Source organism: Flavobacterium subsaxonicum WB 4.1-42 = DSM 21790, assembly GCF_000422725.1.
Classification (GTDB): Bacteria; Bacteroidota; Bacteroidia; order Flavobacteriales; family Flavobacteriaceae; genus Flavobacterium; species Flavobacterium subsaxonicum.
This window is the reverse complement of record NZ_KE383909.1, coordinates 453586-511256: the sequence shown is the minus strand read 5'-3', so window position 1 is coordinate 511256 and position 57671 is coordinate 453586. Positions and strand designations below refer to the sequence as shown.

Here is a 57671-nt window from a genome sequence, read left to right as displayed (position 1 = left end):
TATGGTGCGATTACTGTGCAGAAAAAGATACTGTTTGTACAGTCCATCCCTGCCCTGTTAGGCATATTGGCTGTGCTTTTTAAAATTTAAACAATGAAATATTATCAGATAATTATTGTATTAGTTTTAGGGCTGATAATCACTATAGTAGGTGCATTATTTAAAGTTATGCACTGGCCTTACGCAAGCATCATGCTTATAACAGGCATGTTTACTAAAGTTGCAGCCCTTATCTTACTGATAATCAAATTAATTTCTGACAGAAGGACGAATAACCTTCTTAATAAATAACTTACTATGAAGAGAAAAATTACCTATTTTGCTATAGCACTACTATTGCCCCTTTTAGGATTTGCACAGTCTAAAGACTGCCTTAAATTTAAAGACGGCACGTTTAAAGTTACAGATCCGGCCTCTAAGAAAGTCTGCATTATTACCCGCAACGGCAATGTACAGACCGAAAAAATGGAGGAATCGGAAGAGGTGTATGATTTCGACCTGGTCTGGATAGACGACTGTACCTATACCGTGAGCCCTACCCCGGCTACCGTGGCACGTAATAAAGATGTTACCAAGGCCGGCACCATGACCGTTAAAATTACAAAAACTACCGATAAATCGTACGTTCAGCGTATTACGGTTGCTAACAACCCAAAATTCAGGAGGTTCGACGAGGTGTTTTTAGTGCCTGAGAAAGGTGAAAAGGGTGAGTAGATTTGGGAACGAGTGCTTATAAGGATAATCTGTCCCATTTCCACCCTGTAACCGTCTTATTTACATAGCATCAGGTTGACATTACGGTACTATGTTTGTAAAAAAATAATCATGGCTAAACAAAAGCTAACTGACAACGAACAGGTTACTAACTACATTACCACATCTATACATCCGTTGGCAGCCACTATGGAAGCCCTACGGCAGGTTATTTTAGATGCTGATGCCTCAGTGTCTGAACAGATTAAGTGGAATGCCCCCGCTTTTTACTACAACGGCGCTATGGCTGCTTTTGATGCTAAGGATTACAAACGCGACATTGTTGTTTTTAACCTCCGTAAAAACGATTACATACTGCTTATCTTCCCGACTGGGGCATCGATTGATGACGACCCGACCGGAATTTTAGAGGGCGATTATGCCGATGGCCGCCGCATGGTTTTTATTTATAGCAAAGACGATCTCAGCTCCAAAAAAAATGCGTTGCAGCAGGTCATAAAAAATTGGTTAACTAAAGTCCAAAAATAGTATTTTATACCAACCGGTATATTTTTAAAATCAATGCAAATTTCATCTAAAAAATATACCGATTGGTATATTTTTACACATTTAAGCCTTATTTAAGGTAAGATTAACCCTCTTGCCCCACATGGTTTTGTAACTTAGTTCAAAATCCAAAAGTGAAAAATATGGCCTTAAATAGCACCTTAAACCTGTTTGCACCCTTCGATTCCGGTAGCCTGAATTTTAAAAATCGTATTGTTATGTCGCCCATGACCCGCTCGCGTGCCATTGGAAACGTACCAAACGACCTCATGGCCGAATATTACAGTCAGCGGGCATCGGCAGGGCTTATAATTACCGAGGGTACAGCACCTTCGCCCAACGCTTTGGGCTACCCACGCATACCCGGAATATTTGATTACGAGCAGATTGAGGGTTGGAAAAAGGTTACTGAAGCCGTACATCAGCAAGGGAGTAAGATCTTTTTACAGCTAATGCACGTCGGCCGTATTGCCAACCAGGAGAACATGCCGGAGGGTACCGATATTGTGGCGCCCTCGGCCATTAGTGCCGACTCGGATATTTTTACTGATACTAAAGGCTTACTTAAAACGGGAACACCAAAGGAACTGGATATAAACAGTTTATATGCAACCATTGAAGAATTCGTAATAGCCTCTAAGAACGCAATTGCCTCCGGTTTTGATGGTGTAGAAATGCACAGTGCCAACGGTTATTTGCTGGAGCAGTTCCTAAATCCGCACGCCAATACCCGTACCGACGATTATGGCGGGAGTATAGAAAACCGCGCCCGTTTTGTAATCGAAGTTACCCAGGCAGTTGCACAAGCCATTGGCGCAGAGCGGGTTGGCATACGCTTTTCTCCTTATGGGATATTTAACGCCATGCCGGCTTATAATGAGGTGTATGAAACCTACCAATACCTTGCTAAAGAGATGAATAGGCTGGAAATTTTTTACCTGCACGTGATTGATGCACCTGCAAGGCAATCGCAGGAAGGTATTGGGCTGATATCGGCTATTCGCGGCTATTTCAATGGTTTACTGATACTTAACGGAGGCTATAACAAGCAAAAAGCCATCGCTGCTGTAGAAAGCCGCGAGGCAGATATGATTGCCTTCGGAACGCCTTACATTGCTAACCCCGACCTGCCCTACCGCCTTGAAAACAACAAGCATCTTACCCAACCCGACGAAGAAACTTTTTACACACCCGGCGAAAAAGGGTACACAGATTATCCTTTTTACAAGGAGTAATTTTATTGATTATTAGATAGTTAGATCTATAGATTATTAGATTAAGATACATTAGAACCTTCTTGGTTATTGCGAAGCAGGCACGACCGCGGCAATCTCACTCGAAACTCTACAATGATGAGATTGCCGCGCTACATTGCATTTTGCTCGAAATGACTACAACAGGTATTGTAGGTATATTCTAATAGTAAGTTAACAATATTCAAGCCTAACTATCTAAAAATCAAATCATCAAAACATCTAAACCCTACTCAATAACACTATCATCTAAATGCAGGTTATTAAGGAAAGCGATGGTGTTTTCAATATCATAGTGCAATATGCGGTCTTCGGTTACTAAAGGCACTTCTTCGCGGTACGATTTTACAAAAACCTCAATGAAATCGCTTGATTTTAAAGGCCTTCTGAACTCTAAAGCCTGAGAGGCATTCATAAGTTCTATAGCCAATATACGCTCAACATTCTCTACAATCCTAAGGGTTTTGGTAGCAGCATTGGCACCCATACTTACGTGGTCTTCCTGCCCATTGCTGGATACAATACTATCCACACTCGCAGGGGTTGCCAACTGTTTGTTTTGGCTAACTATGCTTGCTGCAGTATATTGCGGAATCATAAAGCCTGAATTTAACCCCGGGTTGCTCACTAAAAACGGCGGCAATCCGCGCAGGCCGGAGATAAGCTGATAGGTACGCCTTTCGGAAATACTGCCCAGTTCGGCCATTGCAATTCCAAGGAAATCAAGGGTTAATGCGAGTGGCTGGCCGTGGAAATTTCCACCGGAAATAATCTGGTCGCTCTCAACAAATATGTTAGGATTATCGGTAACCGAGTTAATTTCTATCTTAAACACTTTCTTTACATAATCTACCGTATCTTTCGTAGCACCATGCACTTGCGGTATACATCTAAACGAATACGGGTCCTGCACGTGCTGTTTAGGATGCGCAATAATTTCGCTATCTTCAAGCAAATCGTTAAACCTGCGGGCAGTAACAATCTGACCTTTATGAGGGCGCACCATGTGTATGTGCTCATCAAAAGGCTCTATGCGTCCGTCAAAACCTTCTAAGGAAATTGCCCCAATAACATCGGCTAAATAATTCAGCTTTACCGATTTAAGAAGTACATACACGCCGTAAGCACTCATAAACTGGGTACCGTTAAGCAACGCCAGGCCTTCTTTAGATTTAAGGATGATAGGCTCCCATCCCATTTTGGCAAGCACCTTGTGGGCCGGCTGGCGAAAACCATCCATATATACCTCACCCTCACCCAATAACGGTAATGAAAGGTGCGCAAGCGGAGCTAAATCGCCCGAAGCGCCAAGCGATCCTAAAGTGTATATTACAGGGTAAATTTCGTTGTTATAAAAGTCTACCAAACGCTCAACCGTTTGCAGCTGCACGCCACTGTTGCCATAGCTAAGCGATTGTATTTTAAGCAATAGCATGATTTTAACGATAGCTTCGGGCACTTCATCACCCGTACCGCAGGCGTGCGATTTTACCAGGTTTTCCTGAAGTTTAGAAAGGTTATCGTTAGAAATTTTTACATTGTATAGCGATCCGAACCCTGTATTGATGCCGTAAATGGGCTTATCCAGCGATTCCATTTTATTATCAAGGTAGGCACGGCACTTTTCTATGTTGGCACGGGCCTCTTCAGATAAGGCTAATTTTTTATCCTGAGATAGGATATCATTCACGATTTCAAGGGATAAGATATCGGTACTTATATAATGTATGTTGTCCATAATTTGCTAACTGCTTAGAATCTCCAAAATTCACTATTATGCAATTAAAAAACAACTTATTTGTCATATTTTCATTTTTGCCTGCGTTCTGCCTCAATTTTAAGATAGGCTTTGCCCAAATAATTAACCACATCCATAGCCGTAAACGCCTGCATACTGGTCTCTTCTACAGCCACATCGGCCGTAAGGCCATGCAGGTACACCCCAAAAATAGCCGCATTGGCAGCCTCATAACCCTGCGCGAGCAGCCCTGTAATAATTCCCGTAAGGGTATCGCCGGTACCGCCGGTTGCCAGGGCGGCATTGCCCGTAGAGTTTATATAGATGCTGCCTCTGTAGACCACCATAGTGTGCGCATCTTTAGCTACCAGTATGATATTGTGTTGTTTAGAAAACACTTTCATCTTCTCTATCTTATCAAAATCAGTCTCCCAACCGCCCATTAGGCGCTCCAGTTCTTTAGGATGCGGGGTCAGAATGGTGTTTTCGGGCAGCTGTGCCAGCCATTCTTTATTGGCAGCCAGTATGTTAAGCGCATCGGCATCTATAACCAACGGTACGTTTTGCCTGTTTAAAAACTCCTTTATGGCATTTTGCGTTTCGGGATGCTGACCTATGCCAGGACCTAATCCAATAGCTTTAGGCTGAAGCTCATAACCAATTTTTGTAATATGCTCATCGCCATCGGTAAGCACCATAGCCTCGGGGAAAGCCGTCTGTAATACATTATAACCACATTTAGGTATGTAAGCCGTTACCAGTCCGCAACCCGATTTTAAGGCTGCTTTCGCCGAAAGGCACATCGCCCCTATTTTGCCATAACTGCCGCCAATAATTAGCGCGTGGCCCTGAGTACCCTTGTGCGCATGGGGCTTAACAGGGCGATAGAGCGTAAGAGCATGGTGTTTGTTAACCAGGTAATAATCAGATACTAAATTGGCTATAAATTGCTTATCCAGGCCAATATCCATAATCTCTATATGGCGGATATAATCGCTGTTGCCCGGCAGGTAAAACGCCAGTTTAGGAAACATAAACGTAAGCAGCATATCGCTCTTCACTGCAAATTCAGTCGGCTTATCCATGTACAGCCCAGATGGCACATCTATAGATATTACCTGGCCATCGCAGCGGTTAATGCGCTCTACCACAAGCTTAACGCTATCGGGCATTTCCCGGTTAAAGCCAATACCAAACAAGGCATCAATGTAAATAAGCTTGCCTTTTTCGTACTGATAGTCTTCGCTTTGGTTGTGCTCAACACCAAGTTGGTTAAACTCGGCAAGGGCGGTCTCAAAGTCGGGCGTGGGCTTACCGGCCTCATTTACAATATCTACCTTAGTAGGGTAGCCATCAAGGTGCAGCAGTCGCGCCACCACCAGGCCATCGCCGCCATTATTGCCCTGGCCGCAAAAAACATGAAAGGTGGTCTCCTTATCCGGAAAGTGCTTTTTAATCCATAAAAACACCTCTAAGGCAGCGCGTTCCATTAACTGGTACGATGTTATATTTTGGTTAGAAATTGTTATTTTATCAGCCTCCCTAATGTTTATTGTGTCAAAAATTTTCATTTGCCAGTATAATTGTTGTAATTATAAAAATTATGCAAAAAGCTAAGCAGCTCTTTTGCAGCTACGTAAATTTATTACATTTGTAAGTATATGACGGTTAACAGCAACAAATATTTAACTATACCTACCCCTGCATCCTGCGGCGTTGTTGCTATTACCATTATTACAACCACCACAACCCCATTGGGGTTATAATCATTACATATAGCCGTTTAAGGGTTATTTTCTTAAAGAAAATAGCATAAACATCCGTGTCAAAAATCTATCTTTACCATAAACCAACCGTGTATGAACATCATTAAATTTGGCGGAACATCTGTAGCCAATGCCCAAAATATAGCCCGCTGCATAAGCATAATCAAACAAAAAAAACAAGAAGTGCCTATAGTAGTGGTGGTTTCGGCCCTTGGCGGGGTGACCGATTTACTGCTTGCTGCCGCCATTAACGCCTCAGAAAAAAGCGAAGACTATAAACCTGTGCTGCAACAGCTGGAAGAACGCCACCTGGAGGTTATTAAAACCCTTTTGCCGGCCACAGATCAAAGCGCGGTACTTAGCCATGCCAAGCGCGAATTAAACCGCCTGGAAACGCTTTTAGACGGTTGTTTTTTATTGGGAGAACTGTCTGAACGTACTAAAGACCTTATACTGTCTTTTGGCGAGGTGCTGTCATCGTACATTATTGCCGAAGTTTTAAAGGGCCAGGGCGAAGATGCAGTACTGGCCGACAGCCGTGAACTGATAAAAACCAACAACCGTTTTGGTAAAGCCGTGGTTAATTTTGAGCTGACTAATAGCCTGATTTCCGGACATTTTGCCGAAAACAAGAACGATATTACCGTGATGCCGGGCTTTATTGCCGAATCTGGAGACGGTTACACCACCACCCTTGGCCGTGGCGGGAGCGATTATACCGCTGCCATTGTTGCCGCTGCTTTAGAGGTGCCATCGCTTGAGATTTGGACCGATGTTAACGGCATCTATACCGCTAACCCTAAACTGGTTAAACAGGCCGAGCCGATACCTTACATAACGTTTGAAGAAGCTATGGAGCTTTCGCACTTTGGTGCCAAGGTGCTCTACCCGCCTACAATTCAGCCTATTCTGACTAAAGATATTACCCTACACATAAAAAATACCTTTGAGCCCGATGCCCACGGCAGCACCATTAGCAAGGTGCCAGCGGTTAAGAGCGAGAACCCTATTCGCGGTATTAGCAATGTAGACGACATTACGCTGATTACCCTGGAAGGCCCCGGTATGGTGGGCGTTGCGGGCTTTTCTAAGCGATTGTTCGAGGTTATTTCTAAAGAAAATATCAATGTTATATTTATAACCCAGGCATCGTCTGAACACAGTATTTGTTTAGGTATTGCCGATGCCGAGGCTAAAAAAGCCAAAGCCGCCATTGATGCCGAGTTTGATTTTGAAATTAAACAGCTTAAAATATACCCCGCCATTATAGAGAATCGTCTGTCTATCATTGCAGTAGTGGGCGAAAACATGAAAAACCACCAGGGGCTTAGTGGCCGTATGTTCAGTACTTTGGGTAAAAATAACATCAATATCCGCGCGATTGCGCAGGGAGCATCCGAAAGGAATATCTCGGCTGTAATTGACAGTAAAGACGTTAAAAAAGCCCTGAATACCCTGCACGAAACCTTTTTTGAAGATGCTACCGTACAGCTTAACCTGTTTGTTATGGGGGTTGGCAATGTGGGTGAGAAATTCCTTGACCAGATCAAGTCGCAATACGCCTATCTTAAAGATAACCTGAGGATTAACATACGCATAGCAGGCCTTTCCAACTCCCGAAAAATGTATTTTGAGGAAGATGGAATAGACCTGAACAGCTATAAAACCCTGCTGGAAACCGGCGAGCCTACAAGTACCGATGGTTTTATTGCTAACATTAAGCAGCTTAACCTTCGCAACAGTATTTTTGTAGATAACACCGCCAGCCATGTTGTAGCTGCTACGTATGCCCAGTATTTAAAAAACAGCATTGCCGTGGTTACCTGCAATAAAGTGGCTTGTTCATCTGAATATGAGAACTATAAGCTGCTTAAAAACCTGAGCCGCCAGTATAACGCGCCGTTTTTGTTTGAAACCAATGTGGGTGCAGGCCTGCCTATTATAGACACCCTTAAAAACCTGATTGCCAGCGGCGACAGGGTGCATAAAATTCAGGCGGTGCTTAGCGGCAGCCTTAACTTTATATTTAATAATTTTAATGAAAGCACCACGTTTTACGATATTGTAAAGCAGGCGCAGACAGAAGGTTACACCGAACCCGACCCAAAAATTGACCTTAGTGGTATCGATGTTAAGCGCAAACTGGTAATTCTTATTCGCGAAAGCGGTTACGAAATGGAGATTGATGATATAGAGAACCGCTCGTTCCTGCCGCAGGAAAGCCTTGATACCGCAAGTGTTGATGCCTTTTTTGATTCGCTAACCACACATGCCTCTCATTTTAACGAGTTGTATGCAAAGGCATCTTCAGAAAGCAGCCGACTTAAGTTTGTGGCGTCTTTCGAGAATGGCAAAGCCAGCGTTGGCCTGCAATTTATCCCTAAAGACCACCCGTTCTATAACCTTGAGGGTAAAGATAATATCGTGCTATTTTACACCGACCGTTATGTAGACCAGCCCCTGCTTATTAAAGGTGCAGGTGCGGGTGCCGCGGTAACGGCGTCGGGTATTTTTGCTGATATTATTAGAATTGGAAATAAATAAAGAGCTTATTTGCCACGAACCATATTGATATACGAATCTAAATAGTAAAAATTCGTATCAAAAAGAAACTGTTAATGAACGAGATACAAATATTTTGCCCTGCTACTATAGCCAATGTTTCCTGCGGGTTCGATGTGCTTGGCCTTTGCCTGGAGAGCGTGGGCGATGAAATGACCATTACCAAAACCGACCGCATGGGCGTTAGGATTACCGATATTATTGGTGCCAACCTGCCGCTGGAAGCCGAGAAAAATGTGGCCGGTGTGGCGGCGCTCTCGCTGTTGCACCACTTGCTGCCCAATTGCGGTTTTGATATTAAGATAACCAAGAACATAAAAGCCGGCAGCGGTATAGGCAGCAGCGCCGCCAGTGCTGCAGGTGCGGTATACGGAATTAATAAGCTACTGGGCAGCCCCCTGACTGATAAAGAGCTGATTTACTTTGCCATGCAGGGCGAAGCATTGGCCAGCGGGTCTCCGCACGCTGATAACGTATCGCCTGCCCTGTTAGGTGGCTTTACGCTGGTGCGCAGCTACGACCCGTTAGATGTTATTGCCATAACTGCCCCGCCAGAGTTGTATGTTACGGTTATCCATCCGCAAATTGAGTTAAAGACAAAAGATGCACGATCGGTACTAAAAGAAAACATCAGCCTGAAAAAAGCCACCATACAATGCGGTAACCTTGGTGGGCTTATAAGTGGCTTATACACTCAAAATTACGATCTTATAGGCCGCTGCCTGCACGACGAGCTGGTGGAACCCGTGCGGTCGATACTCATTCCTAAATTTGCCGAACTTAAAGAAGCCGCTAAACAGGCCGGGGCTTTGGGTGGTGGGATATCCGGGTCGGGGCCATCGGTATTTGCACTGTCGCGCGGCGAAACCACCGCCCGTAAAGCAGCCGAGGCCTTTGCCGCAATTATGCAGCAAACCAGTGTGCCATTTGAGGCTCATGTATCTGCAATAAACCCTACGGGGATTAAGATAATGTAATGCTTTTATGAACGATAGAAAACTATTTAGCACTAATGTACTTATCGAAAATTTTATAAAACAGCTTGACCAGGTTGAAGTGCTTGATGGTGGGTGGACGATACTTTACATTGATAAAACTTCAGGAAAAGAATGGATAAAATATATTTTCGATGATAGAAGTCTTTCGCATAACTTGTTACAAATCAAACCCAGATTAAGTACCGATGATTTGATTGATATAGCATTAAACTCCACATATCCGGATGAAGTAATTGCAGCAGCAAATCGGCTTTATTATGAGGATAAGCAAGACAACAATCAATACAGAGCGCGACTGATAGAGAAATTACTGGAGAGAATTCAAAGTAAATTAGAACCATCAGAAAAAGAGCGGATTACAAGTATTATTCAGGCAGGCAACCTGCTAAGTGATCTTAACCGAAGAGAAATTACAGGCAAACATTATACAGAAGTGTATAAAGATGCCAACTACTTTAAAAATATTGCCTTTCAGGCAGCAGAAATTTTAGCACAACTTAAAGCATAGCTATTGCTTTTAAATATTAATACCATGAAATACTACAGCTTAAACAACCCCAGCATAAAAGTAAGCTTTAAAGAAGCCGCCATGACCGGTATAGCCCAGGATAAAGGCTTGTACTTTCCGGAAAGCCTGCCACAACTGGATGCCGATTTTATAGCCAATATAGAAAACTACAGCGATAACGAGATTGCATACCGTGCCATTGCACCGTTTATAGGCAATGAAATTCCGGAAGAGAAGCTAAGGCAGATTGTAGAAGAAACACTATCATTCCCCTTTCCGTTAATAGAGGTTGAGAAAGATGTGTTTGCACTGGAGCTGTTTCACGGCCCCACTATGGCGTTTAAAGATGTGGGCGCACGCTTTATGTCACGCTGCCTTAACTATTTTACTAAAGACGACGCCGATAAAAAGATAACCATACTGGTAGCCACTTCGGGCGATACCGGGGGCGCTGTAGCAAGCGGCTTTTTAGGTGTAGAAGGCATCGATGTGGTTATACTCTACCCAAGTGGCAAGGTAAGCGATGTTCAGGAAAAGCAATTGACAACCCTGGGTCAGAATATTACCGCGCTTGAAATTCAGGGCACCTTTGACGATTGCCAGGACATGGTTAAAAAAGCTTTTTTAGATGATGAACTTAAAGATGTACGGTTAACATCGGCCAACTCCATAAACATAGCACGCTGGCTGCCCCAAATGTTTTACTACTTTTTTGCTTATAAAGCGCTTAAAGCCGGCGGGAAACCTTTGGCGGTTGCTGTGCCAAGCGGAAATTTCGGTAATATTTGTGCAGGTATGATGGCACATAAAATTGGCCTGCCTATCGGGCATTTTATCGCTGCCACCAATGCTAACGATACCGTGCCGCGTTATATGGATACGCAACAATATACACCGCAACAAACCATAGAAACGCTTTCTAACGCTATGGATGTTAGCAACCCAAGTAATTTTGTGCGCATATTAGAGCTTTTTAATAACGAATTTGGAGCATTGGATAAAGAATTCAGCACTTATAGTTTTACCGATGCCGATACCATTGCCACCCTTAAAAAATTGTACACCGAAAACGGCTACCTGGCCGATCCGCATGGTGCTATAGGCTATCTGGGGCTTAAAAAACACCTTGCTGATAATCGTGACTTTACGGGCGTATTCTTAGAAACCGCCCACCCTGTTAAGTTTGCCGATAGCATTACAAATAATATTAATACTGAGATCGCTATACCTGAGCAGATTAAAGCGGTTATGAATGGCGAGAAAAAGACTATTGCAGTAGATAGTTATGAGGGGTTAAAGGGGTTTTTACTGGGGAGATAAGGGTTATTAACCACCCCGCCCTACGGGCACCCCTCCAAAGTAGGGGAATTCCAACTGCCTCTATCATTGGGACTGGCGCGCGCGCATGAACCATTGGGGCAATTTCCTTCAGACAACCAACAACCATCAACTGACAACCATCAACCAAATTAACAAATCCCCTACAATTCGTTAATAAATCATAATTGTTAATTTAAGGCTTTCCGATTGCATAATTTTCAATAATTTAGCGCATTCAAACTTTATTTCAAACATAAATGAAAAATACTGCGCTTACGCACGTTCACGAAGCACTGGGTGCTAAAATGGTTCCGTTTGCAGGCTTTAATATGCCTGTTTTGTATGAGGGTGTTAATGCCGAACACGATACTGTGAGAAACGGTGTAGGTGTTTTTGACGTTTCGCACATGGGCGAATTTTTACTATCTGGTCCGCATGCGCTCGACCTTATACAGAAAGTTACCAGCAACGATGCTGCTACCCTTACCATTGGCCGTGCGCAATACTCTTGCCTGCCCAATGCTACCGGCGGTATTGTAGACGATCTTATTGTTTATAAACTTAAAGAAGAAGAGTATTTACTTGTTGTAAATGCCTCTAATATTGATAAAGACTGGGAGTGGATATCTGCACACAACGACCTTGGTGTAGTTATGCGCAACTTATCTGACGACTACTCGCTGCTTGCCATACAGGGCCCAATGGCTATGGAAGCTATGCAGGCACTAACCTCTATAGACCTTGCCGCTATTAAATACTACCATTTTGAGGTAGCTGATTTTGCAGGTATAGAGCATGTTATTATCTCGGCTACAGGCTATACCGGTAGTGGCGGTTTTGAAATTTACGCTAAAAACAGCGAGATAGAGCACATTTGGAACAAAGTATTTGAAGCCGGCGCTGCTTACGATATTAAGCCAATTGGCCTTGCTGCGCGCGACACACTTCGCCTTGAGATGGGCTTTTGCCTTTACGGAAACGACATTAACGATACTACCTCTCCGCTTGAAGCCGGTTTAGGCTGGATTACCAAGTTTAATAAAAATTTCGTAAATTCAGATGCGCTTAAGCAGCAAAAAGAGGCTGGCGTTACCCGCAAACTGGTAGGCTTTGAGCTTTTAGACCGCGGTGTGCCACGTCAGGATTACGAAATTGTTGATGCCCTGGGTAATGTAATAGGCATAGTAACATCGGGTACTATGGCGCCATCATTAAACAAAGGTATTGGCATGGGCTATGTTCCGGTTGCTTTTGCTGCAGAAGATAGCGAAATATTTATAAGAATACGTAAAAACGATGTAGCTGCTAAAGTTGTTAAGCTGCCGTTTTACAAAAAATAATACCCCATTACCATGAAAAAATTTGCTGCATTGGCCTTTTTAATTGCCCTACAGGCACACGCCCAGAGTAACGAAAAGGCCTGCAGTGTTTTTTCTCGCATTAGCACTATTTTAAAAACCAGGCACTACCACCCTAAACCGGTAGACGATAGCCTTTCGGCTTACGTCTACAAAACGGTTATGAACCAGCTTGACGATAACCGCGTGCTTTTTCTAAAAGACGAAGCCGATTTACTGGAAACCCATAAGTACCAGATTGACAACTATATTAATAATGGTGATTGTACTTTTTTTACCGATTTTATTGCCACTTACAAAAAGGCTTTAGAGCGCAACAGGCAGTTTGTAGAAGATATTGCCAAACAGCCGCTTAGCTACACTACTAAAGACACTATTTTTTATTCGAAGAAAAACTTCCCGTTCCATTCAGATCCGGAGAAGATAAAAAATTTCATGCGAAAAAGAATAACCTATGATGTGCTGGAAGACGTTGCCATGCTTAGCAAAAATAAAGATTCGCTTAAGCAGCACCTGGACAAGCTCTTCCCCCTGTCTCAGGCAAAAATTACAGATACCTACCTGTGCCGAATTAACAGCCTGCTCTCGCCTTCCGAAGGTTTCGAGAACAGCATGTACAACAGGTTTTATTCGGTATTCTGCTCCTATTTCGATCCGCACTCTACCTACTTTAATTATAACGAGAAACAATCGTTTGTGTCGTCTATCTCAACCGAAAATTACTCCCTTGGGCTTTACGTAAGCCAGAACGATAAGGAAGAAATTATTGTAGAAGAAGTAGTACCCGGCGGCCCGGCATACATTACAAAAAAAATAGACAAAGGCGATAAGCTTATTAAGCTATCGGTCAATAATACCGATTACACTGTGTCCTGCGCTGCAATGGAAACCATTAATAACATTGTATACAGCGATACTTATAAAACAGTAGACCTTACGCTTCGTAAAAAAGATGGTTCGTTATATACCGTTACCCTCGAAAAACAGGTTATGAAGGCCGATGACCATAGCGTTTACAGCTATATTTTAGGCGAAGGCAAAGAAAAAATGGGCTATATAAAAGTACCAAGCTTTTATACAGCCATGGATAACGAGACCAACAGCGGCGTTGCCGACGACGTTGCTAAAGAGGTATCTACCCTTAAAAAAAGCGATATTAAAGGCCTTATTATCGACCTGCAATACAATGGTGGCGGCAGTATGGACGAAGTTATCCGTATGGCGGGTATGTTTATAAACTACGGTCCTGTGAGTATTGTTACCGATAAAAACCAGACCTACAACACCATCCGCGATTACAACCGCGGCATGCTATATAACGGCCCAATGGTGGTATTGGTAAATGGCTTTACAGCTTCTGCAAGCGAATTTTTTGCCGGGGTAATGCAGGATTATAACCGCGCCGTTATTGTGGGCAGCACCACCGTTGGTAAGGCCACGATGCAGACTATACTTCCGCTTGACGAGAAAAGCCAGACCGATTTTGTAAAAGTTACTATCGATAAATTTTACCGCGTATCGGGCAAGAGCAGCCAGTACACCGGCATTGTGCCCGATGTACCATTGCCGTTTGTGTTTAACGATATGCTTCCGCGCGAAAAAACCATGCCTACCGCCATTAAAAACGACAGTATAGACATTAACGTGCGCTTTACCAAAATGGCCGACGATGCCATTAAAAAAGCCATTGCCCTGAGCAAAACCCGCACAGGCACTAACAAAACACTCAATAAGCTTATAGATATTAATAAGCAGGTAGATACTTTTTATAAGACCGATAAAAAGCCGTTGCCCGTAACTTTTGATTCGGTTTATGCCGATGCCCACGCTATGGATAAGCTTTGGAAAGAGATTACCGCCGAGCTGGAAAAAGAAACCAACCTTACCGTAAATACCGACGCCGGCAAAACCGGCAATGCCGATACCGATGCTTTTTACAAAAGCGTGAACGAGTTTAAGGTAAAATCTATTAAAGCCGACCCATACATTTACGAGAGTGTAAACATTCTTAAAGATTTAAGTAATTATAAATCCCGTTAAAGCGCATTTTGTTTTTGCAATAACTGCAAATAATTCTATTTTTGTACTGCAAATAAATAAAAACAATGGGAAGAGCATTCGAGTTTAGAAAAGCAAGAAAAATGAAACGCTGGTCGGCCATGGCCAAAACGTTTACAAGAATAGGCAAAGACATTGTAATGGCCGTTAAAGAAGGCGGACCAAATGCAGAAACCAACTCCAGGCTTAGGGCAGTTATACAAAATGCCAAGGCAGCCAACATGCCTAAAGACAATGTTGAGAGGGCTATTAAAAAAGCATCAGACAAAGATACCGCTAACTTTAAAGAGGTGTTGTTTGAGGGCTACGCACCCCACGGCATTGCCATACTTATAGAAACCGCTACAGATAATAACAATCGTACTGTTGCCAACATTCGCAGCTACTTTAATAAATGCAACGGCACAATGGGCACACAGGGGTCGGTAGAGTTTATGTTCGACCATACCTGCAACTTTCGCATACCTGCCGAGGGCCGCGATGTTGAAGAAATGGAACTGGAAATGATAGACTTTGGTGTAGAGGAGATTTTTGCCGATGAAGATGGCGGTATTGTAATGTATGCCCCTTTTGAAAGCTTTGGTGCCATCCAGAAAGAACTGGAAAACAGAGGTATCGAAATACTATCGTCAGGCTTTGAAAGGATTCCACAAATAACCAAAGAGCTTACCGAAGACCAGATTGCCGACGTTGAAAAACTTCTTGAAAAAATTGAGGAAGACGACGACGTTATGAACGTGTACCACACTATGCAGGAGTAGTTTACTTTTGTTTTATAATATTAATAAAGCCGTCCAGTGGACGGCTTTATTATTTTATCTATATCAGTATTATTCCTTACAGGACATTGTATTGGGCTATTACACAATTGCTATCGAAATTAAGTCCTTACAGCACAGCATTTAATTCAAGTAAATTTTCTTTTAATAAACAATTTTACTATTTTCCCGTTAGGGAAATAATTTCGGTAGTAGATAGTTAATCGCTATCCCTATCTGCCCTTATTCAATCAACTCTTATTATCCCAAAACCCCTCCCAAACGAAGTAATTGCTACATTAGTACATTAAAAAATTAATTTTTTTAATACAACTGTAACAATTTTAAAAACGTGCAGTCATTAGTATAAACCAGGCAACCAAACTTGACGAACGCAAACCAGGATATCGACCAACTAATAACCCTATGCAAGGCGGGCAACCGCAGCGCGCAGTTTGAGGTGTATAACCGCTATTATAAGCCTATGTACAATACCGCGCTAAGAATTGTAAAGGATAGCCACTGGGCCGAAGATATTATGCAGGAGGCGTTTTTAAAGGCTTTTACAAAGCTGGAGTCGTTTAAGGGCGAGGTTACGTTTGGGGCATGGTTAAAAAAAATTGTATTAAATCACAGCCTTGATAATTACAAGAAGATCAATAAGAATGCCATGGACGCTCTTGATGATATTTTGTACAAGGTTGAAGACACCGGTTATGCCGAAGATGTAACGCTGGATTTTCAGTCAGTAAAAATACAGGAGGTTATGGCGGCACTAAACTCCCTTAAAGAAAGCTACCGCATTATCCTTACGCTGCTTTACATTGAGGGTTACGACCAGGAAGAGATTTGCGATATTTTGGTAATTAGCCCGGGCAATTGCCGTACCACCATAAGCAGGGCCAAAGAAAGCCTGCTAAAAAAACTAAATGCATAATGAAAAACGAAAAAGACAGTTTAGACAACCTGTTTAACAGCTTTGATGGGCAGTGGGATACCGAAGGGCCATCTCTTGGGCATCAGGAGCGCTTTTTAAACAGGCTTGAGGGTAAAAAGCAGCAACGCTTTAATTTAAGAGTAGCAGGGCCTGTAGCGGCAGCCATTGCACTTTTTATAGGATTATTTATAACGTTTGGCTCGCAAATGGGTCGCAACACGGCGGCAAATAAAATGTCGCCCAAGGCTCAGGAGGCACAAATGTATTTCTCGGGCATTATAGAAAAAGAACTTGCCAAGGTAGAAAAGCAAAACAGCCCCGAGACCAAACAACTGGTTAAAGATGCCCTGTACCGCATGAATGCCCTGGAACAGGATTACAATAACCTTATTAAAGAACTGCAGGAAAAAGGCGAGAATAAAAAAATTATCCACGCCATGATTACCAACCTGCAAACCCGCATTTCTTTCTTAGAAGAGGTGCTTACCAAAATAGAAAACATTAAAAAAATAAAAGAAAACTACAATGAAAACAATCAGGCTTAATATCGTTATACTGCTGTTATTCCTTATTCCGGGAGTGACAATGGCCGGTATTGTAAAAGGAAAATACACGAAAGAGAAAAAGATAAACAAATCATTTTCGGTTAACAGCACGGCCGGGCTTACGGTTTCTAACAAATACGGCAACATTTACATTACCACCTGGGACGAAGATAAAACTGCTATAGATGTTGTTGTTACCGTTAGCGGCAACGACGAAGACGAGGTTAACAAACGCCTTAACTCTATAGATGTCGACTTTAATGCCACCGCAGCCCTGGTTAACGCTAAAACGCTTATTGGCAATTTTAAAGGCAAACGCATTAGCATGGAAATTAATTATACCATTAAAATACCAAAACGCGGCACCCTTGGGCTCGCCAACCAGTATGGTGGTATTATGCTGGGTAAAATTAATGGCGGTGTTAATATTAATTGCCAGTATGGCAGCCTTGATATTGAAGAGCTTAACGCCGAAAACAATAACATCGACATTCAGTATTGCAGTACTTCTAAAATTGGCTACATAAAAGCAGGTAATTTTAAGGCACAGTACTCCAACATCAACATTGCTAAGACGGGCAAACTAATTTTAAATGCAGATTACACTCCGTTTCGGGTAGGCATTGCCGAAGATATTAACTATAAGGTTGATTATGGCGATATTAAAATTGACAGCGGCGATAAAATAAATGGGGCTTCTAACTACACTGTTGTACGGGTGGGCAGGGTTAGCAATGTTATTAACCTGACTTCTAACTATGGCGATATAAGCATTACAAACCTGGAAAAAAGCGCGAAAAATGTAGCTATCAATACCTCTTATGGGTCGGCGAGCGTAAAATATGATGCTGATGCTACTTTCGACTTTGAATTTTACCTGGACTATGCCGGACTTAGCGGTAAGGACGGACTTAAATTTACCGAAAAGACCGAAAAAAATACCTCTTCGCACTACAAAGGCTACTACAGGAGCACAGGTGGCACAAGGATATATATTAAGTCTGAATATGGTGGGATAACACTTAGAAAGGGAGAGTAAAAGAATTTAATAATAGACGTTAGATAATAGACAATTCGCCGCACCCGTCAACCGACAACCAACAACTAAATAAAAAACCCATGCAACCATTTTAAGTTTATAATCGTCTTATAATTAATCAATCAGAGTTCAATCATCAAATCAATCAACATGAAAAAATTATTAACCTTGGTAGTGGCATTTTTATGTGCTGCTACTGTTACCGCCCAGGACGAAGTTGAGGCCAGCGGTAAAATCACCAAGAGCCAAAGGTCAGTCGGCAATTTCGAAAACTTAGATGTAACCGGATCTTTTAATGTTATTTTAGAAGAAGGAGCAACGGGCAACATTACCGTAGAAGCATCTGATAATATTGCACCTTATATTATTACCGAAGTTAACGGCAATACACTTTCAATATCTACTAAAAAAGGTATGAGGTTCAGGGCGTCTAAAGGTAATAAGGTAACCATACACATACCTTTTAAAACACTGAACGAAATTAAACTCACAGGTTCTGGATGCATAACTTCAGACAAGACCATAGCATCTAACACCAAAATTCACCTTAATGGTTCAGGTAACATTACATTACATGTAAATTCGGCCAAGACCGATGCACTGGTAACCGGCTCGGGCAGCATTAAGCTTGTAGGTTTATCAGAGCATTTTAGCTGCCGCGTAACAGGTTCAGGCTCTATTAAGGCCACCGAACTGGAAAGCGATAATGTAGAGGCCGATGTTACCGGATCGGGCAGCCTTAAGGTACTAAGCAATAAAATTATTAAAGGCCGTATTACCGGCTCTGGCAGCATTGCTTTTGCCGGCGAACCTCAGGAACGCGACCTTAAAAAAACCGGCTCCGGAGACTTTAAAACACTTTAAACTTCACTTCATACTCGTTGTTTAAGAAAGAAGCCATCCTGTAAGGGATGGTTTTTTGTATTTGATGTGTTGCATAAATTAATTCCCTACGGGAAAAATATACAATGCCTCAAATTTATCGCTACCGAAATTAAATCCCTACGGGATAAAATAGTATCGTCGTCTTATACCTGATTTCCCGTAGTAATAAATTATGAACATTACATTACCTGTATAAACAAAAAACTCCGGATTGTGCATCCGGAGTTTTTTTATGATTAAGAAAAATTAGCTTATTTAATAAACTCAATTTTTTGTGCTTCTTCTAAATTTACGCTGTCAAAAAAGCCCTGCTCGTTCATCCAGTCGTCGCTAAATACTTTGCTCATGTAGCGTGAACCGTGGTCAGGGAAAATCATAACAATATTACTGTTCTCATCAAACTCGCCAAGCTCGTTGTATTGCCTTGCCGCCTGTAGTGTAGCACCACTGGTGTAGCCTACAAATAAACCTTCGGTTTTGGCAATGTAGCGTGCCGCATGGGCACTGTCTTCATCAGATACTTTTATAAACTTGTCTATAACATCAAAATCTGTAGCCGTAGGTATCAGGTTTTTACCCAAGCCTTCTATACGGTATGGATAAATCTCTTCGCTGTCAAATTCTCTTGTTTCATGGTATTTTTTTAGTACCGATCCAAAAGCATCTACACCAAGTATTTTTATATTAGGATTTTGTTCTTTTAAGAAACGTGCTGTGCCCGATATTGTTCCGCCTGTACCACTACAAGCTATAAGGTGGGTAATCTGGCCACCGGTTTGTTCCCAAATTTCTGGGCCGGTAGTTTTGTAATGGGCATCTACATTAAGATCGTTAAAGTACTGGTTAATGTAAACAGATCCTTTAGTCTCTTCGTGCAGCCTTTTTGCAACACTGTAGTAAGAGCGTGGATCGTCTGCCGATACATTAGCCGGACATACATATACCTTAGCACCCATGGCGCGCAGCATATCTATCTTGTCTTTAGAAGATTTAGAGCTAACAGCAAGTACGCAGTCGTAACCTTTAATAATACTAACCATAGCTACACTAAAACCCGTGTTGCCAGATGTTGTTTCAATAATGGTATCTCCCGGTTTCAGGATGCCTCTCTTTTCAGCTTCATCAATAATATATAGAGCAATCCTATCTTTAGTGGAGTGGCCCGGATTAAAAGCTTCTACTTTAGCATAAAAATTTCCTAATAATCCTTCTGTAACCTTATTGACCTTAATTAGGGGGGTATTCCCGATTAATTCCAACACATTATTATAGGCTTTTATTTCTTCTTTCATAAAAAAAATAAGTTAGCAAGGTAAACTATATTTAAAAGTTTATAGACCTTAAAACCCTGCAAATCTAACAAAAAAATTTTAATTACTTTTTAATTCCTTCCAAATCTAACAAAAAACTGTATTCTTTGGCTACTTCCTTCAGCGCTTCAAAACGGCCCGATGCGCCGCCGTGGCCTGCTTCCATGTTGGTATCCAGGTACAATTGGTTGTTTCCGGTTTTTAAAACCCTTAGCTTGGCCACCCATTTTGCGGGCTCCCAATATTGCACCTGCGAGTCGTGCAGACCCGTAGTTACAAGCATATTTGGGTAGGTTTGGGCTGTAAGGTTATCATAAGGCGAGTACGATTTCATGTAATCGTAGTACTCTTTTTCGTTAGGGTTGCCCCATTCGTCATACTCTCCTGTGGTAAGCGGTATGCTGTCATCAAGCATTGTGGTAACCACATCTACAAACGGCACCTGGGCAATAACACCGTGGTACAATTGCGGCGCCATATTTACAATAGCACCCATCAACAGCCCACCGGCCGATCCGCCTTCGGCATACAAATGCTGTGGCGACGTATATTTCTGGTCGATTACATACTGCGAGCAATCAACAAAATCTGTAAAAGTATTCTTTTTAGTAAGCAGCTTGCCGTTATCGTACCAGTCGCGGCCCAGATCTTCGCCGCCCCTTATATGGGCTATAGCATAGATAAAACCACGATCGAGCAGGCTAAGCCTTATAGAAGAGAAATACGGGTCCATAGAGGCTCCGTATGAGCCATAGGCGTACAACAGGAACGGGTTGTTGCCGTTCTTAGTTATGCCTTTACGGTATACCATAGATATTGGCACTTTGGTACCATCTTTGGCAGTGGCCCAAATACGCTCTTCAACATAATTATTTTTATCAAATTTGCCGCCAAGTACCTCCTGCTCTTTAAGCACTACCTTTTCTTTGGTTTTCATGTTAAAGTCGATTACCGACGACGGTACGGCTAAACTCTGGTAGCTGTAGCGCAAAATATCGGTATCAAAATCAGGATTGGTAGATGTACCGGCCGTGTAGGTTTCAATTTCAAATGGCAGGTAGTACTCCTCGCCTTTCCACGGGCGGATACGAATGGTGTTAAGGCCGTTGCTGCGCTCAGAAATTACAAGGTAGTTTTTAAAAATGTCTATATCTTCCAGCAAAACATCTTTGCGGTGGGCAATAAGGTCTTTCCAGTTTTCTTTGCCTGTAGCATTCTCCGGCGTAGTCATTAACTTAAAGTTGGTAGCCTTGTCTTTATTAGTAACAATGTACCACTTATCGCCATAATGGGCAATATCATATTCTAAACCGCGTGTACGTTTCTGGAAAATACTAAACTCGCCATCGGGCTTTTTAGCGTCCAGTATGCGGTATTCTGATGTTAATGTGCTCGATGAGCCAATAACCAGGTATTTTTTAGATTTTTCTTTGTAGATAAAAGTGTTGTAGGTATCATCTTTTTCATGATAGATAAGTACATCATCTTTAACATCGGCGCCAAGCTTGTGCTTGTAAATTTTATCAGATCGTAAAGTAACCTCGTCTTTACGGGTATAAAAAAGCGTTTTATTATCGCCGGCCCATGTAGAGCCTCCGGTTGTATTTTCTATTTTAAGCGGAAGTATCTCGTTGGTTTGCAGGTTTTTTACCTGTATAACATACTGCCTGCGCGATACGGTATCTACGCCAAAGGCTGCCCATTTATTATCTTCGCTAATATTAAGGCCGCCAAGCTGAAAGTAACTATGCCCTTCGGCCATTTTGTTACAGTCAAACAAAATTTCTTCCTTCGCCTCAAGACTGCCTTTTTTACGGGCATAAATAGGGTAATCTTTTCCTTTCTCGTAGCGGGTAATGTAGTAGTAGCCGTTATAAAAGTAAGGTACAGAAGCATCGTCTTCTTTAATCCTGCCTTTCATTTCCAGAAAAAGGTCGTCTCTAAACTGCTTTGTATGGGCGGTAGATTTTTGGTAGTAGTCGTTTTCCTTATTAAGGTAGTCTATAACTTCGGGGTTTTCCCTTTCGTTAAGCCAATAATAATTGTCTGTACGGGTGTCGCCGTGCTTTTCGAGCTTTTTGGGCTTTACCGCAGCCACGGGCGGTGTAAGGGTCTCGGTCATTGTAGTCTTGCTTGTTTGGGCATTGCCTGCAAAAATAACACAAACACAACTTAAAAGTAAGTGTTTTTTCATTCTTTTATGAAATTGGAATATAACCCTGCAATTTAATACATTTGTATTTATAAACACTATAATAAAATATAATTATGTTTGGAGATATTATGGGAATGATGGGTAAAATTAAAGAAACCCAACAAAAGATTGAAGAAACTAAAAAAAGGCTTGATTCTGTTTTAGTGGATGAGCAAAGCAACGACGGGCTTTTAAAAGTTACGCTTACTGCTAATAGAACCATACGTTCTATTACCGTAGACGATGCTTTATTAGAAGATAAAGAGCAACTGGAAGACTACCTGGTACTGGTTTTAAACAAAGCCATAGAAAAAGCTACTGCCGTTAACGAAGCCGAACTGGCTGCCGTTGCTAAAGATGGTATGCCAAATATTCCCGGATTGGACGGAATGTTCTAACAAGTTTAGAGTTTAGGGTTTAGAGTTTACTGTTAACTCAAAACCCTGAACCCCAAACTCTAAACTCTGCAACTATTTCTCCGTATAATACCCGCTCCTGCCGCTTCTTAGCGATGTTACCTCCATCTTGTAATGGTCTACAAGATGCACTAACGATGTTAGCAATGCCACAGGTTTGCCATCTCTGTAAATAGTATCGTTACTTAAAAACAGGCCTGTATTTTTTTCTTTAGAAAAAACCACCCAGTCGCCCAGACGGTGCGAACCATGTGTGTATTTCCAATGGTGCTGCACAACAATCTCCGAGTCGGAAACATTATTGCAAGCCGTACAAAACAGTACCAGAAAAAGGCACTCAACAAATCTTTTCATATCCGGATAATTTAGATATCCAGATACAAGATAGTTATTACCCCTTTAATTACGGGTAGTTTTAACGTATTGGATGGATATTTGGGTTGTGGGTTGTGGGCTGAGAGTTAATTAAAAATTCCAAACATCTCCATCAACATTAGTATCGGGTTTATAATTTTCATTTACCAACCCAATAATGACATCCTTGTACAGAGAGTCATTTGCATTCACTTTATAATGTGTTTTCAAAGCTATAGGAGTAGAATTTTCTCCAATGTTAAAAAAGAAAAACCTTTTATTATAAGCATCTAAAAACAAGGTACGGTCGGTTCTCCACGCCCCAATTTTACTTTTGGAGTTACGGATCTCGCCACTGGGAGTAAAAATAAAAACACTATCAGATGGTGCTTTAAAAGAAGTATGCTTCTCTGAAAACAATGCCATCTTATATCTGCTTCTGCAAATCCCGGCCAGTTCCTCCCCTTCTATTTTCTTCATCCGGTTCGGAAAAAGATACTGCACTGTATTATCCGGCTCTTTACATCCTAAAAATGTAAAAAGCAGAATAAATAATGTAATAATCTTCTTCATGTAAAAATGTTTGAGGTTTCAGGTTTCAAATTCTCTTAACACAGATTGGCAACCTGAAACTTGAAACCTGAAACAAATAAACTTACGCCATCTTACTAAACGCCTCCAGCACATACTGGTGCATTACCTCCTTATAATCTAAGTGGGTAACAATACGCAGTTTGCCTTTACCTAAAGAGCTTATAAAAATGCTTTTTTGCTTAAGTTTTTCAACAAAAGCAGTTTCGTTATATTGCGGTTTAAGCGAGAATATAAGTATATTGGTCTCAACAGGCTCAACCGTGTCTATGTAAGGCTGTTGCTGTAACAAGGCACCCAGTTCTTTTGCACGCCGATGGTCTTCCTCCAGTCGGCCTACATTATTTTGCAGGGCATAAAGTCCGGCTGCGGCAAGATAACCCGCCTGGCGCATACCGCCACCCAGCATTTTACGCACACGCAATGCCCTTTTAATAGTATCGTGGTCGCCCACAAGCACAGAACCCACAGGTGCGCCCAAACCTTTGCTTAAGCAAACCGAAATAGTATCAAACAACTGCCCAAACTGCGTTGGGTGCTGCCTTTTAGCCACAAGGGCGTTCCATAAACGGGCACCGTCCAGGTGGTATTTTAAATTATTTTGTGTGCAAACTTCTTTAATTTCATGTAAAGTTTGCAATTCGTAGCAGGCTCCTCCACCCTTATTGGTGGTGTTTTCTATACAAACCAGGCTGGTAAGCGGGCTATGGTAAAAATCGGGCGGATTTATGGCCTCAGCCACCTGGGCTGCCGTTATCATGCCGCGGCTGCCATCTACCAGCTTGCAACTTGCACCGCTGTTAAAGGCGGCACCACCACCCTCATAATTATACACATGCGCCCATTTATCGCAAATAAGCTCATCGCCCGGCTGGGTGTGCAGCTTAATGGCGGTTTGGTTTGCCATAGTGCCGGACGGAAAGAAAAGTGCTTCTTCCATCCCAAATAAATTTGCAACAGTTTCCTCCAGTTCTACAACTGTAGGGTCTTGTTTATATACATCATCGCCTACTTTTGCCCTGAACATTTGTTGCAGCATTTCGTGCGATGGCCTTGTAACCGTATCACTAACTAAATTAATTTCCATATTATTGAAAAGTATAGCCTATTTTTGCATAAGCTATACAAAACTACATTATTTATGACAAATACCGAACAAATAAAAGGTATTATAGAGCGTCTTGGTGCGCTGAGGAGGTATCTTTGACATTGACAGGAAGTTAATAGAAATTGCCAACGAGGAAGAAAAAACTTTTGCGCCCGATTTTTGGAACAATGCCAAAGAGGCCGAAATTTTAGTGAAGGCACTTCGCAGCCAGAAAAAGTGGGTTGACGACTATAATAAGGGCAATGCCATGGCCGAAGAGCTACAGGTATTGTACGAGTTTTATAAAGAAGGTGATGCTACAGAGGCAGAGCTCGACGACCAGTGCAAGCTTACCCTTGCCCATATTGAGAACCTTGAATTTAGGAACATGCTTAGCGACGAGGGCGACAGCCTTAGTGCCGTAGTACAAATTACGGCCGGCGCCGGCGGAACCGAAAGTTGCGACTGGGCAGAAATGCTTATGCGTATGTACATGATGTGGGGCGAAAAGGAAGGCTATAAAATTAAGGAACTTAACTTTCAGGCCGGAGAGGTAGCCGGTATTAAAACCGTTACCCTGGAGTTTGAAGGCGATTACAGCTTTGGTTACCTTAAAGGCGAAAACGGCGTGCACCGTTTGGTGCGCATCTCTCCTTTCGACAGTAATGGTAAAAGGCATACATCGTTCGCATCCGTTTACGTATACCCGCTTGCCGATGATACGATTGAGATTGAAATTAGTCCAGCCGATATTTCGTGGGAAACCATGCGAAGCAGCGGTGCCGGTGGCCAGAACGTTAATAAGGTAGAAACAGCTGTAAGGCTACGCCACCACCCTACAGGGATTATTATTGAAAATTCTGAAACGCGTTCGCAGCTTGATAATAAGTTAAAAGCCATGCAGTTGCTTAAGTCGCAGTTGTACGAAATTGAGCTTAAAAAACGCCAGGCCATGCGCGACGAAATTGAGGCCAACAAAATGAAAATTGAGTGGGGATCGCAAATTCGTAACTATGTTATGCATCCTTACAAACTGGTTAAAGATGTGCGCACGCACTTTGAAACCAGCGATGTAGATGGCGTTATGAATGGCGAGATCGACGAGTTTTTAAAAGCTTACCTTATGATGATGGGGCAAAAAACAGAGGAGTAATCTGTTTAAAATTGCATTTAAAACATTAGTCTACCATTTTTATAGAATACAATTCCGGATAAGTGCTTTTACCAGTGGCTTTTCCGGAATTTTTTATGATGTTTTGGCACAATTTACCTTGTTAACAAGGTTACAAAATCATGTAGGTTTCGTTACAATATATGACTGAGAATGCTGTTGTACGGAAAATATTTTGTAATTTCGAAGTTATTGGAATTTGGCAAATATTAACCTTACAATTCCTGCACAAATTTATGACTAACAGAAGACCCTATTCAATACCTGATAATGAAGCCCTTAGACTCGAAAAACTAAGGGAGTACCAAATATTGGATACCCATTCTGAAGATACGTTTGATAAAATAGCATTACTTGCTGCACAAATATTTAATGTGCCCAGTGCCTTTATAAATTTTGTAGATGCTCAAAGAGTTTTTATAAAATCCAGCATTGGATATGATGAACCTATTAGCGAGGTGCCACGCGAAGAAAGCCTTTGCTCAAGGACTATATTAAAAGATGTTGTTAATACGTACGCCGATACGCACAACCATCCGGAACTGATGGAAAATCCACACGTACTGGCAAATGGTGGTATCAGGTTTTATGCATCGGCACCGTTAAAAACACCCGAGGGACTTATAATGGGTACCATTTGCGTAGTTGATTATAAGCCCCGCGAAGCCACCGAAGCACAGCTTACTATGCTTAAAACGCTGTCAAGCATTATTATAGATAAGCTGGAAAACAGGCTGCGCTACCGCAAATCGGTAGAGTCTCAGGTTAACCTTATGAACATTGCCCTGCACGAAATTAAAAATCCGCTGGCTTCTATAAAACTGGCCAACGAAATTATATCTAAAAGCCCACCAAGTGCCGAACGCATGACCGAGAATATAAAATCGGCCGTGGTAAGGATACAGGCAAAGCTGGCCGACCTTTTAAAACAGTCTGAGCTTGAAGAAAAAGACATGATGCTTAATGTTGAAGAGGTAGACCTTAACGAAATGTTCGCCCGCCTGCTTTATAATTTTGAACTTTTGGCGCAGCGTAAAGATCAAAAAATAGAGTTTTATTGCGATGATACGCTGCCTGTACTCGAAGCCGATCGTACTAAAATTTCAGATGTGCTGCACAACCTGCTTAGCAATGCCATTAAATATTCGTATCCGGGCACTATTATTAAACTTTCTGCCCGCGAAGCCGGCAATTATGTGCACATAGAGGTTAAAGATGAGGGCCAGGGACTTAATTTTAGCGATATGCAAAAATTATTTACCAAGTTTGCAAAGCTTAGTTCTAAGCCTACCGGTAAAGAAACCAGTAATGGTTTGGGTTTATCCATCACAAAATCGTTTGTAGAGCTGCATAACGGTAATATTTATGCCATGAGCCCCGGTAAAGATAAGGGTACTACCTTTATTGTGTCGATTCCGTTTAAACATAAAAGGGCACCGGAGCTGGAAGAGATCTCAGAATTTAACTAACAAAATTTTACTACATCGTTTTATATCCGTAATTTAAAGGCGATTTAAATTATTGGTATGAACAACCGTAAAGCACTACTGGAAGCGCCTTCTTTAACCCGCGAAAAATCGCTTAAAACACTGGTAGAAAACCGCACTGTATACGCATTAGACAATTGCGAACTCAACCTTTTCGAAACCTATCAGGAGTCGGTACTGGTACCGCTAAAATTTAACGACCTGGTGGTTACCAGCATGCTGCGCGGTAAAAAGGTAATGCATTTGTTTGATGACCCTGAATTTGAATACCTGCCGGGAGAAACCGTAATTGTACCGAGAAATACCGAAATGAAAATCGATTTTCCGGAGGCATCAACACAAAACCCCACACAATGCCTGGCACTGGCCATAGACCACGATAAAATTACCGATACGCTTAATTTTTTAAACGAACGTTACCCCAAACAAGAGAATTTTGGGTGGAAATTAAACCGCGAAAATTACTTTTTCTATAATAATACAGAACTTGCCGCTACCCTTAATAAACTGATAAGGGAATGTATGAGTACATCTGTAACTAAAGATGCACTGGTAGACCTTGCCCTGCAGGAACTTTTGGTGCGCATTGTGCAAACGCAGACCGTACAGTCTATACATAGCGATAAGGCTATAGATACCACAAGTGTTATCTATCATATAACCAATTTTATAAAATCGAATCTTAGCACTCCAATAAACCTCAAGGCACTGAGCGATAAGGCAAGTATGAGTACATCTTCTTTTTACCGATATTTTAAAAGAGAACTGGGTGTTAGCCCTATAGAATTTATTTTGAATGAGAAGATTAAGCACGCCAAGCAACTGCTAAAAAATCCCGGCATACAAATAAACGAGGTTTGTTTTATGAGCGGTTTCGAAGACTGCAACTATTTTATCCGACTCTTTAAAAAGCATGAAGGCATTACGCCGAAGCAGTATCAAATGCTAAACGCGAGTTAATTTACTGGAAATTTGGGAATTTGTGGATTTGTTGATGTGGTAATTTGTTCAAAACACAAATAACTCAATCCACGAACTATCACTCGAGGGCTTTGCCCAAACTGACGAAGTAAATTCACCGGAAAAACAAATAACCAAATCAACGCATTACCGCATTCACAATTCTTAGTCCTCTATAAAACTAACGGGTTCCAGTTTATCGCGTTCTTCGTCGGTAAATAGGCGCGATTCTATTAAAAACCGCTTACCAAACGGAATTTCGAGCGAAAAGCTTGCACCCCTGCCTTCAACTACATTAAGGGTTAAGTGAGTGTGCTGCCAGTATTCAAACTGGTCTTTGCTCATCCAGAATTCGCAGCCATCTATAACACCCAGGCAAACATCGCTGTAGCCCAGTTTAAAGTCGCCTTTCTGAAAACACATGGGCGACGACCCATCGCAACAGCCACCACTCTGGTGAAACATCAGTTCGCCATAGCGCTCTTTAAGTTCGGCTATCAATTCTGAAGCTTTCGGGGTAATATCTATTCTTTTATACATGGTATGTTTTCTAAGATCAATTTAAAAGCAGCATTTTCTTTATCCGTTTATTTCGACCAATATCTTAACCTGAGATGGGTTAGATACCAGTGCCTCAAAACCATCGGTAACAATAGTATCGAGCGTAATTTTTTGGGTCACCAGTTTTTCTACGTCCATACGGCCTGAATCGATAAGGCTAATTACTTGCGGAAAAATATTGCGGTAAGCAATAATACCTTTAATGGTTATCTCCCTAACCACCTGATCGAAAGCATTATGTGTAACAGGCTTACCAAACAGGGCAACCAACACCGCCGTACCACCATTGCGAAGGCTTTTTATACCGCCATCAAAACTGGCCTGTACGCCTGCGGCATCTAAAAATACATCGGCACCGCCGTTAGTAAGTTTTTGTACCTGCCCTGCAATATCATCAGTCTTGCCATTAATAACGTGTGTGGCACCAATTTCTGTAGCTTTTTCAAGCCTTTTTTCGGCAATATCTACCACAATAACGTTAGCCGCGCCTGCAGCAATTGCCGCCTGAACGCACAACAACCCTATAGGCCCGGCACCATAAATAAGGCATGACTGCCCCAGTTTTAAACCGCTTTGTAATACGGCGTATACCGCCACGGCAGCAGGTTCTACAAGGGCGCCCTGCTCAAAACTCATGGTATCGGGTATTTTATGCACCATATAATCTTCAACCACAGTATATTTTGCAAAGCCTCCATTAGAAGTAAGCCCTATAAAACCCAGTGGTTCAGATAAATTATATTCTCCGTTAGTAATAAACGGGCTCTCCGGGTTTTTAAAAAGTGGCTCTACCACAACCCTGTCGCCCACCTTAACGTTGGTAACACCTTTACCTATGGCAGAAACTACACCCGCAAACTCATGACCCAGCGTAGTAACACCCTGGTGTCCGTTTAGCGGATACGGCTTTTCTACAGGTATGAGCATTGGGCCGTGGGTATATTCGTGCAGGTCTGACCCGCATATCCCTGCAAACTGAACTTCTATCTGAACTTGTTTATTTCCGGCAACGGGTACTTCGGTTTCTTCCACCCTAATATCCTTTGCGGCATGCCAGCGCGCCGCTTTCATTACTTTTGACATTCTCTTTTTGTATTTAATTAAAAAATCAGGCTGCCTAAGCAGCCTGACAACCAAACAATTGTTTATTAAAAAAAACCTAATTTATTTTTATCGTAAGATATAAGCATGTTTTTAGTTTCCCTGTAGTGGTCCAGCATCATTTTGTGGTTCTCGCGGCCAAAGCCCGATTTTTTATACCCACCAAACGGTGCATGTGCAGGATAAGCATGATAGTTGTTAACCCATACCCTACCGGCTTTAATGGCACGCGGCACCTGATACAGCTCGTGGGCATCTCGGGTCCATACACCGGCTCCAAGTCCATACAGGGTATCGTTGGCAATTTCTATGGCTTCTTCAACTGTTTTAAAGGTGGTAACACACACAACGGGGCCAAAGATCTCTTCCTGAAAAATCCTCATCTTATTGTGTCCTTTAAAAATAGTAGGCTGAATATAGAAACCACCGGCAAGGTCGCCATCCAGTTTATTAACATCGCCGCCCGTAAGTACTTCGGCACCTTCTTCTTTACCAATTTTAAGGTATGATTGTATCTTTTCATATTGGTCGTTACTGGCCTGTGCGCCCATAGCAACGGTTTTATCTAACGGATTACCTATTTTAATGGCTTCGGTACGGGCAATAACGCGGGCAATAAAATCATCGTAAATATCTTCCTGAACCAGGATGCGCGATGGCGATGTGCATACCTCGCCCTGGTTAAGGCAAAACATAACGGCACCTTCTACTGCTTTATCGTAAAATTCGTCATCGGCATCTGCCACCGATTTAAAGAAAATATTAGGCGATTTACCACCCAGCTCCATCGTACTCGGAATAATATTCTCGGCAGCATACTGCATAATAAGGCGGCCTGTAGTGGTCTCTCCCGTAAACGACACCTTGCCTATTTTAGGCGATGTAGCTAATGGTTTACCGGCCTCTATACCAAAACCATTCACAATATTTACCACACCGGCCGGGATAACATCTTTAAGCAATTCCATTAAGATAATGATAGAAACCGGGGTTTGCTCGGCAGCCTTAACCACGGTACAGTTACCGGCAGCAATGGCAGGTGCAATTTTCCAGGTAGCCATAAGCAGCGGGAAATTCCACGGGATAATTTGCCCCACAACACCAATAGGCTCGTGCAGCACAATGCTTACGGTATTTTCGTCATGTTCTGATATAGTGCCCTCTTCAGCACGGATTACACCGGCAAAATATCTAAAGTGATCGATACAAAGGGGTAAATCGGCAGCCAGTGTTTCGCGAATGGCTTTACCATTATCTATACATTCTACCGTTGCCAAGTACTCCAGGTTGGCTTCCATAACATCGGCAATTTTATTTAAAACGCTGCTGCGGTAAGCGGGCGATGTTTTTCCCCAGGTTTTAAATGCCTCGTGTGCAGCATCTAAGGCAAGGTCTACATCTTCTTTGGTAGAACGTGCTGCCTGCGCAAACACTTTACCATCTATTGGAGAAACGTTATCAAAATACTCTCCCTTAACAGGCGGAACAAATTTGCCGCCAATAAAATTATCATACTTTGCCTTAAATTCAGGCCTTTGTGCTATATCACTCATAATACAAGTAGTTTGTTTGATTTACTCAAAGTTACTTTTGTAATACAAAACAGAATAGCACTAATCCGTCAACTAATAGCACAAAATTGCCAAATTGATTTTTTTAGGATAATTTTAATGAAGGGAATTCAAATAAAGGTATAAGATGATAGATTTTAGATAATAGATGATAGAAAAAGATAAAGACTACGAGCAAGCTCCGCAGTTCTGCCATCGGACTTTGCGCCCTCCAACTTTCGGCTTTTGACCTGAAGACCTTAAAACTTTATGACTTTATAACTTTTGACCTTAAGACTCGTCTCTTAAAGCCACTCCACTAACGACACACCCAATCCAATAGTAGTTTGCCTGTTGTTGTAGTCTATAAGAGTTTCGCCATAACCGTGTGTAACCTGTAGGTAGCCTTTAAGGTTACCGAACAACCTGTACGACCATGAAGCTTCGGCATAGCCACTAAAACCGCTGTTAAAGGCAAAATTAGTGCTGCCTGTAAACGATATTACACTTTTACCCATGCTGTAAATAACAGTAGCATCGCCATTGCCAATACGCTTTATAATATCCGGGTTATCATCTTCATCATCTGGAAGGCGAATCCACGGCCTTACATATACCTGCCAGTTATCTTTCTCGAAACCCGCATGAAAAATAATCCTGTTCCAGCTTCGCGAAAGCGGCATATCGCGCCCGTTAGACTGGTGGTTAAAGCTAACCCCCAGCATACGGTTTCTAAAACCCAACATTTTAAGGTTGGTAGCAAAATTAAGAATAACCTCAGGCTCGTAATTGGTTTCCCTAAATGGGCGTGAAAGACTTGCATTATACACCTGCCAGTGCGATTTTTGGGTATAGGCCACCCACAAGTCACCATAGCGTCCAAAAATGGTCTGCAATACTTTTACTTTAAAGCTTATTTGGAATTTAGCCTCCAGATGGTTAAAATCCTGTGGTTCGTCTACAGTATAATCAGTACTTGGGTTGCCACTGTAGGGCTGATCGTTAGGCTGGCTGCTCCATCGCAACGGTAAAATATAAATAGGCTTGTAAGGCGTTATAACAAACGTACCGGCAGATGTTAGTGTGTCCAGCTCCCAGCGCTGACTCATAGACCTGGGCCTGTTGGTATTAAATATTGAACTTATTTGCGCCGAAGCCGTGCCAAAGCAAAACAACAGTGCAATGTGTGCATAAAAATATTTAAAACGTGGCATAGGCTGTAAGTGTAGTATTACCAAAGATACTATTTAGTTTAAGAGTGGCAAAGTTGCAGAGTAGCAAAGTTTTTAAGTTACTGAGTTATAATTGACTTTATTATAAATAAAAAGTTCCAAAGCGGTATTAACCACTTTGGAACTTTTATTATTTTATGACTCTATTACTTTGTAACTCTGCGACTCTGAAACTATTAAGTAAACAACGATACCAAATAATACATTAAGGCAGCTATAATAGCCGATACCGGTATGGTTAGCACCCACGCCCAAAGCAGGCTAATGGTTACACCCCAACGTACGGCAGATACCCTTTTGGTTACCCCTACCCCAATAATTGCACCGGTAATGGTGTGGGTGGTAGAAACCGGTATACCTAAATGTTCTGATGCATATAGTGTAATGGCACCGGCAGTTTCGGCGGCAACGCCCTCTAACGATGTTACTTTTGTAATTTTAGAACCCATGGTTTTTACAATTTTCCAGCCACCACTCATGGTGCCAAGGCCAATCATAAGGAAACTCGCAATAGGCACCCAATACCAGTGGGCTACAAAATATTTAAACGGATCTTCAGATGTAAGGTAGTTAGGGTCCATATCTACTTTAGTGTGGTAAAAAATTACCGCAGCGCCAATAATACCCATAACCTTTTGCGCATCGTTAGCACCGTGGCCTAAGCTAAATAGGGCTGATGATACTAACTGTAATTTCCTGAACCATTTATCTGCCTTAGAAGGGTTTGCCTTACGGCAGATGTTTAGTATAAGTATGGTAATAAAGTAAGCCACGACCATACCAATAAGTGGAGCAGCAAAAATAAACAGTATAATAGGCACTACTTTACCGTAGTTAACAACCGTATTAAGATCAGCACCCTCTATAGTAGCAGCGTGCGCCAGTGCAGCACCCATAAAACCACCAATAAGCGTGTGCGATGATGATGATGGTATACCCAGTTTCCAGGTAAGTAAGTTCCAGGTAATTGCCGCTATAAGCCCAGCAAGAATAACCTCTAACGTAATAAAATCGATGTTAACGGTCTTGGCAATGGTGTTACCAATTTTAAATTCGCCTACCCAGTATTTAGAAATAAAATAGGCCAAAAAGTTAAAGAACGCAGCCCAAAGTACTGCCTGAAAAGGCGTTAAAACCTTGGTAGCTACTATGGTAGCAATGGAGTTGGCCGCATCGTGAAAACCGTTGATGAAGTCGAAAACCAGTGCTAATACAATTATAATGATAAGGAGCGTAAACATAAGTTGTGTTTAGGGGTTGTGTTATGAATGTTTAACCGAGATAGACTCCAGCACATTCGCTACTCCTTTACATTTATCTGATGCTGTTTCTAATGATGACAGCACTTCTTTATATTTAATGATGTTTTTGGCATCAGTCTCGTTTTCAAAGATATCGGCAACAGCCTTATCAAAAACGTTATCTGATTTGTTTTCTAATTTATTAATACGCTTGCAGGCATCTGCAATGCCCTGAAGGTTTTTCATATCTTTAAGATCGCCCACTGCTGCATGAATCAACTGGCAGCTCTCAAGGGTAATCTCGGTCATCTTTCTAATCGACTTGGTAATTTTTTCTACCTGGTACAGCCTCATGCGGTTAGCAGCGCCATAAAGGTAATCGGCTACGTTATCTATTGCCGATATAAGTGCGTGAATGTCTTCGCGGTCAAACGGGGTAATAAAGTTACGGCTTAATTCAAGGTTGGTCTTGTGGGCAATCTCTTCAATTATCGCTTCTAATTCTTCTATCCTTCTGTATAATGGCTCTCTTTCTGCTTTTGGTAGATTTACCACCTCGTGCAAAGTTTCTGCCAATATTACAAGGTTTGTGGTTGCCTGCTCAAATAGAGGGAAAAATTTCTTATCTTTTGGTACAAGAAACTGGAAGATGCTGTTTATAGACATTTACGTTTAATTTGTTGCCGCAAATGTAAGTTTGCAATGTTAAGAAATGGTTAAGTAATTATAAACTTGAAGTTATTAATATTAAGCGTTTGTAAACCCATAAATTTAAGGGTACTGCAAAAAAATATTATAATTACAAACGTTTTCGTATTTTAGCAGCAACAAAACTACAAATATTTAAATATATACAATATATAATGGATTTAAACTTCAATAAAAACGAAGACCATAATAAGCTGTTAGTGTCTGACATGAAGCAGCGTTTTAATAAAGTAAAGCTTGGCGGCGGCGAAAAACGCATAGAAAAACTGCACGCCGAAGGCAAAATGACGGCCCGCGAACGTATAGATTACCTATTAGATGATGGCGCCAAAAGCATTGAAATTGCGGCCTTTGCAGGCGATGGCATGTATGCCGAACACGGTGGATGCCCAAGTGGCGGCGTTGTGGTAAAAATGGGTTACGTGCGCGGCAAGCAGTGTATCGTGGTGGCTAACGATGCCACGGTTAAGGCCGGGGCGTGGTTTCCTATAACCGGGAAGAAGAACCTTAGGGCCCAGGAAATTGCTATGGAAAACCGCCTTCCTATCATCTACTTAGTAGATAGCGCGGGGGTTTACCTGCCTTTACAGGATGAGATTTTTCCTGATAAAGAGCATTTTGGGCGGATTTTCCGCAACAATGCCATAATGAGTAGCATGGGCATTACTCAGATTGCGGCCGTTATGGGTAGCTGTGTAGCCGGCGGCGCGTACCTGCCTATTATGAGCGATGAAGCCCTTATTGTTGATAAAACGGGCAGTATCTTTCTTGCCGGAAGCTATTTAGTAAAGGCCGCTATTGGCGAAAACATTGATAACGAAACCCTTGGCGGTGCTACTACGCATTGTGAAATTTCGGGTGTTACCGACTATAAAGCTAAAGATGATAAGGACGCCCTTGACCGAATTAAGAATATTATAGATAAGATGGGCGATTTTGATAAGGCCGGGTTTAGTCGTATTAAGTCAGAGAAGCCTGCCCTGCCACCCGAAGATATTTACGGCATTATACCTAAATTGCGCAACGAGCAGTATGACATGATGGAAGTCATCAAACGTTTGGTAGATAACTCTGATTTTGAGGAATATAAAGCCGGTTATGGCCAAACCATTATTACAGGTTATGCCCGTGTAGATGGATGGGCTGTGGGCATTGTAGCCAACCAGCGCAAGGTGGTAAAATCTAAAAAAGGCGAAATGCAGTTTGGCGGCGTAATATACTCAGACAGTGCCGATAAGGCTACACGCTTTATTGCCAACTGTAACCAAAAGAAAATTCCGCTTGTGTTTTTGCAGGATGTTACCGGCTTTATGGTAGGCTCTAAATCAGAGCATGGCGGCATTATTAAAGATGGCGCCAAGATGGTAAATGCAGTTAGTAATTCGGTTGTACCAAAATTTACTGTAGTTATTGGAAACTCCTATGGTGCAGGTAATTACGCCATGTGCGGCAAGGCCTACGACCCCCGCCTTATTGTTGCCTGGCCAAGTGCCGAGCTTGCCGTTATGGGTGGCACACAGGCTGCTAAGGTGCTTATGCAGATAGAAGCATCATCGTTAAAAGCTCGTGGTGAGGTAATTACACCCGAAAAAGAATCCGAAATGTTCGATAAGATCAAAGCTAAGTACGATGCACAGGTGTCGCCCTACTACGCGGCATCGCGTATCTGGACAGATGGGGTTATCGACCCACTGGATACCCGCAAGTGGATATCGCTTGGTATTGAGGCTGCTAACCATGCTCCTATCGAAAAGAAATTTAACTTAGGGGTTATACAGGTATGATCTAAAGTCTAAAGTATTAAGGTCGAAAGTTTTAAAGTCGATTTTAAGTGATATAAGATGTATGAAAGTATAAGAATAGCTGAAAGTATCGTAGGAAACTACGGTACTTTTTGTATTTTTAGGCTTCAATTTGAATCGATGAAACTAACCGATACCCAACTGCAACAGCTTGCAGCTCAGCTACGTTGCCCAGATGGCGACGGCGGCCTTAAAGTTGCCGAAATGATGACAGCTACCAATGCTAATATCATAAACAAAACCATTGATAGCCTGCAACTTACAACCGGAGATACTATCTTGGAGATAGGCCCCGGTAATGCCAGTCACCTGAAAGATATATTGGCTCTTGCCGATAGTTTAACATACACAGGTATCGACATTTCCGAAGCTATGATTACTGAAGCTCAGAACATTAACAAGCAGTTTACTAATGCAAGCTTTACACTTACTGATGGTAACAGCATCCCCTTCGGCGAAAGCCAGTTCTCTAAGATATTAACAGCCAATACCATATACTTTTGGGAGCACCCGCAGGAGTACGCCAACGAGATTGCGAGGGTATTGCAGCCGGGCGGTTTGGCATCTATTGCCTTTATCCCAAAAAGCACTATGCAGCACATTCCATTTGCCAAATTTGGGTTCACACTTTATGATATAGAAACGGTTGAAAAACTCCTCCAAAATGCCAAATTAAGGGTTAATATTTCACTTTCGGACTCTGAGTTTGTCATTAGCAACAGCGGCGAGCAAATTAAAAGGGAGTTTGCAATTATTACGGCTCAAAAATAATTTACTTTCAAATCGAAAATACCTGTCAACACAAAATTTCGTTATAGCGTAACAATTCATTACTTTCGATACCAATACAACAAATCTCTTGTTCGTTATGAAAAACATCTTAATTATAGCTTTATCGTTAGTCAGCTTTTGCGCATCGGCACAAAATTTTACCCGCCGCGACAGCCTGCAGGGTGGCCTTCGCCCCGAGCGTACCAACTATGATGTGCAGCGTTACGACCTTAATATTACTGTAGACCCTGACAAACGCTTTATTTTTGGTTATAACGACATAACGTTTAAGGTGGTGGAAAATACAGGCAAAATTCAGGTTGACCTGTTTGATAACATGCAGGTAGACAGCATTGTATACAACAAAGCTAAACTGCCCTACAAGCGCGATAACGATGCGGTTTTTATCACCTTCCCCTCACAGCTAAAAAAGGGGAATGAGGAGAAAGTCAGGTTTTACTACTCCGGCAATCCTAAAGTGGCTAAAAATGCCCCTTGGGATGGCGGCTTTGTATTTGCTAAAGATGGTAATGGCAAACCGTGGATAGGCGTTGCCGTACAGGGCACGGGTGCCAGCCTATGGTATCCGGTTAAAGACCACCAGACCGATGAGCCCGATCGTGGGGCTTCTATAAAAGTTGCAGTGCCAAACGGACTGATGAATGTCAGCAATGGCCGCTTCATCGGTAACGAAGACCTTAAAAACGGCTATACCCGTTGGGACTGGGAGGTTAAAAACCCCATTAACAACTACGATATTACCCTTAATATTGCCGATTATGTGCATATTCACGATACCAACAACGGGCTCGACCTTGATTATTATGTACTGAGTTACAACGAGAAAAAAGCCCTGAAACAGTTTGCCGAGGTAAAGCCCATGCTGGATTGCTTTGAGAAGAAGTTTGGCCAATACCCCTTTTTTGATGATGGCTACAAGCTTGTGGAAACATCATACCTTGGTATGGAACACCAAAGTGCTGTGGCATACGGCAATAAGTACCGCAAGGGCTACCTGGGCACAGATATGACCGGCACGGGCATTGGCCAGGAGTTTGACTATATTATTGTGCACGAAAGCGGCCACGAGTGGTTTGGCAACAGCATTACCAGTAAAGATATTGCCGATATGTGGATTCATGAGGGGTTTACCACCTACAGCGAAACCGTGTATGTGGAGTGCCGTTTTGGCTACGATAAAGCCATGCAATACATTAACGGGCAGGCCAATAATGTACAAAACCGCAAGCCTGCCATTGGCATTTTTGGCGTTAATAAAGAGGGCAGCGGCGACATGTATTACAAGGGTGCACTAATGCTAAACACCTTGCGCCACGTGCTAAACGACGATGATAAATGGTGGAAACTGATACTGGACTACTCGAACACCTACAAAAAACAGATTATTGATACAGAGACGGTTATTGCATTCTTCAACAAACAAATGGGTGCCGACCTTACCCCTGTTTTTAACCAGTACCTGCGCCACGCGGCTATACCTAAACTTCAGATAAAATTAGAGGGTAAAAACCTTGAATACCGCTGGCAAACGGACGAGCCTAATTTTGTAATGCCGGTAGAAATAAAAGTAGACGATAAAATTATAAGGCTAAAAGCCACCAAAAACTGGCAAAAAACACCTGTAAAAGCCAAGAGCTACGGCGATGTTTTTGTTATGGTTAATAAATTTTACGTTAATGTGGAGACGATGTAATATCCCTATAATGAAAACTAAAAACCAAGTCCCTTTAAAATTGCTGCGCGTTGTATTTTACCCGATCCGGTTTCTAAAAAGGTATCGGTAAATAACACGTCTTTCGGTTTTTCAAATTTTCCTAAGTTAGAAAATACGGTGTCATTCAACGTATACGGCTTACCTTCTATAACCAGTACCAGTTTTTCGCCCAGGGTAGCATCAGGTACACCCGCTACAAAAAAGCGTTGTTGTATATGGTGAGATAGCTTCTCTTCAATCTGTTCGGGGAAAAGCTTAACACCCCCGCTGTTTATTACATTATCATAACGGCCAAGCCATACAAAATGGGTATCATCTATAATATCAACCACATCGTTCGTGATTAAGGTTTCATCAGTAAGCTTATACGGATTAATGACTAAGCAATTGCGGTCGTCAGTACTAATATCAACGTTGGGCAGCACCGTAAAAGCAGGTTCGGCAATACGTTTTGCCGCAATATGGCTCACGGTTTCGGTCATGCCGTAGGTTTCGTACACCTTGGTATCCAGGGTCTTCAGTTGTTTAGACAAGGCACTGCTAACCTTTGCTCCGCCCAGTATCAGCTTTTTAATATTGTTCAGTTTTTCCAGCGAATGCTGTGCCTGCAGCGGTACCATAGCACAAAAGTCGTACACGGTATTATTCCGCTCCAGCGGATTAGATGATGGCTCCACCAAATCAGTATGCCAGCCTAAAATAAACGTACGCACCAACATCATCTTACCCGCCACAAACTGGCTCGGCAGGCAATGCAGGGCTTTGGTGGAAGGTCCGGCCTCAAAAAATTCGCCGGTAGCAAGGGCGCTGTTAACCATCGCCTGTTTGGCAACGCGAATAACTTTTGGGGTACCGGTAGTGCCCGATGTTCGCATCTCGATAAAATGGTTGGCATCAAACCAGTCCAATATAAAATCGCCAATGGCTTTTTCGTACGGCGCACCTTCTTTAATAAAACTGTAGGCCACGCGGCCAAGATCTTCGGCAGTAAAGTGGAAACCGTTCAGTTTACATTTAGGGTGCACAAAATTAGGGGTAATGGTATTATTCATGGCCAATAGCATCTATAGTAACATCTTGCTTAGGAAGGACAATTTTACCGGTTAGTTTTTCTTTCCAGTTGGTCCATTTGTATTTTTTAGCGAAGATAAAAAGCAGTATTGGGTAAATAATTACCACGGGCAGGAGTATATCGTATCCCGCAGATGGTTCTGATATATCTTTTAATATGGATGGCGTTTGCAATGCAGAATAGTCCTGGGTTACCAAAAGGCATCCTATAAGATTATTGGCCGCATGAAACCCAAGCGAAAGTTCCATACCATCGTCCATTAATGTTGTAATGCCTAAAAAGAAACCCGTACCTACATAATACAGTAAAAGCAGGTAACCCATTTTTCCAACTTCGGGGTTAGCAATGTGCATTAGCCCAAACATTAAAGAGGTAAACACTAACGGAAAAAGCCTGCTGCGTGTAGCAATGCCAAGCCCCTGCATAAGATAGCCACGAAACAAATATTCTTCAAAACTGGTTTGCATAGGTATAAGCACAATAGCCATTACAAAAAGTATGGCAAAAGGTACAGGCTGAAAATTAAATTCAAAATTTTGAGGCTCACTAAAATAAGCCAGTAATGTGGTGGCTACGGTTATTAACGACCACAACCCGAATGAGAAAAATATACGTCCCCAGTCTACTTTTTTTCGGGCAGTAGTAAGGCTTTTTATAGATTGTTTGTTCACAAATTTTACCCACACCAATAGCATTACCAAAAAAAAAGCCAGGGGGGCCACGCTTTGTAAAAACACAGCGTTCTCGCTGCTTTGCTCAATTTGCTGTTTCATAAGAGCCTCGGTATCAATATCCAGAAGCAGTATAGCAACAAAGTTTAGCAGTATTAATAAAAAGAATAAAATGGGTATAGGCAAGTACTTTATAAAGTCGTATTTTTTGCTGTAAGCCTGTTCAATGTACATATTTAATTTTTACTATTTGTTAGCACTAAAGTACTTTAATTTTATAATTATAATGGCGTACTTTTGCAAAAACAATTTAATGATTACCATTTACCACAACCCACGCTGCAGTAAATCGCGAGAGGGTTTACAACTGCTGGAACTGCAAGGGCAACCTTTTACTACCGTTAAATACCTTAACGAGCCGCTTACCAAACAAGAGCTTACATCTATTATAGCAAAACTGGGCATTGCCCCAATTGATTTGGTACGCCAGAAAGAAACCATCTGGATAAAAGACTATAAAGGCAAACAATTAACTGACGACCAAGTTATTGACGCCCTGCTTGCCCACCCCAACCTTATAGAAAGGCCTATTGTTATTAACGGAGACAAAGCCGTTATAGCCCGCCCTGCCGAAAAGATAAAAGAAATCCTATAAAAATTTTAACAAAGCTTTAAGATTTCGCCATTAAACCATGGCGTGTTTATTGCGTCTAACCCGTCAATTCACAAAACCTACTATACATTTTTAAATGAAACATTTCCAAACATCTATTTTATTAACGTTCCTGCTTTCGGCGTTTATGGCTTTTGCCCAGAACCCGCCCGCTCCTGCCAATGCCGTTAAAATTACCGGTAAGCTTATAGAGCAGGAAAGTAAGCAGCCCCTTGAATTTGCAACCGTTACCGTACAAACAATGGATAACGTAACCGTTACCGGAGGCCTTACCGATGCCAAAGGCGAATACGTACTTCAGGTTGCACCGGGCACGTACAATATTAAATACGACTTTATATCGTTTAAATCAAATCTTATTCCTGCAAAAGTAATAACAGGCGATACCAACCTGGGCACCTTTGCCATGGCGGGAGACGCTACCGTGCTTGATGCTGTAGAAATTACTGCAGAGCGCTCTACCGTTGAGATTAAGCTGGATAAGCGTGTTTATACCGTGGGTAATGATATGATGGTTAAAGGTGGTACGGTTAGCGATGTACTGGATAACGTTCCGTCGCTATCGGTAGATGCCGAAGGTAACGTGGCGCTTAGGGGCAACCAGAGCGTTACCATCTTAATAGATGGCCGCCCGTCTAACCTTGCCGGCAGCAACGTTGCCGAGGTGCTTAGGCTTTTACCGGCCGACTCGGTAGATAAGGTAGAGGTTATAACCAACCCATCTGCACGCTATGATGCCGAAGGTGGTGGCGGTATTGTAAACATCATCCTTAAAAAAGGTAAAGCCGGTGGCTTTAACGGGTCGGTTATTGCCAATACGGGCGATCCTGAAAACCACGGTATTAGTACCAACCTTAACTACCGCAGCGAAAATTTTAATATTTTTAGCAACATTGGCTACAGCTACCGTAACAATCCGGGTAACTCGTTTACTAACAGCGAATACCTTGATAAAGAAACTAACGAGACTACAAGCTATACTAACGAACGCCGTACTAACGACAGGCTTCGTAAAGGGTTTAACGCCAGCCTTGGCCTTGAATGGTTTTTAGATAAAACGCTTACGTGGACCAACTCGCTTAGCATAAGGAGAAATGTGGGAGATAACCCATCTAAAACTTTTTATGATAACTATGATGCCGACAGGAATTTTGTAAACACCCGTTTTAGGTACAGTGCCGAAGATTCTAAAGAGAGCAACCTTAACTATTCTACCAGCCTTACCAAAAAGTTTAACGAAGATGGCCACGAGCTAAAGATAGATGCATCGGTATCTAAAAATTTAGATGATGAGAACGCAAATATTAGCGATGAGATATTAAATACTACCGATTTTGCCAACAATACCTACCAGCGTACATCGAACGATCAGGATGAAACCCGTTCGCTATTGCAAGCCGACTATGTTTTGCCTATTGGCGAAAAAAGCCGTTTTGAAGCCGGTTACCGTGGTAGTTTTGCCAAGCTGGAAACAGATTCGCGCGCAGAAGACCTTATCGATGGATCTTTTGTAAACAATACACAATACTCCAACTACTTAGAGTATAAAGAAAATGTAAACGCATTGTACACTCAGTTTGGGTCTAAAATTGGTAAATTCTCTTACATGGGAGGTTTACGCTGGGAAGACTCTAATATAGATGTCAACCTGCTTACTACCCAGGATTACAACAATAAAAGGTACAACAACTTTTTTCCAAGTGCCTTTTTTGGTTATGAGTTTTCGCAAAGCAGTAACCTTAGCCTTAGCTACAGCCGTAGGATAAACCGTCCGCGTGGCAGGTTCTTAAACCCGTTCTCAGGCCTGCAAAGTGGTATTAACCTTTTTAGGGGTAACCCGGACATTAACCCGTCTAAAACCCACGCTATCGACTTAGGTTACCTTAAAAAATGGGATAAGGTAACGCTTAACACATCGGCCTACGTTAATATTACCGATGATACTTTCCAGTTTGTAAGGCAGCAAAACGGCGACACTTTTAACGGTGTACCGGTAACGCTTACTACCCCAATTAACCTTGCTAAAGAGTACCGTTTTGGTTTTGAGTTTAATGTAAACTACAATCCGTTTAAATGGTGGAGGATAAACAGCAACTTTAACTTTTACCGCAACGAGACACAGGGCGATTATACCTTTACTTATACCGATATAGATACCGGTGTTGTTACCAACGATTTCCAGGATTTTAATAATACAGCTTACAGCTGGACAACCCGTGTAAACTCTAAAATTACCCTGCCTTATAAAATAGACTGGCAACTTAACGGCCAGTACGAGGCACCACAAAATAATGCGCAGGGCAAGCGCAGGGCGCAAGCCGGTTTAAATACTGCCTTAAGCAAAGACATATTTAAAGATAAAGCTACTATAGCGCTTAACGTTCAGGATATTTTTAACTCAAGAAAGATGAAGGTAGAAACCTACATACCTAACCAGGTGCGTTCGTACAGCGAAATGCAATGGAGGGTTAGGCAGGTTACCTTATCGTTTACCTACCGTTTTAACATGAATAAAAACGACAGGCAAAAAGAACAGCAGCGCAACCAGGAAGGTGGCGAAGGCGAATATATGGGAGGATAATTTACTTGTTCTATTTATACAATGTGCCGCGTGAGAGAAATTTCACGCGGTTTTTTTATGAAGCATTTTTCCATCCCGAATGACTGGAACACGGATGACGCGGATGCAACGCAAACACGGATTGTCACGGATTTTTAAGGGCTATAATTCACTATGACTGTTCCTGCACCATTATTGCAAGCGAAGTGCAACGAAGCGCGGCAATCTTTACAACTAAATCGCAAAGATTACTTCGTCGTGGCTTCTCGCAAAGACGTACACGGGTATGGTATATTATCAGGAGCATGTCATTCCGAACGTAGCCTGCCGGCAGGCAGGCGCAGCGAAATTGAGGAATCTCAACAGAGAACTACTTCTTAAAACTCCATGTCAATGCTTTTGTCATGTCCTTACCTCCAAGTACCGAAAGCACCGCACCAACAAAATTGGCATCGTTAAAACTGTAGGTAGGAAACTGCCCAGCAATAGGCATATCACTAATAAAATTGATGTTGTTGTAGTAAAATTTATCATTGGCACCCACATAAACAGTACGCCCGCCGGAGTTTTGCGCATCGATACTATAAATTAACCTTCCAAAAACCTCGGTATAATTTTTAGAATAGTAGGTTAGCTTAGGGCTTAAAGTGGGTTTAAGAAGGCCATCGTCTACCCTGCTTTCGTTAACAGCAGCCTGCAAAATTTGCGGCACCTGTTGCGCATGGCACAGGCATCCAAAAGCTAAAGCGGCAATGGTAAGTAACTTTTTCATAGCGATGGTATTTAGGAGATTACCAAGTTAGTAAAAGTTACTGAGATAATAAGGTTATGAGGTATTTAGTTACTTAGGAGCTTAGAATTATACCATGCTTACCTATGCAGTGTAGCATCTACTATTACTCCGATTTTCTAATTAACAGACTATCAAAATCATATTCACTTTTAAAAAGGTATAAGAAATCAAATTGAAATTTATCCAAAGTAATAAATCTTACACCATATGCGTGTTCTAATTTGTTGCAAATTATAATAGTGTTCGATATCTTCTTTCCAATTATACTATTCCAAAATTTACTATCATCTTTAGAAATACATTGTGAATCTAAAGGAATTTCATTTAAATCAATCCTATCTATTTCAATACTAGAATGCTCTGTATTTGCTTTAAACCGATATGCAATTTTGTTAGAGAAACTAAGAAAGATATCTCCATCTGCTTCTTCATTCCTGATATCAATTGGAATGTGATCAGAGTCGCCGGTAAATTTTCTATAACAATTCTTTATAGAACACCCTTCTAAATATTGTAACTCTGTAATAAAATCTTTGATGTTCATTTGCGCGATAAAAACCAAATATATAAAATTAATTTACAGCATAGCAGCACCTAAGTCTCTTAGAACCTCCCAAAAATAGAAAAGGCACCATAAATGGTGCCTCTCTCCTATAAAAATCCCATTTATTAAGGGAAAATTCCTCTTTGCTTGTACGCCATTTCAATCCTGGTAAGGGCAACAATGTAGGCCGCTGTTCTCCAGTCGGTTTTATATTGTTCAGATGTAGCAAGCACTTTACCAAAAGCCTCTTCAAGCTTTTTTCTAAGTTTCATAATCACATCGTCCATGTACCAAATTTCGCCGTTACGGTTTTGTAACCACTCATAGTAGCTGCCAATAACACCACCCGAATTACATAAAATATCCGGAATTATCTCTACACCATTAGCAAGCAAAATAGCTTCGCCTTCGGTATCTGTAGGGCCGTTAGCACCTTCGGCAACAACAATAGCTTTAATATCAGCCGCATTGTCTTCGGTAATCTGGTTACCAAGAGCTGCAGGTATTATAATATCGCAATCAATTGCAAAAAACTTAGTCGAGTCAAAATCATGGTTTGTATACCCATGAATGGTAGCATTCTCGGTCTGGTAACGCAATAAATCTTCAGGGTCCATACCATCAGGATTGTAAATAGTACCTGTAGCATCTTGCACACCCACTAAAATAGCGCCGTTTTTATTCATAAAATGCGCACTCCAGTAACCTACGTTACCAAAGCCCTGCACAATGTACTTTTTACCTTCAAGGCTAATGCCTTTTTGTTTGGCCCAATATTCTAAAGTAACCACAACACCAAAGCCTGTAGCCCTGTCGCGGCCTTCTAACCCGCCAGATCCTACCGGTTTACCGGTAACAACGTGCTGGTTTTTAGAGCGTTCTGCCGGCGATTTTGTAGACATATATGTGTCTGCAATCCAGGCCATCATCTGGGCGTTGGTATTAACATCCGGAGCCGGTATATCGTGTTCAGGGCCAATATTATCGCCAAGAGCGTAGGTAAACCTGCGGGTAATCCTTTCAAGTTCGCCCTGCGAGTATTTTTTAGGATCTAACTGTATACCACCTTTACCACCACCATAAGGCAGCCCGGCAAGCGATGTTTTCCAGGTCATCCAGGTAGCCAGAGCCCTTGCGGCATCCAGGTCTACTGTTTCGTGGTAACGCAGTCCGCCTTTGTAAGGGCCTAAGGCGTTGTTGTGCTGTACACGGTAGCCGGTAAATACCTCTACGTCGCCACTATCCATCTTAACTGGAAAATGTACTACTATTTCGTTATTGGTTATCGATAAAATTTTCTTTACGCTTTCGTCAAGTCCCATAACCTCTGCGGCTCTTTCAAACTGGTTCTTTACGTTTTCGTACATGCCCGTCCTGCGGGTTTTTGAAGTTGTTGCCATAATTTATTTGATACGACTGGTTTCTTAAAAAGTTAAATGCTTTAAAAGCAATACAAATATAATAACTTAAATCGATTGCGTTATTAATTTTACAGAAAATAAACATTAAAATTATGATTGCTGTAATTTTATAAAAAATAAGTGCTTTAAAAATACACATACCATAATTACGAATCTCATTATTACGCTTACAAATCGTTAATACACAATGCAATATAATTACTTACAAATTTCAGTAAAAGTACGGTTGTATGGTGTTATAAAATGTATAATTTATTTAACCTATTTTGGTATATTTGCAATACGCCAAACGGCACATGCCGCGCGGCGCTTAGTGCCTGCATATCAGGCAGTACATTTTAATTTACCATCATGAAAATAGAACAAATATATACCGGCTGCATTGCGCAGGCCGCCTATTACCTGGAAAGCAATGGCGAGGCTGCCATTTTTGACCCCCTAAGGGAGGTGCAGCCTTACATAGATAAAGCCACCAAAGACAACGCCAAAATAAAGTACATTTTCGAGACGCATTTTCATGCTGATTTTGTGTCCGGACACATTGACCTTGCCCAAAAAACCGGTGCCGAGATTGTTTACGGCCCTACCGCCCAGCCCGAATTTAAAGCTACTATAGCTTTTGACGGACAGGAATTTAAAGTAGGCGCTTACACTATTTTAGCCATGCACACGCCCGGCCATACGCTTGAAAGCACCTGCTACTTACTTTTAAACGAAGAAAACAAAATACACGGCATTATTACCGGTGATACCCTGTTTATTGGCGATGTTGGCCGCCCCGATCTTGCCCAGGCATTAAGCAGCGAGCTTACACAAGAGGTTTTGGCATCGCACCTGTACGATTCGCTTCGTAATAAAATTATGCCGTTGCCGGACAGCACCATTGTGTACCCAAGCCACGGTGCAGGCAGCTCTTGCGGCAAGAACATGAGCAAAGAAACTACCGATACCCTTGGCAACCAAAAGCAGGTTAACTACGCCCTTCGCGCCAACATGACCCGCGCCGAGTTTATTGCCGAGTTACTGGATGGCCTTGGCAAACCGCCGGCTTACTTCCCTCAAAATGTAATGATGAACATTCAGGGCTACCAAAGCCTTGATACCGTTATAAAAAATGGCGCCAAGCCCCTTACCCCTGCCGAATTTGAAGCTACCGCCAACACTACCGATGCCCTTGTATTGGATGTAAGGCACGAGAATGATTACACGGCAGAGCATATTCCCGGATCGGTATTTATTGGCCTTAACGGCAATTTTGCCCCCTGGGTAGGCGCCCTTATTATGGATGTTAACCAGCCTCTTTTACTGGTTACGCCCGAAGGCCTGGAAACCGAAGCCGTTACCCGCCTTGCCCGTGTTGGGTTTGATAATACTCTTGGCATTTTAAGCGGTGGCATTGCTGCCTGGAAAGCCGCAGGTTTTGAGACAGACAGCATAAAATCTGTTTCGCCGGATGAATTTTCAGATGCTTTTAATGATGCTACTGTAGTGGTAGATTCGCGCAAGCCAAGCGAATTTGATGGTGGCCATGTGGTTAACGCGCTTAACATTCCGCTTGATTTTGTTAATGAGCAGCTGGCTGAAGTACCTAAAAACCAACAATTTTACATTCATTGTGCCGGTGGTTACCGCTCTATCATTATGGCATCTATACTTAAAGCACGTGGCTACCATAATATGATTAATGTAGAAAAAGGTTTTGGCGGCATTAAAAACACAGGTGTAAAAACCACGCTTAACCAACCGGTTTAAGCAAATAAAATTTCAACAAAAAATAATAATCAACCATAACCAGTGCAATTGGTTTTAAATACTTTTGCACATCATTTAAACAAATAAAAAATTAACAATGAAAAAAGTAGTTTTATTTCTGGCAGCAGCGGCTATGATAGTGTCGTGCAAACAACTGGCAGAAAATGAATATGAAGTTACAGGTACTTTTGCCGACAACTCTTTAGACGGTAAAACCATAATTCTTGAAAAACAAAGCCAGATGGGCTACACGCCTGTAGATACTGTAAAAGTAGACGGCGACAAATTTGTAATAAAAGGTACTACTACCGACCCGGAAATGGTATTTTTAAACGTTGAGGGTAAAACCGATAGTAAAGTAAACTTTATACTGGAGCCGGGAGAAATAAACCTTAAGGTAGATAAGGATACGCTATTTAAATCGGTTACGGGCGGTACGTTTAATAATGATAAGCTTGAGGAGTTTAAAGGCCTTAGCTACAAAATGTTTAAAGAAAACGAAAAGATAGAAAAGGCAGCCCTGCCACAACGCAACGAGGCGCTTAAAATTAACGATACTGTTACTTTAAACAAGCTTAGAAAAGACAAAGAGGCAAGTTTTAAAACATGGAATGGCCAACTTGTAGACTTTATTAAAAAAAATCCTAAAGCGTTTGTAAACATTATGGTTTTAGGCCAGGTGGCGCAAATGAGGGTTAGCACAATGGACGATGTACGTGCCCTGTTTGAAGGCCTTGACCCGTCTATAAAAAAGACTAAAGAAGGTAAGCAAATTGCCGATTATTTTGCCAAGATGGATGCCGAGAAAAAAGGCACACCTGAAGCAGCAACATCTGCCGAAGGCGGTGTAAAAGTAGGCGATGCTGCTCCTGAGTTTACTGCCCCAAGCCCCGAAGGTAAAGCAGTTTCTTTAAAGCAATCGTTAGGTAAGGTTACTATTATAGATTTCTGGGCATCGTGGTGCAAGCCATGCAGGGCCGAAAATCCTAACGTAGTGGCACTTTACAACGAGCTTCATGCAAAAGGACTAAACATTATAGGCGTGTCTTTAGATAAAACTGCAGATAAGTGGAAAGAAGCCATTGCTGCCGATAAACTTACATGGGCACACGTTTCTAACCTTAAGTTTTGGGATGAGCCTATTGCAAAACAATACGGTGTAAGCAGCATTCCTGCCACATTTATATTAGATGCAAGCGGAAAAGTAGTTGCAAAAGACCTTAGGGGTGCCGAACTTAAAGCTAAAGTAACCGAGCTTTTAGGTAAATAATTTGTTCATTACAACTCAAAATAAAAAAATCTCCTCAGGGAGATTTTTTTATTTTATTAGCTTCCAGACCTTTAAAAAATAGTTGCAAAAATACCGCATAATATGTTTGTAAACTTAAAAAACAATACTATATTTGCAACCGCAATAAGGGAAAAACCTTAACACTCGGAAAGCAAAAATTGGGGAGATACTCAAGCGGCCAACGAGGGCAGACTGTAAATCTGCTGGGAAACCTTCGTAGGTTCGAATCCTACTCTCCCCACGAAATGGGTAAAATAAGGGAAATTAATACTTTTCCAAATTTTTTAAAAACCCTCAAAATTTCGTATAATGCCTGCAAATTCAAGGATTTGCAGGCATTTTTGTTTTTACCCCTGCAACCAAATTTTATAAAGAAGCCCAGAAGTTTTGTGGCAGAATCGTGGCAGTTTTAAGCCCGAAAAAAACTGCCACAAAACTCAGTTTAATTAGCTGACGATCAACATGTAAATCAGCTTTACATCTTGATTTAAGAACGGTATAATTCTATATTTATTAATTTTAAAATATCGAGTTATGTTAGAAAGCAGTTTTGGACTCTCCTTCTTTTTGAAGGCTCCGCAGAAATCAACAAAATTGAGATTCATTTATCTCAGGGTAATTGTAGACGGGTTAGCTAAAGAAACCTCTACAAAACGTAAATGGGATCCATCACGTTGGGACCAGAAGACCGAACGGGCAATTGGCAGTAAAGAAGATGCTAAGGCCCTGAATTTCTTTTTGGATTCGCTCCTGATGAAAATTAACGAATGCAAGACCGAACTCCTGTACAACGGTAAATTTATAACATCCCAGAAAATAATGGACTATGTGCTGGGAAGAATCGCTCCAAGGGTAAAGGTCCTGGAAGAGTTCAGGCGCCATAACCAGGAGATGCATGCGCTGATCGGAAAAGGCTACGCTAAGGGTACCTTAGACCGGTTCTCTATCACCATTAACCATGTAGGCGCTTTTATCCGGATGAAATACAATTGTGAGGACCTGGAATTTTCAGACCTGAATTTTGAATTCATTAAAGATTTCGAGTTTTTCTTAAGGACGGTCAGGAATTGCAGTAATAACACATCCCTTAAATATATAGCTAATTTCAAGAAAATTGTCCTACGGGCCATGGATAAGGAAATCATCCAAAAGGATCCGTTTAAAAATTTTAAGGGAAGGAAAACAAAGATTACTAAAAAGCCACTTACCACTCAGGAACTCTACGAGCTGGAAAGGCATTATTTTACCACAGACAGGCTTAATGTAGTACGGGATGTGTTCGTATTCCAATGTTATACCGGCCTCGCTTATATTGACGCCTACCAGCTTAAAAAGACCGATATCAAAAAAGGTATTGATGACGAATTCTGGATCATGTCCGCAAGGCAGAAAACGGGCTCCACGACTAATATACCCCTACTCCCACAGGCGCTCGCCATTATCGAAAAGTATAAGGAACATCCGCTGTGCGTAGAGCGCGGTACAGTGCTGCCTGTCACGTCGAACCAAAAAATGAACGAGTACCTTAAAGAAATAGCTAACCTATGCGGGTTTCCCTTTACGCTCAATACACATATGGCGCGCCGGACTTTCGGAAGCACGGTAACCCTAAAAAATAATGTGCCTATACATATCGTAAAGGAAATGCTGGGTCACCAATCGGTTAAGCAAACCGAAGCCTATGCCATCACCGAGCAGATGACCATCGGTCATGAGATGTCATTGTTGAACAAGAAGCTTAACCAGAATAAACCAAAAATGTCACCGTCGGATATTGCAGTACTTGGCAGACTGGAAAAGGAAATAAATGCGATAAAGGAAAAATATAATATTGAGGCATTATGATAACGATTAATCTTAAAGATACCATCTTACGCTGTTCGACTGTGATCCCTGATAGCCCACCACAAAAAAAATCATTGCGAAATCAATGATTTTTTTTTGACTTAAAATGATTTGTTTTTAGATAAATGTTGATTTATTTAAGATTGTGATTGTATTTAGTGTTCGATAAATCCCTCAAAAAAATTAAATAGCTTAATATGGTAATTTCGAAGATTATATAGGTGTTATTTAAGCGAACATGCTATAGAGTTGTATCCGAGCTAAAAAATTAATTAATATGTCTTCTGCAGTTCGCGTAAATTTGCGCCATAAGGCTAATGTAGCTCGCTTTGAGGAGCTTTTATCAATTTTCGTTCACTAAATATGGGTACGTTAAATGCGTATTAATGAGCAATATTTTTTACAAAAGAAAAGAACCAAATGAACGCCAGTTGATTGATTTTGGTTAATGCCAATTAAATAAACTTTTTAAATTCACTAAATTTGTTTTATCACAAAAAGGGAAATCACTAGATAGTAATAACTACATTCCAAAAAATTAATTTGCATTATTATGTTTGAAGTTTTTGAAAAATATTTAAGAACCTGGAATGACTTATCTGATGAAGACTTGAATGCTATTCTCGAAGTCTCTATAGAAAAATCGATACGAAAATCACAGTCTATTCTTCATGATGGCGAAGTCTGGAAAATGAATTGCTTCATTGCCAAAGGATGTTTTAGATTATATCGGTTTGGAAAAGATGGTGTAGACCATACCATGCGTTTTGGTGTAGAGAATTGGTGGATGACCGATCAGGAAAGTTATAACAACAATACTCCATCCATTTATAATATTGAAGCACTGGCAACCAGCCATATTATTATGTGGAAGAAAGAAGAATGGGAAAAACTTCTGTCGCAATTACCCAATCTAAGGAACTTTCAGGAAAAACTTTCAGCCAGGGCTTATGAAATCAGTCAGCAGCGTATTTATTCACTGATTAGTAATTCAGCAGAGGAAAAATATGTCGAATTCCAAAAAACCTACCCTAATGTTTTAAATAAAGTTCCACTTTATATGGTTGCTTCATACCTTGGAATGTCGCGTGAAACGTTGAGCAGAGTGAGGAAAGACTATTCAAGGAAACAATAAGACCTCGCAGTAATGAGCTACAAGGTCTTAGTAATTTTTATTGCATGAGCTAGACTCCACTTTTACTAATTGATAGATAAGCTATACAGGAAAAAAAAGATAATTTTTATTTTATATTGGGATGCAAATTGCTCACAGAACTAACATTTTCAAGTAGCGTGGCAGCATGCAAAATTGTTGATTCTGACTGCCAGCTTCCTACGAGCTGTACATTAATTGGCAAACCTTCTTTGCTTGTCCCAAATCTCATCGAAATTCCAGGTAAACCGGTAACATTTAAAGGAACTGTAGCTCCTTGCAAATAAGTGGCATCCACTTTTTGTCCATTAATTATAAATTGTTCAACTCCATGTTTATGCGCAGCAATGGGGAGCACATGGGTAAGAAGTAAATCATAATGATGAAAATATTCCGCAAAACCATCCCTAATCCGTTCTGCCGCCTGTTCTGCTTCTATAAAATCTTTCATAGAGGTATCGGGAAGTGAAAGCATTGTCTTTGCCATTTTATAAATTTCATCATCATTTCTTCCGGCTATTGCATCTCGGAATGCTTCTTTCATTTCCATTACATGAAGACGATTAAAAACATCTAACGCAAAATCCTTCTCAAGTGCTGGTATTTGAACTGCTTGTACTTTATGCCCCAGATTTTTTAAAGCATTGGCAGCCGATTCAACAACTGAAGTAACTTCCGGATCCACCGGGCCAAAACCTGGGCCAACCATCCAACCAATTCTTAACGGCCTGCCTGGAACATTTCCTAATCCGGCATCAAATTGAACTCTGCTGGTTGAAAAAGCATCATGCCCGTCTGGTCCCGATAATACTGAATAAGCAAGGGATAAATCACGGATGCTTCTTGCCATGGGCCCTACATGCCAGAATCGACGAGGAACACGAGGCCATATACCCGTCATAGGAATACTGCCATGAGTAGCTTTAATTGAAACAATTCCGGTTTGAGCAGCCGGTCCGCGGACAGATATGGCAAGATCAGTACCCAATCCAAGGGGTGACATACCCGCCGCAATAGCAGCTGATTCTCCTCCACTTGAACCTCCAGGTGTGCGTGTTAAATCCCATGGATTATTTGATCGTCCACTTAGTAAGTTATCACTTTCAATCCAGTATGAAAACTCAGGAAGATTAGTCTTTGCAAGTAAAATTCCACCTGCTGTCTTCAACCTTGCAACGCTGGTTGCATCGGTAACGGGCACACGTCCTTTAAATATTGGCGAGCCTCTTTGGGTTAATAATTTTGCCGTATCAATCGAATCCTTTACGGTGAAAGGTACACCATGGAGAGGTCCCAATTTCTCACCTTTCATAACAGCGGTTTCGGCTGCTTTAGCTGCTTTCATTGCGGTGTCAGCAATCGTTACTATGGCATTAATTGATGAATCATATTTTTCGATTCGGTCTAAATGCGCCTGAATAACTTCAACAGGGGAAATTTCTTTATCGCGGATCATTTTTGCCAAGGCAGTTGCATCCTGATAGTAGATTGGCAGGTTGTCATTCATTTTTGTGTCCATATTTTTTTTTTATTAATTGGCAATTATTACTTATTGCTTTAACAAAGGTGGAAAAACATGGACTTTGATTACAACGTCATATGACGCTAATTTTTTGTGACAATTGTCACAATTTATCTTTTTCAGTTTAAATGGTGAATTCTTTAAACTGCTGCATCAGGAAATTAAATGTGAAAATTTAAAAAAACACGCTTTTTTTTATACGGACTTGTTACGTCATCTTCACAGCCTTATTTATATTTTATTGAGGTTTCAATAAATAATTTGTCTGGTAAGATTAAACAAATAATATGATTAAGATACGGTCTATTTAGCTATTTATGACTGTTCTATAATGTAACGTTAAAAGTGGCTGCGCACTCTGGTAATATGTTTAATTTAGTTTTGTTAAACAACTATAATGAACTTATAATTATAAACCACCTTTGGTACGGTCTAATTTATAAGAATATAGAATGTATTCATTCAAAGCATGCCTGCAATATCTGATAAAAATGAGCTTAAAGAAGTAAAGGCAACCCACCTTTTGCCATGGGTAACGGCAACAGCTATGTTTATCCAGTCGCTTGACGGAACTATATTAAACACCTCATTGCCGTCAATAGCAAGGGATATGGGATACTCACCTACACAAATGCATTCTGTTATTGTAACCTATACACTTACCCTAGCCTTATTTATCCCACTATCAGGGTGGCTGGCCGATAAGTTTGGCACGCGCAACATGTTTATGATCGCTGTTTTCTTGTTTGTAGCAGGATCGGTAAGTTGCGCCGCCTCAGTTGATTTAAAGACGTTTAACTTTTCGCGTGTTGTACAGGCAATTGGCGCCTCTATGATGGTTCCGGTTGCACGTTTAGCCATCTTATACCAGTATCCTAAAAAAGAGCTTTTAAAAACCATGAACTTTATTACAGTGTTTGGTTTGCTGGGCATGGTCGTGGGGCCTAGTCTTGGCGGTTTCCTTTCAGATCAATTATCGTGGCACTGGATTTTCCTTGTCAATGTTCCTATTGGGTTCATAGGGATTTCATTGGCTTATCGTGTTATGCCTAACTTCAAGCATGCTGTAGGCAGGTTCGATTTTAGGGGTTTGGTGTATTTTAGCCTCGCACTGATAGTTTTTACTATGGTATTAGAACTTGTAAGTGCAGGGCTAACCCACCTACTTATGATTTTGGGGTTATTGTTCCTCTCAGGATTATTGTCTGTATTTTACTTCATTCACTATAAGCGAACAGAAAAGCCTATAATAGACCTGAGGCTCCTTAATATAAAAACACTTAAGATAGGGCTTACAGGAAGCCTTATAACAAGGCTTGGCATAGGCGGGCTGCCGCTGCTCTTACCACTTATGCTACAAACCGGCTTTGGCTATTCGGCATCGGTCTCAGGATTACTACTCCTACCCTCGGCACTGGCTAATGTGGCAATAAAGCCTTTCATGGTGCGCATCATAAAAGCATTGGGATATAGAACCGTACTTATTAGTAATACCATATTACTGGGTATTGTACTTATTATTTTAGGTTTTGTTGAAAGGGAAACACCAATAGGATACTATATCGTGCTAATGATTTTTTACGGCTTCTTTACTTCCATACAGATGTCTGCAATGAACACCATAACCTTGGTGGATCTTGATGATAACACTAAAAGTGGCGGGAATACCATGCTGGTGATCATGCAGCAGCTATCGGTAAGTTTTGGGGTATCGGTTGCGAGCTTGGTGCTATCCTTCTTCCAGTCCGATGCATTTGAAATGAATAAAACACAGCCGTTTCATTATACTTTTATAATACTGGCAATTTTCACTATTCTTTCGAGCCTTACCTTTAGGCGACTGAGTAAAACCGATGGCAGCGGCTTTGTGTAACCAATGCGCTTTTGCTACACTTTTATAAAAACTATAATGGTTGCACCTAGTTATATCAATAAAAAGTAATGATTAGATTATATTTGGTTTTTATAAAATAATGAACATTTAAGCACTTTTGTCTGTTATTAAATATTTTATATACCAAATGCTATGCACACTCCAAAAAAAGAAGATATAAAACAGGAGGTCTTCGACCTTTATGATGACTATGCCCACAACCGCTTATCGCGGCGTGATTTTGTGCAAAAGCTTTCGCTTTATGCGGTAGGCAGCCTTACAGTGCCCGCGCTTATGAGTTTCCTGATGCCTGACTATAAAGGGGCTATTCAAATAAAACCAAACGACCCCGGCATTACAGAAACCTATATAACTTATGCATCGCCAAAGGGTGGCGGTACCATTAAGGGATTGCTTTGCGTACCTAAAGACAACAAAAAGAAACTGGGAGGCATTGTAGTGGTACACGAAAACAGGGGGCTTAACCCACATATTGAAGATGTTGCCCGAAGGGCTGCGCTTGCAGGATTTGTTAGCCTGGCACCCGATGCGCTAAGCCCGTTGGGCGGCTACCCTGGCAATGATGATGCCGGGCGCGAGTTGCAAAGCAAACGTGACGGCAATGAAATGCTTGAGGATTTTATAGCCGCGGCAGCCTACTTAAAAGACTCCGAATTTTGCAATGGCAAAGTTGGGGTTGCAGGTTTTTGCTTCGGCGGATGGATCGCTAACATGATGGCGGTACGCATACCAAATTTAGCAGCGGCAGTGCCTTTTTACGGAGGGCAGCCATCTGCGGCAAATGTCGCTGCTATTAAAGCGCCCCTCCAATTGCATTATGCCGGGCTCGATACTAAAGTAACAGAAGGCTGGCCTGCTTATGAGCAGGCGTTAAAAGCAAATAATAAAAAGTATACTGCTTATATTTACGCTAATGTAAACCATGGTTTTCATAACGATACCACCCCAAGGTATGATAAAGAAGCGGCGCAGCTGGCATGGCAGCGCACTATAGCATTTTTTAATACAACTTTATCTTAACCGCAATGAAATATGAAATACTTTAAACAACTATCCCTATTGCTATTTATCCTTTTTTGCCAGTGTATGGTGGGCCAGGATAAAAACTATATACTCGCATTATCTAAAGGATCAAAAAAAGTGGTGGTATACAATTACAACACACTCGATTCTGTCACGGCAATACCTGTTGAGGAAGACCCTCACGAAATAGTTACAAACAAT

The 57671-nt window shown here is 41.6% G+C and carries 51 protein-coding genes and 1 tRNA gene (2 of these 52 only partly in view); 33 read left to right on the top strand and 19 right to left on the bottom strand.

Going from position 1 to position 57671, the window contains the following annotated elements:
* The 5 genes from G509_RS0112700 to G509_RS0112680 all read left to right on the top strand — a co-directional run.
* Positions 1–90 carry the final stretch of a DUF1304 domain-containing protein gene (locus G509_RS0112700; protein ID WP_026991877.1) on the top strand. Its footprint begins 276 nt before the window's first position, so the window shows 90 of its 366 coding nt (coding positions 277–366); its start codon lies off the left edge, out of view; the stop codon is at positions 88–90.
* Positions 91–93: 3 nt separating this feature from the next.
* Positions 94–291, top strand: a complete 198-nt coding sequence (locus tag G509_RS23860) for a GldL-related protein (RefSeq protein WP_026991876.1) — start codon at positions 94–96, stop codon at positions 289–291.
* A 6-nt stretch (positions 292–297) separates the two neighbouring features.
* Positions 298–714, top strand: a complete 417-nt coding sequence (locus G509_RS0112690) for a hypothetical protein (protein ID WP_026991875.1) — start codon at positions 298–300, stop codon at positions 712–714.
* 111 nt (positions 715–825) lie between these two features.
* Complete coding sequence (locus tag G509_RS22055; protein ID WP_035738944.1) at positions 826–1242, top strand: DUF1801 domain-containing protein; 417 nt, start codon at positions 826–828, stop codon at positions 1240–1242.
* Positions 1243–1403: 161 nt separating this feature from the next.
* Positions 1404–2495, top strand: a complete 1092-nt coding sequence (locus tag G509_RS0112680; protein ID WP_026991874.1) for an alkene reductase — start codon at positions 1404–1406, stop codon at positions 2493–2495.
* A gap of 247 nt (positions 2496–2742) precedes the next feature.
* Here the strand turns inward: G509_RS0112680 and hutH are convergent, their stop codons facing one another.
* Positions 2743–4251: a histidine ammonia-lyase gene (hutH, locus tag G509_RS0112675; protein ID WP_026991873.1), complete on the bottom strand. Its 1509-nt coding sequence runs from the start codon at positions 4249–4251 to the stop codon at positions 2743–2745.
* A 71-nt stretch (positions 4252–4322) separates the two neighbouring features.
* The gene (locus G509_RS0112670; RefSeq protein WP_026991872.1) at positions 4323–5822 is read right to left on the bottom strand and encodes a bifunctional ADP-dependent NAD(P)H-hydrate dehydratase/NAD(P)H-hydrate epimerase; all 1500 of its coding nucleotides are present in this window, start codon (positions 5820–5822) and stop codon (positions 4323–4325) included.
* Between the two features lie 288 nt (positions 5823–6110).
* Here G509_RS0112670 and thrA point away from each other — a divergent pair, with 288 nt between their 5' ends.
* The 11 genes from thrA (at position 6111) to G509_RS0112610 (ending at position 18964) form a co-directional block, all read left to right on the top strand.
* Positions 6111–8561, top strand: a complete 2451-nt coding sequence (gene thrA / locus G509_RS0112660) for a bifunctional aspartate kinase/homoserine dehydrogenase I (protein ID WP_026991871.1) — start codon at positions 6111–6113, stop codon at positions 8559–8561.
* A gap of 74 nt (positions 8562–8635) precedes the next feature.
* On the top strand, positions 8636–9556 hold the full coding sequence (locus tag G509_RS0112655; protein WP_026991870.1) for a homoserine kinase: 921 nt from the start codon (positions 8636–8638) through the stop codon (positions 9554–9556).
* A gap of 7 nt (positions 9557–9563) precedes the next feature.
* Positions 9564–10085 (top strand): hypothetical protein, encoded by a 522-nt coding sequence (locus tag G509_RS0112650; RefSeq protein WP_026991869.1) that lies wholly within the window; start codon positions 9564–9566, stop codon positions 10083–10085.
* Between the two features lie 24 nt (positions 10086–10109).
* Positions 10110–11405: a threonine synthase gene (thrC, locus tag G509_RS0112645; RefSeq protein ID WP_026991868.1), complete on the top strand. Its 1296-nt coding sequence runs from the start codon at positions 10110–10112 to the stop codon at positions 11403–11405.
* Positions 11406–11662: 257 nt separating this feature from the next.
* Positions 11663–12745 (top strand): glycine cleavage system aminomethyltransferase GcvT, encoded by a 1083-nt coding sequence (gene gcvT / locus G509_RS0112640; protein ID WP_026991867.1) that lies wholly within the window; start codon positions 11663–11665, stop codon positions 12743–12745.
* A gap of 12 nt (positions 12746–12757) precedes the next feature.
* A complete protein-coding gene (locus G509_RS0112635) occupies positions 12758–14803 on the top strand; it encodes a S41 family peptidase (RefSeq protein WP_026991866.1) in 2046 nt (681 codons plus the stop codon).
* A gap of 65 nt (positions 14804–14868) precedes the next feature.
* Entirely contained in the window at positions 14869–15582 is a 714-nt protein-coding gene (locus tag G509_RS0112630) for a YebC/PmpR family DNA-binding transcriptional regulator (RefSeq protein WP_026991865.1), read from the top strand.
* Positions 15583–15964: 382 nt separating this feature from the next.
* Positions 15965–16516, top strand: a complete 552-nt coding sequence (locus G509_RS0112625) for an RNA polymerase sigma factor (RefSeq protein ID WP_026991864.1) — start codon at positions 15965–15967, stop codon at positions 16514–16516.
* Positions 16516–17061 carry a hypothetical protein gene (locus tag G509_RS0112620; RefSeq protein WP_026991863.1) on the top strand — a complete coding sequence of 182 codons (546 nt, stop codon included), beginning with the start codon at positions 16516–16518 and terminating at the stop codon, positions 17059–17061. The genes G509_RS0112625 and G509_RS0112620 overlap by 1 nt, the downstream gene beginning before the upstream one ends.
* Positions 17042–18100, top strand: coding sequence for a hypothetical protein (locus G509_RS0112615; protein ID WP_026991862.1), 1059 nt, complete (start codon positions 17042–17044; stop codon positions 18098–18100). Before G509_RS0112620 ends, G509_RS0112615 begins: the two co-directional genes overlap by 20 nt.
* Before the next feature lie 150 nt (positions 18101–18250).
* The gene (locus G509_RS0112610) at positions 18251–18964 is read left to right on the top strand and encodes a head GIN domain-containing protein (RefSeq protein WP_026991861.1); all 714 of its coding nucleotides are present in this window, start codon (positions 18251–18253) and stop codon (positions 18962–18964) included.
* A gap of 272 nt (positions 18965–19236) precedes the next feature.
* Here the strand turns inward: G509_RS0112610 and capA are convergent, their stop codons facing one another.
* Positions 19237–20277: a cysteate synthase gene (gene capA, locus G509_RS0112605; RefSeq protein ID WP_026991860.1), complete on the bottom strand. Its 1041-nt coding sequence runs from the start codon at positions 20275–20277 to the stop codon at positions 19237–19239.
* 82 nt (positions 20278–20359) lie between these two features.
* A complete protein-coding gene (locus tag G509_RS0112600; protein ID WP_035738941.1) occupies positions 20360–22489 on the bottom strand; it encodes a S9 family peptidase in 2130 nt (709 codons plus the stop codon).
* Positions 22490–22563: 74 nt separating this feature from the next.
* Here G509_RS0112600 and G509_RS0112595 point away from each other — a divergent pair, with 74 nt between their 5' ends.
* Entirely contained in the window at positions 22564–22887 is a 324-nt protein-coding gene (locus tag G509_RS0112595) for a YbaB/EbfC family nucleoid-associated protein (RefSeq protein ID WP_026991858.1), read from the top strand.
* 72 nt (positions 22888–22959) lie between these two features.
* Here the strand turns inward: G509_RS0112595 and G509_RS0112590 are convergent, their stop codons facing one another.
* The 3 genes from G509_RS0112590 to G509_RS0112580 all read right to left on the bottom strand — a co-directional run bounded on the left by G509_RS0112590 (position 22960) and on the right by G509_RS0112580 (position 24937).
* Positions 22960–23259, bottom strand: a complete 300-nt coding sequence (locus tag G509_RS0112590) for a hypothetical protein (protein WP_026991857.1) — start codon at positions 23257–23259, stop codon at positions 22960–22962.
* Positions 23260–23370: 111 nt separating this feature from the next.
* Complete coding sequence (locus G509_RS0112585) at positions 23371–23832, bottom strand: hypothetical protein (RefSeq protein WP_026991856.1); 462 nt, start codon at positions 23830–23832, stop codon at positions 23371–23373.
* Between the two features lie 82 nt (positions 23833–23914).
* Entirely contained in the window at positions 23915–24937 is a 1023-nt protein-coding gene (locus G509_RS0112580; RefSeq protein WP_026991855.1) for a threonine aldolase family protein, read from the bottom strand.
* Between the two features lie 54 nt (positions 24938–24991).
* Between G509_RS0112580 and prfB the strand changes: the two genes are divergently transcribed.
* The 3 genes from prfB to G509_RS0112565 all read left to right on the top strand — a co-directional run bounded on the left by prfB (position 24992) and on the right by G509_RS0112565 (position 28555).
* Positions 24992–26090 (top strand): peptide chain release factor 2 gene (gene prfB, locus G509_RS0112575; RefSeq protein ID WP_117590876.1). Its coding sequence is split into 2 segments (ribosomal slippage): positions 24992–25054 and positions 25056–26090, totalling 1098 coding nucleotides; the frame shifts between segments, so codons are not numbered across the junction.
* Between the two features lie 254 nt (positions 26091–26344).
* The gene (locus tag G509_RS0112570) at positions 26345–27577 is read left to right on the top strand and encodes a GAF domain-containing sensor histidine kinase (RefSeq protein ID WP_026991853.1); all 1233 of its coding nucleotides are present in this window, start codon (positions 26345–26347) and stop codon (positions 27575–27577) included.
* Between the two features lie 57 nt (positions 27578–27634).
* On the top strand, positions 27635–28555 hold the full coding sequence (locus tag G509_RS0112565) for an AraC family transcriptional regulator (RefSeq protein ID WP_026991852.1): 921 nt from the start codon (positions 27635–27637) through the stop codon (positions 28553–28555).
* 165 nt (positions 28556–28720) lie between these two features.
* On the opposite strand, the gene G509_RS0112560 is transcribed toward G509_RS0112565, so the two are convergent.
* From G509_RS0112560 to G509_RS0112535, 6 genes are all read right to left on the bottom strand, one after another.
* Positions 28721–29095 (bottom strand): DUF779 domain-containing protein, encoded by a 375-nt coding sequence (locus G509_RS0112560; protein WP_026991851.1) that lies wholly within the window; start codon positions 29093–29095, stop codon positions 28721–28723.
* Between the two features lie 39 nt (positions 29096–29134).
* Positions 29135–30199, bottom strand: coding sequence for a 2,3-butanediol dehydrogenase (locus G509_RS0112555; protein WP_207382698.1), 1065 nt, complete (start codon positions 30197–30199; stop codon positions 29135–29137).
* Between the two features lie 65 nt (positions 30200–30264).
* Positions 30265–31770, bottom strand: a complete 1506-nt coding sequence (locus tag G509_RS0112550) for an aldehyde dehydrogenase family protein (protein WP_026991849.1) — start codon at positions 31768–31770, stop codon at positions 30265–30267.
* Between the two features lie 302 nt (positions 31771–32072).
* On the bottom strand, positions 32073–32981 hold the full coding sequence (locus G509_RS0112545; protein ID WP_081663302.1) for a phospholipase A: 909 nt from the start codon (positions 32979–32981) through the stop codon (positions 32073–32075).
* Between the two features lie 194 nt (positions 32982–33175).
* Positions 33176–34240: an inorganic phosphate transporter gene (locus G509_RS0112540; protein ID WP_026991847.1), complete on the bottom strand. Its 1065-nt coding sequence runs from the start codon at positions 34238–34240 to the stop codon at positions 33176–33178.
* Positions 34241–34261: 21 nt separating this feature from the next.
* A complete protein-coding gene (locus G509_RS0112535) occupies positions 34262–34906 on the bottom strand; it encodes a DUF47 domain-containing protein (RefSeq protein ID WP_026991846.1) in 645 nt (214 codons plus the stop codon).
* 197 nt (positions 34907–35103) lie between these two features.
* On the opposite strand from G509_RS0112535, the gene G509_RS0112530 reads away from it, so the two are divergent.
* The 3 genes from G509_RS0112530 to G509_RS0112520 all read left to right on the top strand — a co-directional run bounded on the left by G509_RS0112530 (position 35104) and on the right by G509_RS0112520 (position 39235).
* Positions 35104–36732 (top strand): acyl-CoA carboxylase subunit beta, encoded by a 1629-nt coding sequence (locus G509_RS0112530; protein ID WP_026991845.1) that lies wholly within the window; start codon positions 35104–35106, stop codon positions 36730–36732.
* 138 nt (positions 36733–36870) lie between these two features.
* Positions 36871–37521 (top strand): class I SAM-dependent methyltransferase, encoded by a 651-nt coding sequence (locus tag G509_RS0112525; RefSeq protein WP_026991844.1) that lies wholly within the window; start codon positions 36871–36873, stop codon positions 37519–37521.
* A gap of 97 nt (positions 37522–37618) precedes the next feature.
* Positions 37619–39235 (top strand): M1 family metallopeptidase, encoded by a 1617-nt coding sequence (locus G509_RS0112520; RefSeq protein ID WP_026991843.1) that lies wholly within the window; start codon positions 37619–37621, stop codon positions 39233–39235.
* 17 nt (positions 39236–39252) lie between these two features.
* On the opposite strand, the gene G509_RS0112515 is transcribed toward G509_RS0112520, so the two are convergent.
* A complete protein-coding gene (locus tag G509_RS0112515) occupies positions 39253–40308 on the bottom strand; it encodes an AMP-binding protein (RefSeq protein ID WP_035738937.1) in 1056 nt (351 codons plus the stop codon).
* A complete protein-coding gene (locus G509_RS0112510; protein WP_026991841.1) occupies positions 40301–41233 on the bottom strand; it encodes a CPBP family intramembrane glutamic endopeptidase in 933 nt (310 codons plus the stop codon). Before G509_RS0112510 ends, G509_RS0112515 begins: the two co-directional genes overlap by 8 nt.
* A gap of 79 nt (positions 41234–41312) precedes the next feature.
* Here G509_RS0112510 and arsC point away from each other — a divergent pair, with 79 nt between their 5' ends.
* Both arsC and G509_RS0112500 read left to right on the top strand, forming a co-directional pair.
* The gene (gene arsC / locus G509_RS0112505) at positions 41313–41654 is read left to right on the top strand and encodes an arsenate reductase (glutaredoxin) (protein ID WP_026991840.1); all 342 of its coding nucleotides are present in this window, start codon (positions 41313–41315) and stop codon (positions 41652–41654) included.
* A 94-nt stretch (positions 41655–41748) separates the two neighbouring features.
* On the top strand, positions 41749–44253 hold the full coding sequence (locus G509_RS0112500) for a TonB-dependent receptor (protein WP_026991839.1): 2505 nt from the start codon (positions 41749–41751) through the stop codon (positions 44251–44253).
* 349 nt (positions 44254–44602) lie between these two features.
* Here G509_RS0112500 and G509_RS0112495 read toward each other — a convergent pair whose 3' ends face one another.
* The 3 genes from G509_RS0112495 to G509_RS0112485 all read right to left on the bottom strand — a co-directional run bounded on the left by G509_RS0112495 (position 44603) and on the right by G509_RS0112485 (position 46969).
* Positions 44603–45004 carry a hypothetical protein gene (locus G509_RS0112495; RefSeq protein ID WP_026991838.1) on the bottom strand — a complete coding sequence of 134 codons (402 nt, stop codon included), beginning with the start codon at positions 45002–45004 and terminating at the stop codon, positions 44603–44605.
* A 124-nt stretch (positions 45005–45128) separates the two neighbouring features.
* Positions 45129–45569, bottom strand: a complete 441-nt coding sequence (locus G509_RS0112490; protein ID WP_026991837.1) for a hypothetical protein — start codon at positions 45567–45569, stop codon at positions 45129–45131.
* Positions 45570–45694: 125 nt separating this feature from the next.
* Entirely contained in the window at positions 45695–46969 is a 1275-nt protein-coding gene (locus G509_RS0112485; RefSeq protein ID WP_026991836.1) for a Glu/Leu/Phe/Val family dehydrogenase, read from the bottom strand.
* Positions 46970–47341: 372 nt separating this feature from the next.
* Here G509_RS0112485 and G509_RS0112480 point away from each other — a divergent pair, with 372 nt between their 5' ends.
* From G509_RS0112480 to G509_RS0112455, 5 genes are all read left to right on the top strand, one after another.
* Positions 47342–48742 (top strand): MBL fold metallo-hydrolase, encoded by a 1401-nt coding sequence (locus G509_RS0112480; RefSeq protein WP_026991835.1) that lies wholly within the window; start codon positions 47342–47344, stop codon positions 48740–48742.
* A gap of 97 nt (positions 48743–48839) precedes the next feature.
* On the top strand, positions 48840–50012 hold the full coding sequence (locus tag G509_RS0112475; RefSeq protein ID WP_026991834.1) for a TlpA disulfide reductase family protein: 1173 nt from the start codon (positions 48840–48842) through the stop codon (positions 50010–50012).
* A gap of 181 nt (positions 50013–50193) precedes the next feature.
* Positions 50194–50274: transfer RNA gene (locus tag G509_RS0112470), tRNA-Tyr, on the top strand.
* 293 nt (positions 50275–50567) lie between these two features.
* Positions 50568–51878: a site-specific integrase gene (locus tag G509_RS0112460; RefSeq protein WP_026991833.1), complete on the top strand. Its 1311-nt coding sequence runs from the start codon at positions 50568–50570 to the stop codon at positions 51876–51878.
* A gap of 553 nt (positions 51879–52431) precedes the next feature.
* Positions 52432–53013, top strand: coding sequence for a Crp/Fnr family transcriptional regulator (locus G509_RS0112455; protein ID WP_026991832.1), 582 nt, complete (start codon positions 52432–52434; stop codon positions 53011–53013).
* Between the two features lie 106 nt (positions 53014–53119).
* On the opposite strand, the gene G509_RS0112450 is transcribed toward G509_RS0112455, so the two are convergent.
* On the bottom strand, positions 53120–54550 hold the full coding sequence (locus G509_RS0112450) for an amidase (protein WP_207382699.1): 1431 nt from the start codon (positions 54548–54550) through the stop codon (positions 53120–53122).
* A 472-nt stretch (positions 54551–55022) separates the two neighbouring features.
* On the opposite strand from G509_RS0112450, the gene G509_RS0112445 reads away from it, so the two are divergent.
* The 3 genes from G509_RS0112445 to G509_RS0112435 form a co-directional block, all read left to right on the top strand.
* A complete protein-coding gene (locus tag G509_RS0112445; protein ID WP_035738934.1) occupies positions 55023–56426 on the top strand; it encodes an MFS transporter in 1404 nt (467 codons plus the stop codon).
* Positions 56427–56579: 153 nt separating this feature from the next.
* A complete protein-coding gene (locus G509_RS0112440; RefSeq protein WP_026991829.1) occupies positions 56580–57467 on the top strand; it encodes a dienelactone hydrolase family protein in 888 nt (295 codons plus the stop codon).
* Positions 57468–57479: 12 nt separating this feature from the next.
* On the top strand, positions 57480–57671 hold the 5' portion of the coding sequence (locus G509_RS0112435) for a YncE family protein (RefSeq protein ID WP_026991828.1). It continues 831 nt past the right edge of the window; only the first 192 of its 1023 coding nucleotides appear in the window; it begins with the start codon at positions 57480–57482; its stop codon lies beyond the right edge, outside the window.

What these genes read in the sequence shown, in the direction of transcription:
- G509_RS23860 (WP_026991876.1), top strand. Translation starts at nt 94, where the DNA reads ATGAAATATTATCAGATAATTATTGTATTAGTTTTAGGGCTGATAATC.
- G509_RS0112690 (WP_026991875.1), top strand. Translation starts at nt 298, where the DNA reads ATGAAGAGAAAAATTACCTATTTTGCTATAGCACTACTATTGCCCCTT.
- G509_RS22055 (WP_035738944.1), top strand. Translation starts at nt 826, where the DNA reads ATGGCTAAACAAAAGCTAACTGACAACGAACAGGTTACTAACTACATT.
- G509_RS0112680 (WP_026991874.1), top strand. Translation starts at nt 1,404, where the DNA reads ATGGCCTTAAATAGCACCTTAAACCTGTTTGCACCCTTCGATTCCGGT.
- hutH (WP_026991873.1), bottom strand. Translation starts at nt 4,251, where the DNA reads ATGGACAACATACATTATATAAGTACCGATATCTTATCCCTTGAAATC.
- G509_RS0112670 (WP_026991872.1), bottom strand. Translation starts at nt 5,822, where the DNA reads ATGAAAATTTTTGACACAATAAACATTAGGGAGGCTGATAAAATAACA.
- thrA (WP_026991871.1), top strand. Translation starts at nt 6,111, where the DNA reads ATGAACATCATTAAATTTGGCGGAACATCTGTAGCCAATGCCCAAAAT.
- G509_RS0112655 (WP_026991870.1), top strand. Translation starts at nt 8,636, where the DNA reads ATGAACGAGATACAAATATTTTGCCCTGCTACTATAGCCAATGTTTCC.
- G509_RS0112650 (WP_026991869.1), top strand. Translation starts at nt 9,564, where the DNA reads ATGAACGATAGAAAACTATTTAGCACTAATGTACTTATCGAAAATTTT.
- thrC (WP_026991868.1), top strand. Translation starts at nt 10,110, where the DNA reads ATGAAATACTACAGCTTAAACAACCCCAGCATAAAAGTAAGCTTTAAA.
- gcvT (WP_026991867.1), top strand. Translation starts at nt 11,663, where the DNA reads ATGAAAAATACTGCGCTTACGCACGTTCACGAAGCACTGGGTGCTAAA.
- G509_RS0112635 (WP_026991866.1), top strand. Translation starts at nt 12,758, where the DNA reads ATGAAAAAATTTGCTGCATTGGCCTTTTTAATTGCCCTACAGGCACAC.
- G509_RS0112630 (WP_026991865.1), top strand. Translation starts at nt 14,869, where the DNA reads ATGGGAAGAGCATTCGAGTTTAGAAAAGCAAGAAAAATGAAACGCTGG.
- G509_RS0112620 (WP_026991863.1), top strand. Translation starts at nt 16,516, where the DNA reads ATGAAAAACGAAAAAGACAGTTTAGACAACCTGTTTAACAGCTTTGAT.
- G509_RS0112615 (WP_026991862.1), top strand. Translation starts at nt 17,042, where the DNA reads ATGAAAACAATCAGGCTTAATATCGTTATACTGCTGTTATTCCTTATT.
- G509_RS0112610 (WP_026991861.1), top strand. Translation starts at nt 18,251, where the DNA reads ATGAAAAAATTATTAACCTTGGTAGTGGCATTTTTATGTGCTGCTACT.
- capA (WP_026991860.1), bottom strand. Translation starts at nt 20,277, where the DNA reads ATGAAAGAAGAAATAAAAGCCTATAATAATGTGTTGGAATTAATCGGG.
- G509_RS0112600 (WP_035738941.1), bottom strand. Translation starts at nt 22,489, where the DNA reads ATGAAAAAACACTTACTTTTAAGTTGTGTTTGTGTTATTTTTGCAGGC.
- G509_RS0112595 (WP_026991858.1), top strand. Translation starts at nt 22,564, where the DNA reads ATGTTTGGAGATATTATGGGAATGATGGGTAAAATTAAAGAAACCCAA.
- G509_RS0112590 (WP_026991857.1), bottom strand. Translation starts at nt 23,259, where the DNA reads ATGAAAAGATTTGTTGAGTGCCTTTTTCTGGTACTGTTTTGTACGGCT.
- G509_RS0112585 (WP_026991856.1), bottom strand. Translation starts at nt 23,832, where the DNA reads ATGAAGAAGATTATTACATTATTTATTCTGCTTTTTACATTTTTAGGA.
- G509_RS0112580 (WP_026991855.1), bottom strand. Translation starts at nt 24,937, where the DNA reads ATGGAAATTAATTTAGTTAGTGATACGGTTACAAGGCCATCGCACGAA.
- G509_RS0112570 (WP_026991853.1), top strand. Translation starts at nt 26,345, where the DNA reads ATGACTAACAGAAGACCCTATTCAATACCTGATAATGAAGCCCTTAGA.
- G509_RS0112565 (WP_026991852.1), top strand. Translation starts at nt 27,635, where the DNA reads ATGAACAACCGTAAAGCACTACTGGAAGCGCCTTCTTTAACCCGCGAA.
- G509_RS0112560 (WP_026991851.1), bottom strand. Translation starts at nt 29,095, where the DNA reads ATGTATAAAAGAATAGATATTACCCCGAAAGCTTCAGAATTGATAGCC.
- G509_RS0112555 (WP_207382698.1), bottom strand. Translation starts at nt 30,199, where the DNA reads ATGTCAAAAGTAATGAAAGCGGCGCGCTGGCATGCCGCAAAGGATATT.
- G509_RS0112550 (WP_026991849.1), bottom strand. Translation starts at nt 31,770, where the DNA reads ATGAGTGATATAGCACAAAGGCCTGAATTTAAGGCAAAGTATGATAAT.
- G509_RS0112545 (WP_081663302.1), bottom strand. Translation starts at nt 32,981, where the DNA reads ATGCCACGTTTTAAATATTTTTATGCACACATTGCACTGTTGTTTTGC.
- G509_RS0112540 (WP_026991847.1), bottom strand. Translation starts at nt 34,240, where the DNA reads ATGTTTACGCTCCTTATCATTATAATTGTATTAGCACTGGTTTTCGAC.
- G509_RS0112535 (WP_026991846.1), bottom strand. Translation starts at nt 34,906, where the DNA reads ATGTCTATAAACAGCATCTTCCAGTTTCTTGTACCAAAAGATAAGAAA.
- G509_RS0112530 (WP_026991845.1), top strand. Translation starts at nt 35,104, where the DNA reads ATGGATTTAAACTTCAATAAAAACGAAGACCATAATAAGCTGTTAGTG.
- G509_RS0112525 (WP_026991844.1), top strand. Translation starts at nt 36,871, where the DNA reads ATGAAACTAACCGATACCCAACTGCAACAGCTTGCAGCTCAGCTACGT.
- G509_RS0112520 (WP_026991843.1), top strand. Translation starts at nt 37,619, where the DNA reads ATGAAAAACATCTTAATTATAGCTTTATCGTTAGTCAGCTTTTGCGCA.
- G509_RS0112515 (WP_035738937.1), bottom strand. Translation starts at nt 40,308, where the DNA reads ATGAATAATACCATTACCCCTAATTTTGTGCACCCTAAATGTAAACTG.
- G509_RS0112510 (WP_026991841.1), bottom strand. Translation starts at nt 41,233, where the DNA reads ATGTACATTGAACAGGCTTACAGCAAAAAATACGACTTTATAAAGTAC.
- arsC (WP_026991840.1), top strand. Translation starts at nt 41,313, where the DNA reads ATGATTACCATTTACCACAACCCACGCTGCAGTAAATCGCGAGAGGGT.
- G509_RS0112500 (WP_026991839.1), top strand. Translation starts at nt 41,749, where the DNA reads ATGAAACATTTCCAAACATCTATTTTATTAACGTTCCTGCTTTCGGCG.
- G509_RS0112495 (WP_026991838.1), bottom strand. Translation starts at nt 45,004, where the DNA reads ATGAAAAAGTTACTTACCATTGCCGCTTTAGCTTTTGGATGCCTGTGC.
- G509_RS0112490 (WP_026991837.1), bottom strand. Translation starts at nt 45,569, where the DNA reads ATGAACATCAAAGATTTTATTACAGAGTTACAATATTTAGAAGGGTGT.
- G509_RS0112485 (WP_026991836.1), bottom strand. Translation starts at nt 46,969, where the DNA reads ATGGCAACAACTTCAAAAACCCGCAGGACGGGCATGTACGAAAACGTA.
- G509_RS0112480 (WP_026991835.1), top strand. Translation starts at nt 47,342, where the DNA reads ATGAAAATAGAACAAATATATACCGGCTGCATTGCGCAGGCCGCCTAT.
- G509_RS0112475 (WP_026991834.1), top strand. Translation starts at nt 48,840, where the DNA reads ATGAAAAAAGTAGTTTTATTTCTGGCAGCAGCGGCTATGATAGTGTCG.
- G509_RS0112460 (WP_026991833.1), top strand. Translation starts at nt 50,568, where the DNA reads ATGTTAGAAAGCAGTTTTGGACTCTCCTTCTTTTTGAAGGCTCCGCAG.
- G509_RS0112455 (WP_026991832.1), top strand. Translation starts at nt 52,432, where the DNA reads ATGTTTGAAGTTTTTGAAAAATATTTAAGAACCTGGAATGACTTATCT.
- G509_RS0112450 (WP_207382699.1), bottom strand. Translation starts at nt 54,550, where the DNA reads ATGGACACAAAAATGAATGACAACCTGCCAATCTACTATCAGGATGCA.
- G509_RS0112445 (WP_035738934.1), top strand. Translation starts at nt 55,023, where the DNA reads ATGCCTGCAATATCTGATAAAAATGAGCTTAAAGAAGTAAAGGCAACC.
- G509_RS0112440 (WP_026991829.1), top strand. Translation starts at nt 56,580, where the DNA reads ATGCACACTCCAAAAAAAGAAGATATAAAACAGGAGGTCTTCGACCTT.